Here is a 57,025-nt window from a genome sequence, read left to right on the forward strand (position 1 = left end):
GGCTCCGACTACCTCGACGGCACCGCCAGCCAGGCTCACCTGAAGCCGACCGGGGGCCAGGTGAACCTTGTCGCCCACCGTTCCTCGGCGACGGCTCGGGCTCGATCAATCATTGGCTGCCTGGCCTGCGCCGGTACTTCACCGCCCAGAAGAGGTTGCCCGCGCACCCCACGGCGCAGACGCCGAACGTCACCGGTGGCCACCAGGCGCCGCCCGGCGCCCACCGGGACGCGAACGCCAACCACGTGGAGATGACCAACAGGATCGGCCAACCGATCACAAACCACGGAACCCGTCGACCAGCCACGCATCCTCCCGTTCGATGACGCCCGCGCTGGCCTTCGAAGCCTTCCACGGCCAGATGCGACAACAGCATCGTGGCGAACCGTGACGATGGCGACGTCGGGCGCCGCACAGTTCCACCGACCTTTACCACGCCGGGCGTCAGGCGGCCACCGCCCAGCGCACAGGACGGCCAGCCAAGACCACCAAGATTGGCTAGGCTGCCGCGATGTCGTTTGAGCCCGGACAAGTGGTCACTCGCCGCTATCTGCGCGGCCCGTGGGTCATCTGGGCCCAACCGATGCGCGTGATCAGCGACGACGGGACCGGCCTGCTGCTCTGGCACTCGGTCGGCAGCGATATCGCCCGGCTTGTCGACGCCGACGGCAACATCCCGTACGACCTCGCCGTCGATCGGATGCGTGACCCGAAGGTGACCCTACAAAGCTGGACGGACTACGACATCCTGGTCCTCATGCGCACCGGCGACCCCCTCTACTTCGACAGCGCCACGGCCGAGACGATCCGGTCGGAGGGCCACCGGCTTATCAAGCTCATCGAAGCTGGGGAGTTCCCCTTCGACGGCACCCACACTGACTTCCGCCCGGACCCAGAATGGCCCACGCTCCGGCTCACCAACACCCTCGACTTCCCGTCGGGTCGGCCGGCGTGACGGCTCGGTCTCGGCGGCGCTGGATGCCTGCCGATCAACATCTCGAATGGAGGACCGGGAAACCGTGACTACCACAACCTTCGACGATCACGAGCGGGTGCTGTGGGTCGGGAAGGCGGCGGCCTACCGGGACAGTTTCGCTTCCCTCTGCGCTCATCCGGCCGGCCCGCTACTGGATGCTGCCGCAGTCGGCGAGGGTGTCCGGGTTCTGGACGTGGGCACCGGCACGGGTACCGTCGCGGCTCTGGCCTGCGCGCGGGCTGCCAAGGTCACCGCTGTGGATGCCGAACCGAGCATGCTCGAGATCGCACGCCGCCGGGCCTCGGACGCTGAGACGCGCCAGGCGGTCCTGCCGCGGCTCCCGTTCCCCGATGGCTGCTTCGACGCTGTCGTGGCGAACTTCGTCATCAACCACGTCGGCGACCCCGGCGCGGCCGTCCGTGAGATGCGACGGGTAGTGCGTCCCGGCGGACGTCTCGCCGTGACGATCTGGCCCTACCCGTCCCCGCCCGCCCAACAACTCTGGAACACGATTTTCGACGCGGCCGGCGTTCAGCGCCCCACCGACCTGCCAAAAGTGGCGCCCGACAAGGACTTTCCCCGCAACCGCGACGGCCTCACCGGGCTGCTCGACCAAGCGGGCCTCATCGACGTCCGTTGCGAACTGCTCACCTGGACCCATCGCACGCACCCGGACACTTGGTGGGCTGGTCCCGCCAGCGGGCTCGGCACTCCCGGCACGCTGCTACGACGCCAGAACCCCGCCACGATCGCTCGGATCAAGCACCACTACGACCAGCACACCGCAACCTATCGAGACGCCGACGGACAACTCGGACTCCCCACCGCAGCCCTACTCGCGGCGGCATCCGTTCGCTGACGAGAGCCCAGCGGCTTCGACCGCAGCCCGCGAACCGCCATGTCGATGCGGCCTCGCTTGGCGTTAAGTGCGCCACGAGCGCGGAGAGTGAGGTCGATGTAGGGGATCTCATTTGATGCGGTGCTGTGCAGGAGATGAGGCCACGGTGCTGCGCGGCTCGATGGACCCGCCCCTACGACCGGGGGGCCATCAGGATCCCACCGCCGGCGCGACGAGCCCAGCGGTGGTGTCGTCCGGCCCCGGGTCGGCCCCGTCCGGGGCTCCCGCCCGGCTCCGGTCCCGGGCATAGAGCGCCCGGTACAGGCCGCCTCGGGCGCAGAGCTCCGCGTGCGTGCCAGTCTCCGCCACCGTGCCGTCCCGCATGACCACGATCAGGTCCGCGTCGACGACCGACGTCAGCCGGTGCGCGATGATCACCCGGGTGGCCGGCAGGCTGTCGAAGTAGGCGGTCACCACGGCCTCGGACAGGTTGTCCAGCGAACTCGTCGCCTCGTCCAGCACGACGATGGTGGCCCGCTTGAAGGCGGCCCGGGCCAGGGCGATCCGCTGCCGCTGCCCGCCGGAGAAGTTCTGTCCGAGCGTTGCGACCGGGGTGTCGTAGCCGAGCGGTAGGGCGCTGATCTGCTCGTCCAGCCCGACCCGCCGTGCCGCCTCCCGCACCGCGTCGTCGTCCACCGCCCCCCGCCCCCAGGCGATGTTGTCCCGTACCGTGCCGTGGCCGAGTACCACGTTCTGCGGCACGTACGCCACCGCGTCGTAGAACCGCTCCCGGTCGTACGCGCCGAGGTCGACGCCGCCGATGGTGATCCGGCCCGACGTGGGCCGGTGCAGCCCGACGAGCAGCCGGGCGAGGGTGCTCTTGCCGCACCCGGAAGCCCCGACGATCGCCACCTTGGCCCCGGCCGGGATGCTCAGGCTGGCGCCCCTGACCACCGGCCGGGAGAAGGTGGCGTACCCGAACCACGCCCGGTCGACCTCGATGGCGCCCTCCGGGCGGACGGCCACCTCGCTGCGGAACGTGTCGTCGGCCGGCCTCAGCAGCACGTCCGCGATGCGGACCAGTAGCGCCCCGGCCTGCGCCACCCGGGTGAACGAGCCGACCACCGTGTTCACCTGGGCGAGCAGCACGCCGGTCAGCGCCTGCACGGCGACCAGGGTCGCCACGGTGGCCCCGGCGGTGCGGGCGGCCTGGGCGAGAATGACGATCGGGCCGACGAACATGATGCCGGCGGTCAGCGAGCTGAAGCCGCCCTGGATCATCTGGAGCGAGGCGAACCGCCGCTGCACCGCGTCGTTGCGCCGCTGCCACATCTCGACGTAGTCGGCCTCCATGCCGTTCGTCTTGATCGTCTCCAGTCCGGAGACCGCCGAGATCTGGGTGGACTGGAGGTCGGCCCGGGCCCGGGTCTCCTCGAAGGCGAACCGGCGCACCGCCCCGCCGGCGAGCACGGCGCAGCCGACCAGCGCGGCGACGAGCGCGACGGTCAGCAGCATCGCCGCGACCGAGACCAGGCCCAGCCAGCCGAGCAGCACCAGCGACAGCACCCCGCCGACGGCCACCTGGATGAGGTCGGTGCAGATGAGCGCGCGTAACTGCTGCACCGAGTCCAGGGTGAAGATCAGTTCGCCGGGGCCGCGGTTCTCGTGGAAGGCGTAGGGCAGCCGCAGCAGCCGGTCGAAGACCGCGCGGGACATCGACCGGCCGACGGCGACCGACGCGATCACCCCGACCACCGTGCGCAGGAACAGCACCAGCGCGAACGCCAGGCCGATGCCCAGCAGCGGCAGGCCGGCCGAGAACGACCCCCCGGCGCCGTCGAACAGCCGGGCGAGCAGCTTCGGGATGGCCATCGGCACCAGCGCCGCCCCCAGGGACAGGGCCAGCACCAGCGCGAGCAGCGCCACGCGTTCCCGCGCGAACCGGGCGAGCAGGGCGGCGGCGGGCGGCCGGGCCGCCCGGCGGCGGCGGGCCGGCGGGTCGACGGTCACCGCCAGGCCGGAGAAGCCCTCGACGAACTCCGCCGGGGTGACTCGGCGCCGCCCCGCGCCCGGGTCGAGCAGGGTCACCCCGCGGGCGTCGAACCCGACCACCACCACGAAGTGCGAGCGTTGCCAGTGGCAGATGGCCGGCCCGCCGAGCGTGGCGACGCCGGCCGCGCCGGTCCGGTAGACGTGCGGCGTGGCGCCCTGCTCGGCCAGCACGGTGACCAGGTTCGCCACGGTGAGCCCGTCCCGGCCGACGTGGTAGCGCTGGCGCAGCTCGGGCATCGACCCGCCGTGCCCGGCCAGGTCGAGCAGCATGGCGCAGCAGCACAGGCCGCACTCGGTCTGGTTGAGCTGCTCGACCAGCCGGCGGCGCCACCCGGGCCGGCTGGCCACGCCGAGCCGCGGGCGGATCATCGGCCGACCGCCGGCGCCGCCGGGGCGGCGGGTGACCCGGCGGCGGCGCCGAGCGCCAGCGGCGACGCCACGGGCAGCAGGCCGGACAGAGCGATCAGGCCGTACCCGATGCCGGCCAGCCCGACGTAGAGCGAATCGTTGACCACCGACTTGCCGACCCGGGCGGCCAGCATGTCCGGCACGATCCGCAGGCACAGGTCGGCCCGGCGGGCGGCCACGAAATCGGCCACGGCGCCGCTGCCGTCGAACCGCGCCGCCCGGTCCAGGATCGTCAGGTTGCCGATGTCGCCGTGGCACAGCGACAGGTTGAGGCCGAATCCGGTCCGCATGACCACCCGGGCAAGGTGCTCCGGCCGGGACGGCGGGTGCGCGACGGGTCCGGCCCCCGCGTCCAGCCGCTCGCAGACTCCGAGCAGCACGCCGGGGGAGCCATGGCACCAGCCCCGGGCCGTCTCGTCGGTCAGGCTGCTGATCGGCCACCCGCGGCCGGGGTCGGTGTGCAGGCCCTCGTGCACGGCGGTCAGCTCCGCGAGCGGCCCGGCGCCCCGCGAGGTCACCGAGGCGTATCGGGCCAGGGCCGCCAGGGCGCCGCTGGTGCCGTGCGAGAAACCGGTGTAGACCAGCTGCCCGGGGCCGGGCGGGCGCAGGTCCACCCCGGCCACCAGGTGGGCGAACGCCGCGTCGGCCGCGGCGCGGGCCGGCCCGGCCGGCAGGCCCCACTCGGCGAGCGCGGCCGCGACGTGCAGCGACCCGGCGAGCAGCCCGGTCGAGCCCATCAGGAAGTCGGTGTCGGTGAGCCCGGCGAGATCCTCGGCGACGTGGCCCCACAGCCGCCCGCCGAGCCGGACCAGCTCGGATGAGCCGCCCAGCCGGCCCGCCTCGACGAGCGCGAACGCCAACCCCGGGTAGCCGCCCGCCAGGCCACCGGTGATCCGTTCGCGGCGACTGGCCGGGTCCCGTAGCAGCGCCTCCGCCCGGGGCCGCAGGGCCTGCTCGGCGAGGTCCCGGTGACGCGTCTCGTCCAGCAGCACCCCGGCCGCGGCCAGGAACAGCGCCAGGCCGGGCACGCCGGCGTACAGGTCGTCGCCGAGGCCGTCCACCCGCCACGGAAACTCCCGGGCGGTGTTGCTGATCGTCGCGCCGATCCAGGCCACCCGGCCGTCGCGGGCGATCACGGCGTCGTCGTGCAGTTCGGCGGCGATCGCGGCGACGATCTGGCGGGTCGCTGCGTCGACGTCGGGGCGCCGCGCCGACGGGCCCGGCCGGTAGTCGGGGGCGTCGCACTCCGGCCCGGTCTTGTCCACGTAGCTGGCGCGGATGATCCGCAGGTTGCGGTCCCGGGCGTGCGGCGACAGCTCCTGAACGCCCGCGACGACGTTCGCCATCGGTGGGGCGTCGAGGACGTCGGCGACCGGTGCGCCGTCCCAGTGGAACACCTCCGTGGCGTCCGTACGCAGGGTGAAGTACGGCACGTCGCCCTGGAGCAGGTCGCTGATCTCGGCCCGGATCACGGGCGGGGTGACGTGCTCCAGTCGGCCGATGCCGGTCCGGTGGTACAGCAGCTTCTTCAGCGCGGTGGACTGCTGGAACACCGGGTGGCTGCCGGTCTGCAGGAGCTTGTAGTACTTGCTGGTCGCGTCCAGCACGGAGCGGATCGGCACCGCGCCGAACAGCTCGCGGATCCACCCCTCGACCATGGTCCGATGCGCAGTGGCCCAGTCGTACACCTCGGTAAAGCCGCGACACAGCAGGTCCAGTTCGGTGGCGCGCGGGAGCGAGTCGGGGCGCACCGACGGCGCGTCCAGCGAACCGCTGGCGAAGGTGACCCGGGCCTGGTCGGTGCCGAAGTCGGCCAGGATGGGGCTGGTCGTGACCGCCTCCTGTCCTGGCGTGTAGCCGAGGAATCCGATGTCGACGGAGCGCTCCTGCCGCGCCGGGTCGGCCAGCCGCGAGGGGAGCAGTCCGACCGAGAACACCGTCTGCGCCAGCGCCTCCATCTCGGCCGAGGACGACGCGGCCGTGCCCGCCCGCCGGTTGACGCTGAACAGCGACTCCGCGTCGACCACCACCGGCAGGCCGCGGTGGTTCAGCACGTTCTCGTAGTGCATGTCGGAGGCGCGGAGCAGGTGGAGCACGGCGAGCAGGTGGCCGCAGGCCCGGAAGTACGCGTCGCCCGGCTCGGGGTCGGCCCGGTCGGCGTACTCCTGCCAGCCGCGGTCCGCGCCGCACCACACCCGCAGGACCGGTAGCCGGGTGCCGGCGGCGGCGTTGATCCGCGTGACGAAGTGGCCGAACGCCCGCTCGATCGCCATCGGCCGGGGCTTGTAGACGAGGGTGTGGTCGCCGTCGAACGTCAGCCGGCAGACCGACTGGCCCCGGGCGTGGGTGTCGCCAAGGCCGTAGTCCACCCGCGTCAGGCGCGGGGGCACCGGGTCCGCCGGCCCCGGCCCCGGCACCGCACCCGAGGCGATGGCTCGCGTGGTGGCATCGAGCATCGCGCGGACGTGGTCGACCCCGTTGCCAGCGAGCGCGGTGAGCTGGCGGTTCAGTTCGGGGAAGACCTCGAGCACGGTGCGGCGGAACCGCGGCTCGGCACTGATCCGGCAGAAGTACCAGAACCGCTCCTCCGGGCTCCCACCGCGCAGCGCGCCGGCGTCCCGCAGCTGGTGCAGGATCACCACCAGGGTGCGCAGCGCCACCTGCTGCGCCCGCTCGGTCAACCAGTCGAGCAGGTCCCCGGTCAGCGCCGCGGCCCGGTCCCGGGTCAGCGGCGAGCCCTCGAACGCCGCCCGGCCGGCCGGCCGGAACCGCTCGCAGAAGCCCCGCGCGAAGGCGTCGAACGCGGCCGGCCCGTCGGGAACCACGTCGGCGCAGAGCGCGCCGAGCGACCGCAGCCGGCCGGTACGGTCGATCGGCGCCCGCGCCCGCGCGAGCAGGTCGCCGGAGACGCTGGTGACCAGTCGGCGCACGTCGGCCTCGGAGGAGAGCTCGGGGAACAGGTCGCGGATCTCGCTCGGTCGCATGTGGCCGCTCACTCCAGTCGGTCGCTCCGGTCGGGTCGGTCCGCGGCGGCCGGGCGGTGCCGGCCCCCGGCGCGTCGGGACCCGGGCACGGGCGGCCCGGGTCCCGACTGGTGTGGTGCCGCGCCGGTTAGTCGCCGCCGTCGCAGCGCCGCCGCGGGAAGCTGCACTCCCACGAGAGGGTGCAGATCCAGCCGATGGTGCTGGTGGTCGGGACCGTCCACAGGCCGCCAGCGGCCTGTGCGGCGGTGGTGTCGATCTCCTGTGCGGACAGCTCCTCGACGACGCTGCCTGCGGCGTCGAACACGCCGTTGTCGAACATGGTGCGCTCCTTCCCGGACGATGGACGGGTACAGGGCCACACGGTATGGGCGGGCGGCGCTCGCAGGGAATCACACATCGAAGTTTTTGAGGGTAGCGCCGGAGCCGAGGTGGGGTCGGTACCGGAATCGGCAGCGCGGGGCGAACACGTGCGTGTCATGACTGGCGTCGTGGGTCGCCGGCGCCGATGAGGGTGAGTTGACATCTCCAGTCAACCGGCGCTTACTCTTGTGGATTAGTCGGGTTTCCTCCTATCTTCGGCAGCCGAAGGGCACGCTGATGGCGAATGCTGTTTCGCAGCCGGAATTCGGGCGCCGGCTGCGCGGGCTTCGGGTCGCCCGCGGGCTGTCCCAACGCGACCTGGCCGCCGGCGTGGTCAGCCCCAGCTACGTCTCGCTGCTGGAGTCCGGTGCCCGGGTTCCTACGCTCGAGGTCGCGCTCCAGATCGCCCGGGCACTCGGCGTGCCGCTCACCAACCTCGTGGAGCAGGCCGACGTCGCGGCCGGTGAGCCCTCGCGCGCCAGCGCCGACCGGCTGGTCCGTGAACTGCTGGCGCGCAGCGCGGCGGACCACGGCGACCTCGCTGCCGCGGCGGACCGCTTCGACCACGCGTACCGGGAGGCCCGGGACGCGGGCATGGTCCTCGCCGCGCTCCAGTACGGCCTGGCCCTGGACGAGATCTTCACCCTGAAGGCCGACTACGAGAGGCGTTACCGGCTCGGCGTGGAGCTGGCCGGCCTGGCCACGGCGATCGGTGCCCCCGAGCTGATGATCAAAGTGGACACCGAGCGGGCCAGCGCGGCGCGCGACACCGGCCGGCTCGCCGAGGCGCTGGAGTGCGCGTGCCGGGCCCTGGGCGCGATCGAGGGCACCCAGTTCTTCCACAGTGCACAGCATGTGCGACTGTTGTCGGTCACCGTGTCGGTGCTCTGCGAAACCGGGGGCTCCGCCGACGTGCCGCGGCTGATCGAGGAGATGCTCGAGGTCGCCGACCAGATCGACAGCCCGCCGCTGTCCGGTCGCGCGCACTGGACCGCGAGCGTCGCGTACGCCCGGATCGGCGACGAGCGGCGGGCCGTGGCGCACATCCGCCGGGCAAGCCAGATGCTCACCAGCCCGAGCACCCCGCTGCGGGACTGGGCGCGGTTCACCCGCTCCGCCGCTTCCGCGCTGCTCGACGCGGAGGTGGACCTGGCAGAGACCGAGCCGTTCCTGAAGGGGGCGCGCGCCGCCATCCCGGCGGCCGATCTGCCCGGCGAGGTGCCGCTGCTGGCGAGCCTCGAGGCCCGGTACGCGCTGGCGGCCGGGCGGGCGGAGGCGGCGCTGGAACTCGTCGAACGGGTGGACGAGGGCGCACTGAGTGGCTTCGAGTTGGTGCGTCTGCTGGTGACGAAAGGGCGTGCGCTGCACCGGACGGACCGCCCCGACGACGCGGTCGAACAGTTGCGCCGGGCCGCGCGACTCTGCGACGAGCTGGCCGCGTACCAGTTGGCGGCGCGCGTGTGGCGCGAGATCGACCAGGTGCGCACGGGTTGACCCCGGGTCCGGGCCGCCGTCCCCGGCCGGTGCCCGCCGGCCGACGGGGCCGGTCACCGCGCCCGGACCTCAGGGGCATCGCGGGTCCCGCCCGGCCGATCGAAAAACTCGAACCGGCCGCTGCGCACCGGCTGAAAATGTCCGCACCACCCCCGGGCCGACCTGCCCCACGGCGCCGCCACCTGCAACGTCCCGGATCCGTTCGGATCCGTCCGCGGCCCCGTGGCGGCGGGGTGGTAGCCGGTGGATCAAATTTCCGTATCGGGGCGGAGGGGGCGAGGTTGCGAGGGGAGTCGATGGACGGTCAACATGGCCGCATGACTGGCGTAAAGAAAGCCGCCGAATCGGCGCGCCCGGCCTGGTTATGGCGGGCGGCCGCGGCCGCAGCCGCCGCCGTCGCGCTCGCGTCCGTCCTCGGCGAAGCCGCGTCCGGTACCCGGGGCGGCGATCCGGGCCGGCCCGCGGTCGCGGAGTCGCTGTCCGACCCGGTCTTCGAGATGCCGGCGCCGAGCAGCGGCGACCGGCCGTGGGACCGGACGCCCACCGGCCATGAGTGGTCCCGGGGCGACTGGCCGTGGGGGCCTCATCCGAGGTGATGCGGGCAGCGGCCCGGTCGCGCTCGCGCCCGGGCCGGCGTCCGTCACGCCGGCCCGACGCGACTATCCATTGATTGCTGTGGATCAGTCCACTGTTGACCAGTGATCGGACCCAGAGTAATGTCACGCTGACAAGAGTGAGCAGCAACACACGGTTCATGTCCGCTCGGCCGCCAGTGGGTCGATGTGGAGGGCGCGGAAACGGGCGTCTGGCAAAGCGTTTCGCTCAATTGGCCTAGCAACATAGTGTCGGCTTTGCGCGGTCCTGCCGTTTCCACCTTGGAATGCGGATTTCCCGGCACAGTGCCCCACCCGCCGCGGTGGTGAATGGTTTCTCGTCGGTCGCTGGCGTGGGGAGTGGCGCATGGACGAGCGGGAACTCCGCGCCTTCTTATCGATCGCGACGGTCGGCCGGATGGACCTGGCGGCGAAGGCCCTGGGCTACTCCCAGCCGGCGATCAGCTACCAGATCAAGCGCCTTGAGCAGACGCTCGGCTTCAAACTGTTCACCCGCGACGCGACCGGCGCGCGGCTCACCCGCGAGGGCTGGATGATCCTGCCCTCCGTGCGCGCCGCGCTCCTGCTGATCGACGGCATCAAGGACACCGTGCCGCAGCGCCTCGGCGAGACGGAACCGGGTCTGGGCCTCGCCCGGTAGCGGCCCGGCGAACGCCCCGCGGAGCGCCCGCCCGGCCGGGCGCCGAAACCGTCACGGATCCGGCGCGGCCAGCCGGCCACGGAGCTGCTCCGCCGCCCAGTCGAGGTTCTCCAGCTCGGCCTCTCGCCGCGGGTCCCGCGGCAGCCGCCTCATCTCGTCCAGGATCGCGAGCACCGCCCGCGCCGAGGGCAGGATCATCGACCCCTCCGTGGTGAGCCGCAGCCCATCCGGCTCACGCAGGAACAGCCGGACGCCGAGGGTTTGCTCCAAGCACTTGATCTGGTAACTGATCGCCGGCTGGGAATAGCCCAGGGCCTTCGCCACCAAGTCCATCCGGCCTACGTCGGCTATCGAGACGAAGGCGCGCAGTTCCCGCTCGTGCATCTGCTCCCCCGAACGCTTGCACCGCGTGTCTGACGCTCGTTATGAGCGCGCGGCGGCGACCCAGGGTGCTCACCGTGCGAATGCCGGTATCCACCCCGACCCGCCGGCTATGCGGCCACACGGTACCGGCCCGATCGGACCGCCGACAACACTGGATCCAGAATGATCCACTAACCTCAATGCCCGGCGCGGCCCAGGCCGGCCCCGAACGGGCCCAGCCGCAGTGGTGACCGCCGTGCGGACCAGATCAGCCGGGCTGTCTCACTGAGACCTTCTCAGCGCGGCCAGCGACACTGGCTCGATCGGCTCCCACGTGTCGTAGTTGCGCGCGTTGTACTTGACCTGCGCGATGTCGGGTGCGACGAAGGCCCGTGCGGCGTCGATGATGCGGTGCGCGAGTTGGCGGGCCGCGTCCGCTCTCAGCGGCCAGTTCGCGTCGCGGACCCACACCGGCTCCCCGCGCTGTGGTTCTCGCCACCCGGCATGGACCAGCGCCCGGCCCTGATCCTCGGTGATCGGCCCCCGGGTCTTCAGTTCTGCCCGCAGGCTGAGCGGGTTCTGGATGACCTGCACGTAGGCGCCGTTGGCGTAAAGGGTGACGAAGTCCGACAGCCTCAGGTACGCGAGATCCAGGGCCAGCGGTTCGACCAACTCGTCATAACTGACCATCAGTACCGCCCGATCGAGTCGTTGAAGTCCTGATGCTCGTTGCGGCACCAGTCGATGAGGACGCCGATGCCGACGTTCTTGATGGTGGCGGTGGCGAGCCTGCCGCGCCATTGAACACGTGGCACGTCGCCGGGAATGACGGCGCTCATCGGCCCGAGCACGCGGGCGGCGACCGCGCAGAGCGACTCGAAGACGTCCAGGACCGCGAACCGGTCGGCCGGCTCGTCACTGGCCCGGCTGGTCGCGTAGATCATTGCGGATTCCACGGTACGGTCCCGGTAAAGCAGCTCAGCCTCGGCACCGGGTACGCCCCAGCCGGTATCCGCGATCGCACCCGTCCGCGGAATCTCCAGGGTGAGCGTCCAGCCGAGGGAATCCAGCAGGAACGGGACCTCCGGCACGGTCCAGGCGAAGAAACTGTCCCGGACGATGGTGAACAGCCGGGCGGCCTGGTCAATGCTGATCGCCCGCAGCGTCACGTCCGGCTCCGATCGGCGTCCGACGACTCCAGGTACTCGTTGCGGCACCAGTCGATGAAGACGCCGACGCGGGCGTTGTCGATGGTGACGGTGGCGACCGCGCCGCGCCATTGCGCACACGGCACGTCGCCGGGAATGACGGTGGTCGCCGGCCCGAGCATGCCGGTGGCGCCAGCGTAGAGCGATTCGAAGACGTCCAGGACCGCGAACCGGTCGGCGAGCCCGCCGGCGGCTCGGTTGGTCGCACAGATCGTTATGGACTGCACGCTGCCCTCCTGAAGCGGAGCATCGGCGCGGTCCGCGTCCATCTGGACGGCCACGCCGGCCTCGGGGATCACCTCCGTGAGGGCCCAGGCGAGGTGACGCATCAGCCGCGGGACCTCCGCGAGGGTCCAGCCGAAGCTGCGGTCCAAGAGGGCGATCAACAGGCGCCTGGCCTGAGCAGCACCGATCGTCCGCAGCGTCCCGCCGACATCCAGCCGGCGCCCGTCAAATCTGTGGACCGGACGGGGACGGGCGTAGTCGAGCCGGTACTCGATCAATTCCACGGCCGGCTCGGCGGCTGTATGGGTTGTGTAGCCGACGAAGCAGCTGATCCGTCCACTCAGGTCACCGGCCCGCGCATAGTCGGCCGCGGCTCTGCGCGCCTGTAGCCGTTCGGCCGGGGTGAGCGCTTCCCTGGCCCCGGCGAGGGCCTTCGTCACCGCTCCGCCGCCGAACGTCGTGCGATCGACCGTCAGCCCCGCGCGGCGCAACGCCCCCGCGATGGGATCGACCCGATGCCGCCAGATCACCTCCTTGGTTTCGGCGGCGCCGTACTCGTCGAGCACCAGTCTCCGAGCTAAGGCGGCGCCTGTGGTGTTGTAGCCGAACGACACCCGTGCCAAGGGGACGGCCGGTGCCTGCACATAAAACGGCAGCGGCCTGTTGTCCTCCGCGGTATACCCGTTGGCGTTGTGGAGATAGCAGCTCAACCTGTCGCGCCATGTACCGATGCGGTCGCCGACGAAGTGCTGGTTCCCGTCGGAACCGAGATACAGCACGTCCCAGGTGTGCGCCTGGACATCGGGCGCGGCCAGGTCGCTGGCGCGCCAGCGCGGCACGTCGTCTTCCCTACCCTCCGTCATGACGCCGCCGCCCCCTCCGTCGGCCAGTATCCGCCGACTTCCTGCCGATTGAGGATCACGTAGTACGCCATCCGAAAGGGGTCGTTGATCTCCCCGTCCATGGGCGTTGCCCGTCTCGTCGACTTGTCGATCACCAGGCGGCGGTCCATCCGGGAACTCAGACCGAAGGCGTACTCCACCCGGCCGGGGTCTTCCCAGACCTTGATGAAGTCCACCAACATCGCCATTCGTGATCCTCCATGTTGGCCATACACCACGCTCAACGGCAGCCGCCTCGGTCCCGCGACAGCGTTACCTTCACATCGGCACCGGATCAGGTCAAGGCGGGGTGGAGTGAGGACGCAGAACCGTGCCCTTAGCGACCAACCAACCGGTTCATCTCGTCCCTCGCTAACCGTCCGCCGATCGCCGCGTCCCCCTGGCCGGACGTGCAGGCGGTGGGGGCTTGTCGCCACCGGTCGACCCGACGAAAGCGGACGTGGTGTGGGGCCCTGCGGAGATCTTGTCGGCCCGGCGGGGGTAACCGCACGGGCCGCTCACACGATCTGATCCGGAGGTCAGCCGATCCGCGATAGGCGAATCAGTCGTGGTGGATACGGCCGGCCATCGACGTGAGTCTGGCCCCGGTGCCGCCCCAGCGGGCTGCGACGATTTCACCGGCAATGCTCACGGCGGTTTCTTCCGGGGTGCGGGCGCCGAGATCGAGCCCGATCGGGGAGGAGAGCCGCTCCAGTTCCTTGTCGGTGAGGCCGGCCGCGCGCAGCCGGGCGAGCCGGTCGTCGTGGGTGCGCCGGGAGCCCATCGCCCCGACGTACGCCAGGTCCTCCCGCAGCGCCACCTCCAGCACCGGCACGTCGAACTTGGGGTCGTGGGTGAGCACGCACACCACGGTGCGGCCGTCGATGTGGCCGGCGTCGACCTCGGTGCGCAGGTACCGGTGCGGCCAGTCGACGACCACCCGGTCGGCGCCGGGAAACCGCTTCGGTGTCGCGAATACGGGTCGAGCGTCGCACACCGTCACGTCATACCCGAGGAACTTGCCGATCCGGGCCACGGACGCGGCGAAGTCGATCGCCCCGAAGACGATCATCCGGGCCGGCGGCGCGTACGACGCGACGAACAACGTCAACCCTTCACCCCGCCGTTCGCCGTCCGGGCCGTAGTGAAGCGTGCCCGTGCGGCCGGTGGCGAGCAGCCCCCGGGCGTCGTCGGCGGCGGCAGTATCCAGCCGTGTCGATCCCAGCGAGTCGGTGTGCCGGTCGTCCCAGACCAGCAGGCGACCACCGAGCCGGTCATCGGGCCCTTCCACGCAGGTGACCACCGCCACCGGCTCGTTCGCCTCGATCGACCACGCGACCTCGTCCAGCTGGGGGAACGTCTGCCGATCGATCCGCTCGACCAGGATGTCGATGGTGCCGCCGCAGGTGAGCCCGACCGCGAACGCGTCGTCGTCGCCGATCCCGTACCGGTGCACGCGAGGTCGACCGGTTTCGATGACCTCCCCGCACAGGTCATAGACGGCGCCCTCCACGCAGCCGCCCGACACGCTGCCCACGACCGTGCCGTCGGGCCCTACCGCCATCGTCGCGCCGGCCGGCCGGGGTGCGCTTTGCCAGGTCCGTACGACCGTGGCCAGGCCGACCTTCTGGCCGGCCCGCCACCAGGCGACCAGGTCGTTCAGTACGTCACGCATGGCACCCCCATGTTCGTGGTTGCCTTCATGAATCCGCCCCCGGTTCCGCACCGGTCCGGTCCGGCGGCACATCGAGGTCGGTGTCGTCGGCGATGTCCTCGCACGGCACGCCGCGCACCTCGGCCGTGTGCATCGCCAGGTAGGCGCGCGCACCGACGTCGGCGGTCGCGAGCTGTGCCACCCCGGCCCAGTGGTCGCGTCCGAGGAGCACAGGGTGTCCGCGTCTGCCGCCGTACGTGGCCGTGATCAGCGCACCACGGCCGTCGACCGCTCCGGCCAGGCGGCGCACCGCGCCGGGGCCGATGCCGGGCGTGTCGACGAGCAGCACTGCCACCGCATCGGCGTCGGTCTCGGCCAGCGCGGACAGTCCGACCCGCAGCGACGAGCCCATTCCGCTCATCCAGTCGGGGTTGTCGACCGGCGTCGCGTCGACCAGCCACGCCCGCCTGCGCACCCGGTCGGCCTCGGCACCGAGGACCACGACGATCGGCGCGCAGCCCCCCGCGCGCAGCGTCGCCGCCGCGCGCTCCACCAGCAGTTGGCCGTCGTCGTGGCGGACCAGAGCTTTGGGCTGCCCGTACCGTCGGCCGCCGCCGGCGGCGAGAACCAATCCGGCGACGGTACTCAGCGGGCACCCCTGCCGGACCTTGCGGAGCCGACGCCGTTCCGGCTCCGCCGAGGGGCGGTACGTCGGCGGGTGCGGTCGCGGCTGCTGACCGCCCCCGGCACGGGAGATGGACGAGGTGACATTCGATCAATGCTCCCTTTGTCGGCGATGGCGTTGACCGCCGGCGAAGATGGCTCCATGGCGAGCCCGGACTCGCCAGCAGCCAGGCGGCGAACCGGGCCACGAGGGCCTGATGACCCTGGCGTCAGCCAGGTGTGAGCTGGCCAAAAGATAAGCCGATCATCGCAGAACCGCAATCGTACGTCAGGCGGTGGTTCAGGTAGATTCGACCCGCTTTGGCCAAAATCTGGGATCAGGGGTGGGGTAGCGAACCGGAGCAGAAAGATCTCAAAGGACGACCGTCGGACTAGTGCCGACAGTTTGTGCATCGGGCCGGACGGCGGATAGCCCCTTGGAGTCGCGGCCCGGTCCTGGACGTCCGTCCGGCGCGGCGTGGCCGTTCTCCCAGTTGTGCAGCTGAATCCCTTGTGAGGTGCCGTCGCGTCCGTTGCCTTCGGGTGACGATCAACAGAACGTGAGGGGACTAGACGGAGGTCACATGTCCCTGCTTTACTGCTCGAAGTGTCGACAGGTCTCCCAAGTTCAGATCGTCGACTGCCCAGAGAGTCAGGGGATGGTGCCGTGGTGGTGGACTCCAGAGCACAGGTCGAGGGCCTGGAGCGGTCGAGGGCCGGAGGATCGGCGGTGGCCGGGTCCGGTGGCAGGGACCGGGCGGTGAAACTCGCGGTCCGGGACGTGCGTATCGGTTACCGGGAGCGCCGTAACGGGCGGTTCTTCGCCGCCGTCCAGAACCTCTCGTTCGAGATCAAGGACAACGAGTTCATCGCGATCGTCGGCCCGAGTGGCTGCGGCAAGACGACGTTCCTCTCGGCGGTCGCCGGGCTGATCGAGATCGCCTCCGGCTCGCTGGAGCTCAACGGCCACGCGATCCAGGGCCCCGGCCCCGACCGGTCGCTGGTCTTCCAACAGCACTCGCTGTTCCCGTGGCGCACGGTCACCGCGAACGTCGGGTTTGGCCTTGAGGCGCAGGGCCGGCTGGACGAGCACGGCCGGCGCCGGGTGTCCGACCTGATCGAGCTGGTGGGCCTGAACGGCAAGGAGGGCAAGTACCCTCGCGAGCTGTCCGGTGGCATGAGCCAGCGGGTGAACCTCGCCCGCGCGCTCGCCACCGACCCGGACCTGCTGCTCCTCGACGAGCCGTTCGCCGCGCTCGACGCCCAGACCCGCGAGGTGATGCAGGAGGAGCTGACCCGCGTCTGGCAGGCCGACAGCGCCAGCGGCGGCAAAACCGCCCTCTTCATCACCCACGACGTCCCGGAGGCGGTCTACCTGGCCGACCGCGTCCTTGTCTTCTCCGCGAGCCCCGGTCGGCTGGTCGAATCGGTCGACATCGACCTGCCGCGGCCGCGCGACCCCGGTGTGAAGCGGTCCAAGGAATTCGCGGAACTCAACGACCATGTGCTCGGCCTGGTGATGCAGCAGGCGGCGATCAGCAGGGGTGGTGCGCGATGACCCAGACGCAGACGCGACCAGAGACCGGCGAGGCGGTTCTGCCGGCCACCGCGCTCGACCGCCGGCCGAGCTTCGTCGCCCGCAACCGCACCGTCCTGCTGGGGCTGCTCGGCGCCTTCGTGGTCCTGCTGGCCTGGCAGCTGTCGGTGTGGGCGGAACTGGTCGACCCCAAGTTCAGCAGCTCGCCGTTCGGCGCGGTCGAGGGCTTGAAGTACCTCAACGACTCGGGCCTGCTGTGGCAGCCGACGCTGGACACCCTCCAGTCGGTGGGGCTCGGCATGCTCATCTCGATGGCGATCGGCATCCCGCTCGGCCTGGTGATCGGGCGCAGCGTCGTCCTGCACGGTCTCCTCGAACCGCTCATCGGGATCATGTACTCCGTGCCGTTCGTGGTCTTTTTGCCGATCATCATCTTCTGGTTCGGCATCGACGGCACCGCACGGCTCGTGATCGTGGTCTGGAGCGCGCTGTTCCCGCTACTCATCAACGTCATCTCCGGCGCTCGCAACCTTGACGGCAACTACCTACAGGTCTCGCGCGTCTTCTGCGCCGGCCCGCTGCGCACGCTGTGGTCGGTGGCGTTGCCGGGCACCATGCCGTACATCCTGGCGGGCCTGCGCCAGGCCGTCGGCCGGGCGCTGGTCGGCGCCATCGTCGCGGAGCTCTTCATGGGTACCAGCGGGCTCGGCTACGTCGTCCAGACCGAGACGGCGAACTTCCAGCTGGACCACTCCATGGCGGCGATCGCGGTGATCGCGGTGATCGCGGTGGTGCTCACGCGCGGCGTGGCTTGGTTGGAGAACCGGCTCACCTTCTGGTCGGCCAGCGTCGGCTGACGGTCGTCCCTGCCGCTCCGGCCGGCGGCGCGTCCGCCGGCCCCGGGTACCGGTTCCGGCTCGATCGATCTCCAGTCGTCGGCCTGACGTATCACATATAAGAGGGAGGTCCCGGGATGGTGCGGGAGGAGTTACTCTCCGCCAAGGCCTTCGCGGTCAAACACATCCGCGCGATGATCCACGCCGGCGAGTTCGACGAGGACGGCCGCCTCTCCACCGCGACGCTGTCCGACCAGCTCGGCGTCAGCCGCACGCCGGTGCGCGACGCGCTCTGGCAGCTCGCCGGCGAGGGCCTGGTCACCGTCAGCCCGCGGATCGGGGCGTTCCTGCGCCAGGTCACGCCCGCGGAGGCCACCGACATCTACCGGATCAAGGCGGCGATCGAGCCGCTGGTGGCGGGATGGGCGGCCGAGCGCGCCACGACCCGCCAGCGCGAGGCCCACCAGGCGCTGATCGTCGACCTCGAGGCCGCCGCGACCGCGGGCGACGTCGACGCGTACGTCACCCAGCTCGAGCAGTGCCGTGCCCTGCTCGTCGAGATGGCCGGGTCACCCCCGGCCGCCGAGACCCTGTCGGTCGTCGACGGGCGGGTCCGGCTGCTGCGGTTCAAGAACCTCAGCCAGCCGGGCCAGTTGACGGTCTCCGCCGCGCAGCACCGCGCGATCGCGGACGCGGTCGCGGCGGGCGACGCGGCCGCCGCGATGCGCGCGATGGAGGAGCACATGCTGGACGCCCTCCGGCGGGTCCTGCGGCTCGCGACGGAACACGACGACTCCACGTACTGGCTGTCCCGGGTGCGGGTCGATGGCTGAGCACCGGTCCGCTCCTGCCGGGCAGGAGCAGCCCTACGTCGGCCGTGGGGTCGAGCGCAACGACATCGGGTCGCTGCTCGACGGGAGCGGTGCGTTCGTCGCCGACCTGCTACCCGGCGCTGGTCTGCACGCCGCATTCGTCCGCAGCTCGGTGGCGTCGGCGTGGCTGCGAGGCGTCGATGTCTCCGCGGCGGCCACCATGCCCGGCGTCGTCCGCGTCCTCACCGGCGCCGAGCTGGCCCGGCACGTGCAGCCGATGCGCCCGCCGGCCAACAGCACCAGTCAGGACCGGTTCCGCACGTTCTACGACCTCGTCTCGCACCCGCGCTCCGTGCCGTGCCTGGCGGTCGACGAGGTCAGGTACGTCGGCGAGCCGATCGCCGTGGTGGTCGCGACGGACCGCTACCTCGCCGAGGACGCCGCCCACGCCGTCGTCGTGGACTATGCCGCCCGCGAGGCCGTCACCGACCTCTCCCGCGCGCTGACCGCCGAGTCGCCCGTGGTGCACCGCGACCTGGCGGACAACACCGCCGTCCGTCTCTGCCTCGCCAAGGGTGAGCTGCCCCAGGACGGCCACGACCTGGTCGTGATCGAGGAGGAGTTCCGGGTGGCCCGCCAGGCGGGGCTGTCGATGGAGGGACGCGGGGTGCTCGCCGTACCCGACGGTGAGCGGATCACGGTCTGGAGTTCCACCCAGGTTCCCTTCATCGTGCGGCAGTTGCTGTGCGCCGCCACGGGCTGGGACCCGCAGACCGTGCGGGTGCGCACCCCCGAGGTCGGGGGAGGCTTCGGCCCCAAGGCGTCGGTCTACGTCGAGGAGATCGTCGTGCCCTGGTTGGCGCGCGAGCTCGGTGAACCGGTCACCTGGATCGAGGACCGCTACGAGAACCTGACCACGGCGACCCAGGCGCGCGACAACATCCACCGGACCCGGCTCGTCGTCGACCGGGACGGCCGCTTCGTGTCCTGGGAGGACGACTACCTCGTCGACCTCGGCGTGCACAACCTCTGGATGGTCGGCGTCGTGGGCAACACCGCCATGCATCTCCTCGGTGCCTACCGGATCCCGAACGTGCGCGTGACCGGGACCGGCGTCTTCTCCAACAAGACACCGACGTCGCAGTACCGGGGCGCGGGGCGGCCGGAGGCGTCGTTCGTCCTCGAACGCAGCATCGACCTGGCCGCCGAGCAGCTTGGCATCCAGCCGGCGAAGCTGCGGGAGCTCAACATCCTCGGCCCCGACGACCTGCCGCACGCGCAGGGCGTCCCGTACCGCGACGGTGTCGACATCGTCTACGACGGCAAGGACTACGGCCGGGTCCTCGAGACCGCGCTTGACCTGGTCCCGGAGCGGGAGGTGGCGGCGCTGCGCGCCGAGGCCGCCGAGCACGAGCGAGTCGGCTTCGGCGTGGGCGTCTACATGGAGGCCACGGCTCGCGGGCCGGCGGAGCCGGAGTCGGCGCGGGTCTGTCTGCGCCGCGACGGACGGCTGGCGGTCGCGACCGGCACCGGGCCCTCGGGACAGGCGCACAAGACCGTCTTCGCCCAGATCGCCGCCGACACCGCCCGCATGGCGTACGACGACGTGCTGGTCACCACCGGCGACACCGACCTCGTGCCGCAGGGCCTGGGCAGCTTCGCCTCCCGCGGCGCGGTCGTGGCGGGCTCCGCCGTCCGGTACGCCACCGAGCAGGTCGTCGCGGCCACGCTCGACGCACTGCGCCACGCCCTCGGCCACGACGCGGTGGAGCACGTCGCGGGCGGCTTCTCGGCGCCGGGGCCGGACCGGGTGCTCACCTGGGCGGCGGCGGCGGAGCTGCTGGCGACCGGCGGCCTGGCCGCGGACCCGGTGGTCGACCAGGTGCACACCTACGCCCCGCCCACGGTCACCTGGACCATGGGCGTCCACGCGGTCGCGGTCGCGGTCGACACCGAGACCGGCCAGGTGCGCGTCCTGCGGTACGGCGTCGCCCACGAGACCGGCCCCTCGATCAACCCGCGCGTCGTGGACGGTCAGATCCGTGGCGGCGTCGCGCAGGGCATCGGGGGCGCCCTGCTGGAGCAGGTCCAGCACGACAGCGCGGGCCAGCCGCTCTCGGCGACGCTCGCGGACTACCTGGTGCCGGAGACCTCCGACGTCCCGGACATCCGGCTCGCTCACCTGGACGAGCCCAGCCGGCTCAACCCACTGGGCATCAAGGGCGTGGGGGAGAGCGGGATCATCGCCTCGTCCGCGGCCATCGCCGGCGCCGTCGACGACGCCCTGGCCGAGTTCGGAGTGCACGTGACGCGGACGCCGATGACATCGGACTACCTGCTCGAGCTGATCGAGGAGGGTCGCCGGTGAAGCCCGGGCCGGTCACCCTGCGCCGGCCAGCATCCGTCGAGGAGTGCCTGGACGTGCTGCGCTCGGAGCGGGAGGCCGTCGTGAAGGTGATCTCCGGCGGTCAGAGCCTGATGCCGCTGCTCGCCCTGCGCATGGCCAACCCCGACGTGCTGGTGGACATCGGCCGCCTCGACGAACTCATCCACCTCGAGGTCGGTCCCGAGGCGGTCACGATCGGCGCCCGGGTCCGGCACCACCAGCTCACCGAGGAGCCGCTGCGCTCGCTGCTGCCCGTGCTCGCCGAGGCGGCCGGCCACATCGGGCACACCGCGATCCGCAACCGCGGCACGATCGGCGGCAGCCTCGCGCACGCCGACCCGGCCGCGGAGCTGCCGGCGGTCATGGTCCTCCTCGGCGCGGAGATCGAGTGCCGCTCGGCGTCCGCCGGGACCCGGCTGGTGCCGGCGGCCGAGTTCTTCACCGGCCCCTACCTGACGACCCTGGCCGACGACGAGCTGCTCACCGCCGTCCACGTGCGTCGGCCCGGTTCCGGCACCGGCCACGGGTTCGTCGAGTTCTCGCCCCGGCACGGCGACTACGCCCGCGCCGGAGCGCTGGCGACGCTGAGCCCCGGGCCCGGTTCCCGGATCGCGGCCGCCCGGCTGGTGCTGTTCGCGGTCGCGAACCGGCCGGTCGACGTCAGCGAGCACGTCGAGGTCGCCGTCGGCGCGAGACCCGAGGAGTGCGACTGGGCGTCGATCGCCCAGGCGGCCGTCGCCTCGCTCCCGGCACCGATCGACACCGACCGGGCGAACCGGTACCGGCTCGCCCTGGCCGCCGCCCGGCGCGCGCTGCGGCATGCGGCCGACCGGTTCGCCGCGACGAGAGGCCACCATGGACAGTGAGATCTCGCTGCGCGTCAACGGCGCGCCGGAGCGGGTCGCCGTACCCGACCGCATGACGCTGGCCGACGCACTGCGCGACCGGCTCGGGAGGACCGGCACCAAGCTGGGCTGCGAGCAGGGCGTCTGCGGGGCCTGCACGGTGCTGGTCGACGGCGCCACGGCGCGCTCGTGCCTGGTGCTCGCCGGGCAGGCGGCCGGCGCCGACGTGGTCACCGTCGAGGGTCTGGCCGACGCCTCGCCCGCCGGCCGCGCGCTGCAGGCGGCATTCGCCCGCAACGACGCACTACAGTGCGGCTTCTGCACCCCGGGTTTCCTCGTCGCGGCCCTCGAACTGCTCGCCGAGGAGCAGCTCGACGAGGCCCGCGTGCGTGACGGACTGTCCGGCAACCTCTGCCGGTGCACCGGCTACGGCGGGATCGTGCGTGCGGTACTCGAGGTCCACGAGCGGCTCGGTCCGGTTCCGCTGCCCGACATCGCCGGAGCCCGGTCGCCGCTGGCGGTGAGCGAGCAGGCGTCGCCGGTCGCGGGTGTCGTCTCCCGGTCGGCGGCCAACCGCGTACGTACCGGCGCGGGCCAGGAGCAGACCGAGCCGCCTGACACGGGCCGCCCGTCGACCGATGCCGGCCGCCGGCCGACCGACCCCGGTCGTGCCCTCGCCCGGTCGGGTGCCGCCGTCGCCGCCGTCGTCGCTTGCTACGTCGCGTGGCGCTGGTGGCGCAGCCGGCGGCGGTTGCGCGACGTACCGCTTCACCCGCCGCACGTCCTGTGGGTGTGCGTCCCGACCGTTCCCCCCGCCCAGTCCTCGATCGAGAGAAGACGATGACCTTTCCGAACGCGACCCACCAGGCCGACCACCTCACGCACCGGTTCGTGAGCAACGGGGTGCCACTGGCCGACCTGGAGAACATCAAGTCCGAGCTGGGCGACTGGACGGCGTGGTACGCCGCGTGGGAGCGCGCCGGCGACGCCCGGATGCGTGACGCGACCGACGCGGAGCGGGCCGGGGCCAGGCTCACGGCAGCCGAGCTGCGCCTGATCGCCGCCCTGGAGTACCACTTCGGCAAGTTCCTGTTCGTGCACGACCAGGAGGTGATGCGGGCCGGCGCGGCCAAGGCGTCGGGGGCCTACCGCCAGGCCGTTGCCGACCTGCCGTGGCCGGGTCGCATCATCGACGTGCCGTTCGGCGGCTTCCCGCTGCCCGGCGTCCTGCGTGCCCCCGCCGGCGACGGACCGTTCCCGACCGCGCTGCTCGTCCCCGGTCTCGATGCCGCCAAGGAGGAGCTCCACCTGTTCAGCGAGGTCTTCCTGCGGCGCGGCATGGCGACGTTCGTGGTGGACGGGCCCGGACAGGGCGAGGCCGAGTTCGATCTGCCGCTGACCGCGGCCTGGGAGGACGTCGCCGCGGCGGTCCTCGCGATCCTCGTCGAGCAGCCGGAGGTCGACGCGGATCGGATCGGCATCGCCGGGGTCAGCCTCGGCGGCTACTACGCCGCGCGGGCGGCCGCGCGGGTGCCCGGGCTGCGCGCCGGTGTCTCGCTGGGCGGCTGCTACAGCATGGCCGAGTCCTGGCCGAACCTGGCGTTCCTCAGCCGGCAGGCGTTCCAGGTGCGCACCCGCGCAGCGGACCTTGAGGCGGCCCTCGTGAACGCCGGGGCGTTCACGCTCGCGCACGCCCCGGCGCAGACGGGGATCCCGTTCCTGGTCGTCCACGGCGAGCGGGATCGGCTCTTCGACACCGAGCAGGCCAAGCGCCTCGCCGGGCACTTCGGTGACCGTGCCGAGCTGGTGCTGGAGCCGGAGGGCAACCACGTGCTCCACAACCTTGGCTACCGGGTCCGGCCCGCGGCGGCGGACTGGCTCGCCGCCCGACTGGCTCGCTGAGCGCGTTCTCAGCCCGCCATCCCGTTCAGCCGGGCGACCGGGACAACCGACGGCACCACCACGGAGCGCCGAGCGCACCGGGAGATTTCGGAGGAGAGGTACTAGTGCGGAGATACGTGGGAGTCGTGGCGGCACTGGCCACGTCGACCCCAGACGGCGCTGCGACCACGACGGAGAGCGATTGACGATGAGTACCTCGCAGGAGCGACGTTCGCGGGCCGGCATCCGCGACGAGTACCAGCTGTACATCGGTGGCCGGTGGGTGCCGGCCGCGGACGGCGGCGTGACCGGGAGCATCGACCCGAGCACCGAGCAGCCGGTGACCCGGGTGGCAGTAGCGAGGGCCGCCGACGTGGGCCGTGCGGTCGACGCGGCGGCGCAGGCCGCACCGGCGTGGGCCGCCCTCGGCTGGCAGGAGCGCGCCGCCCGGCTGCACGCCCTGGCCGACCGGGTGGCCGAGCAGGCCGGCGAGCTGGGCCGGATGGACGCCGTGGACGGCGGGATTCCGGTGGACGGGATGGCGAAGGACGTCGCGAACGCCGTCAACACGGTGCGCTACTTCGCCGGCCTGGCCAGCGAGCTCAAGGGCCACACGATCGAGGCGCCCGGCGCCGCCCTCAACATGACCCTGCGCGAGCCGTTCGGCGTGGTGGGCCGGATCGTCCCGTTCAACCACCCGATCCAGTTCGCCGGCAGTGGTGTCGCCGGCCCGCTGGCGGCCGGTAACACCGTGGTGCTCAAGCCGGGCGACACGACGCCGGTGTCCGCACTGCGCCTGGCCGAGCTCGCCGAGGGCATCCTGCCGCCCGGCGTGCTCAACGTGGTCACCGGCGGCCGGGAGGCGGGTGAGGCGCTGGTGGCCCACCCGCGGGTGCCGCGGATCGCGTTCACCGGCAGCGTGCGGTCGGGCCAGGCCGTCGCGCGCGGTGCCGCCGAACACCTCAAGCTCGTGACGCTCGAGCTGGGCGGCAAGAACCCGTTGATCGTCTTCCCGGACGCCAACATCGACGCGGCCGCCGCCGCGGCGGTGACGGCGATGAACTTCAACCGCGGGCAGGCCCAGTCGTGCGGCTCGCCGTCCCGGATGCTCGTCCATGACGCGGTCCGCGCCGCGTTCGTCGAGGCGTTCGTCGAGAAGGCCCGGGCCCTCACGATCGGCGATCCGCTCGACCCGGGGGTCGCGATGGGGCCCCTCGCCTTCGCCGCCCACTACGAGCGGGTGCTGTCGTACATCGAGCGCGGGACGGCCGAAGGCGCCCGGCTGGTGACCGGCGGGACCGAGCGGCCAGCCGGTCGTACCGCCGGGTACTTCGTCGCGCCGACGGTCTTCGACGACGTCACTCCCGACATGGCCATCGCCCGCGACGAGATCTTCGGGCCGGTCGTCAGCGTGCTCGGCTGGACCGACGAAGCGGACGCCCTGGCGGTCGCCAACGAGCTGCCCGTCGGGTTGACCGCGAACATCTGGACCAACGACCTCGGCCGCGCGATCGAGTTCGGCAAACGGGTGCAGGCCGGCTATGTCTGGGTGAACGGTGCCGGTCAGCGCCCGCTCGGTGCGCCGTTCGGCGGGTACAAGCTGAGCGGGATGGGCAACGAGAACAGCCTGGACGAGCTGCTCAGCTTCACCCGAACCAAGAACCTCTCGCTCCAGGCGGCTCCGGGGGGTGTGGCATGAGCGCCGTAGCGCCCCTGGCCGGGCGGGTAGCCGTCGTCACCGGTGCGGCCCACGGCCTCGGCCGGGCCTACGCCCACCGGCTCGCCGCGCGGGGCGCGGCGGTCGTCGTGGCGGACCTGGACGGCCCGGGGGCCACCGAGGTCGCCGCCCAGATCGAGGCCGCCGGCGGGAGCGCGCTCGCCGTGCACGTCGACGTGAGCGACGCGGCGATGCTGGCCGCGATGTGCGACGCGGCGTTGGACCGCTTCGGCCGGCTCGACGTGCTGGTCAACAACGCGGCGATCTTCCTCACCGTCGGCATGTCGCGGGTGCCGTTCGACGAGATCACCGTGGCCGAGTGGGACCGGATGATGGAGGTCAACGTGCGGGGCACCTGGCTCGCCTGCCGGGCGGTCGTGCCGCACATGCGCGAGGCCGGGTACGGAAAGATCATCAACGTCAGCTCCGACACGGCGCTGAAGGGGTCGCCCAACCGGATCCACTACGTGGCGAGCAAGTCCGCGATCCTCGGGTTCACCCGCACCCTGGCCGCCGAACTCGGCCCCGACGGGATCCGGGTGAACGCGATCGCGCCGGGCATCGTGCTCAGCGAGCCCGAGCCGTCGCCCGCGCGCCGCGACCAGGCGATTGCCAGCCAGGTGCTCACCGATCCCCTGCTCCCCGACGATCTCGCCGAGACGGTGGTCTTCTTCGCCTCACCGGGCTCGGACCCCATCACCGGGCAGATCGTCGCGGTCAACGGCGGTGGTTACATGTGACGTGCTTCCACCGGTCGTGCCCGGTGTCCCGGGCGCGACCGGTGGGTCCACTTCGGAGGGAGCGGTCACCCGACCCCGCCGTCCCATTCGGCGGGCGCCACGTCGGCCACACCCACGCGTGCCAGTGCGCGCCGGACGGTGTGGTCCACGATCTCCTCGACGGAGCGTGGCAGGGCGTAGAACGCCGGAACGGGCGGCATCACGACCGCGCCGGCCTCGGCGGCCGCGGTCATGGCGCGCAGGTGGCCAAGGTGCAGGGGCGTTTCGCGCACCAGCAGCAGCAGCGGCCGCCCCTCCTTCAGCGTGACGTCCGCGGCGCGGGTGATCAGGTCGCTCGCGTGGCCGTAGGCGATGGCCGACAGCGTCTTGATCGAGCAGGGCAGCACGAGCATCGCGTCCACGTGGAAGGAGCCGGACGCGATGGTGGCACCGACCGCGGCCGGCTTGTGGACGACGTCGGCGAGCTTCTCGACCTCGCGGACGGTGCGGCCGCCGCACTCGTGGGTCACGGTCATCGCCGCGGAGCGGGAGAGCACCAGGTGGGTCTCGACGTCGGTCAGCCCGCCGAGGAGTTCGAGCGCACGCACGCCGTACGGCGCGCCACTGGCACCTGTCATCGCCACCACCACGCGCCTCACTACGGCTCCTCTCGTCGTCCGCCCCGGTGTGTCGACGGGACGTCGTTGGCGACGGCGGTCAGATTTGCAAAGCCGTCGACACTTTCGATCGCTATTTATGGCGACTTGAACGAGTCTGTGCGGAGAATTCGGGGCTGGCAAGCCCCTTGACGACCAAGGGTGTCGACAATTAAGGTGTCGACACTTGTGTGACCTCGCTCACGCGGGCCCGGGCGGCACCGAAGACCGATCACCCGCGGCCAGACAAGTCCCAGCCAAGAAGAGGTGCGGTAAATGCGGAAGATCGTGGGGTTCGCGGCGGCCATGGTGGTGTCGGCGGCGGCGCTCGCGGGTTGTGGCGGCGACGACGGCGGCACGACGGCGGGCGGGCTCACCAAGATCAAGGTGGGCTATCCGTCGGACACGGCGTCCTACGGCGACCTGTACGTGTGCCAGGAGGAGGGCATCTTCAAGAAGCACGGGCTCGAGGTGGAGCTGACCCTCCTGAAGACGAGCTCCCAGCTGCTCGCCGCGCTCACCAGCGGCTCGGTGCAGGTGGCCGGTGGCGACGGTGCGGCGATCGCCGCGGGCGCCGTGAAGGGCACCGACCTGAAGCTGGTCGAGCTGAAGCTCCCCGCCTACTTCACCGAGATGTGGGGCAAGTCCGACATCCAGTCCGTGGCGGACCTGGCCGGCAAGAAGGTCGGCGTGACGGCCCCGGGCTCGGTCACCGACAGCGCCACCCGGGTGATGCTCAAGGACAAGGGCCTCACCGACGGCGTGAAGGTGGTGAACCTGGCCGACCTCTCGGCGCTCCTGGCCGCCGGCCGCAACGGCGCGGTCGACGCCCTGGTGACGGCCCCGCCGCAGGGCGCGGCGACGCAGAAGCACGGCTGGCACAAGATCACCGACATGACGCAGTACCGGACGGCCGCCAGCGTCTACACGGTGTCCGGCCAGTACGCCAAGGAGAACAAGGACGTGGTCGCCAAGTTCGTCGCGGCCGACGTGGAGTGCCTGAACTTCCTCAAGGACTCGGCGAACCGCGATGCCAGCATCGACGCCATCGCGAAGTACACCAAGACCGAGGACCGGGAGCTGGCGGCGTACGGCTACGACTTCTTCACCAAGATCTGGTCGAGCGAGCCGGTCGTCGACGAGGAGCTGTGGCGCTCCGCCCTTGCGGAGGCCGCCAAGGGCGGCAACGTCCCGAACCCGGCCGACTCCATCGACAACAGCTTCGTGCAGAACGCGATCGCGAACGCGGCCGGCGGTGCCTCCGCGGCGCCCTCGGATGCCGCCCGTTGATGGTTGATCCGGCAAAGAGTCGACACTTCGGGCTAGCGGAGGTGCCGCGGGTCGACCTCGGGCGGCTTGGTCATCGGCCGGACGACGGTGCCCCTTCGGCACCCTAGATCGTCGCCGAAGGCCAGGTTTCCGCTCATCAGCAAGGAAAAATGGCTCGGTGACGCCCGGTCCGCGCGCTCCGGCGCGCGGGCCGGGCTGGACATTAGGTCACGCCCCTGCGAGAATGACATGTCGACACTTTCCAGATTCTTGGAGGCCAAGCCTCCGCGATCATGGCGTCGACGCGCTGACCTGACGGAGACGGAGGAAGAAACCATGCCGAGGCGCCTGGACCAGATCCACGACCTGCGCTCGTGGCTGGATGTCGTCCGTGAACTAGGGGAGCTCCGTGACGTCACCGGGGCGCACTGGAACCTCGAGATCGGCGCGGCGTCGGAGGTGAACTACCGGCTGTCCAACCCGGCCGCCCTGCTGTTCGACGACATCGAGGGCTACCCGACCGGGATGCGGGTGCTCACCGGCAGCATGTCCAATGCCCGCCGGCTCGGCCTCACCCTCCGACTCGGCACGGATCTCGACGACCACGCCCTCGTGCAGGCGCTTCGCGGCAAGCCGAGCGAGTGGGTGGCCCAGGCCCCGAAGTACGCCGTCAACGAGGTCTCCTCGGGCCCGGTGACGCAGATCGTCGAGTCCGGCGACGACATCGACCTCGGCGCGTTCCCCGCGCCGTTCTGGCACGAGGAGGACGGCGGCCGGTACATCGGAACCGGCTGCGCGGTGTTCACGACCGACCCGCACACGGGAACCGTGAACGCCGGCGCCTACCGGATGCAGATCCAGGGGCCGCGCGCGGCCACGATCAACATCGAGGCCGGGAAGCACGGCGCGCTGCACGTCCGCGAGTGGTTCGAGAAGGCGGGCCGGGCGCCGATCACGGCGGCCCTCGGGGGCGATCCCCTCCTGGTCATCGCGGCCGGCACGGAGGTGCCGGCGGGCGTCTCGGAACTCGAGTACGTCGGCGCCATCCAGGGCCGACCGGTCGAGGTGGTGCGGGGCGAGGTCACCGGGCTGCCGATGCCGGCGCGGGCCGAGATCGTGGTGGAGGGCTGGCTCTACCCCGACCGCACCTCGCACGAGGGCCCGTTCGGGGAGTGGACCGGCTACTACAGCGGCGGCGGCGGCCGCGACCAGGTGCTCGAGCTCCAGATCGAGCGGGTCTACCGGCGCCCCGACCCGATCCTGCTCGGCACCCCACCGGGCAAGCCCCCGCACGACTACTCGTACATGCGCAGCGTGATGAAGTCGAGCATGATCCTCGACGCGCTGCTCGCCACCGGCCTGCCCCAGGTGCGCAGCGTCTGGGCGCACGAGGAGGGCGGCGGCCGCCAGCTCCTCGCGGTCGCCATCGACCAGAAGTACGCCGGCCACGCCCGTCAGGCGGGGCTGCTCGCCGCCCAGATCCCGGCGGCGGCGTACATGAACAAGTTCGTCATCGTGGTCGACGGGGACGTGGACACCCGCAGCCTCAGCGAGGTGATGTGGGCAGTGTGCACCCGGACCGAGCCGAGCAAGGACATCGAGGTGCTCCAGCAGACGTGGGGCAGCCGGGTGGACCCGCTCTACCCCGGCACCGGCCCGGCGTACAACACCCGCGCGGTGATCGACGCCTGCCGGCCCTACGAGCTGCTCGGCACGTTCCCGCGCGTCGCCGAGGCGACCCAGGATCTGCGTGCGAAGGTCGTCGCAAAGTGGCCGGAGATCCTGGGTGGACGCTGACATGACGGACCCGACGAACATCGACGGCGCGGTGGCCGAGCAGGCCGCCGCGCCCGACATCGCGGCGCTGAGCCGCGCCGAACTGCTGCGGGCGCTGAACCGCCCCGAGACCGGCGCCAGCCTGGTCGACGAGATCATCATCAAGGTCGGGACCGACATCATCGAGGGCCGCCTGAAGCCGGGCGACGACCTGAACTCGGTGGAGCTGTCCAAGCTCTTCAGGACCAGCCGGACACCGGTGCGCGAGGCGCTGCTCACGCTGCAGCGGGAGGGCTTCGTCGAGATCGAGGCGCACCGCCGGCCCCGGGTCGCCGGGCTGTCCCTCAGCGAGGTACAGGACATGTACCGGGTGCGGGCCTACCTCTACGAGATGGTCAGCCACTGCGTCGTCGCGGCGGCCAGCGAGGAGGACCTCGACCGGCTGGAGGAGGTCCAGGCCCGCCTCCAGCAGGCGGCCGATTGCGACGACGTCGACCGCTACTTCTGGACCAACGTGGAGTTCCGCAACACCGAGGCGGGCCTCGCGCAGAACACGACGCTGGTCCGGGTCCTCGACTCGCTCGGGCTGCGGATGCTGCGGTTGCGGCACCTGAGCCTGTCGCTGCCCGGTCGGCTGGCGACGTCGGTCGAGGACCACGACCGGCTGATCCGCGCCTACCGCGACCGCGACGCGAAGCTCGCGGCGGCGTTCTCCGCATCACTGGTCATGCGGGGCCTTCGGACCATCGAACGATCGAGCTGGGTCGGCATCGGCTCCTGAGGCCGGCGCGGCGCCACCGAGGACAACCACAAACAGCACATCGAAGACGGACCCCGGACAGCGCGGGCCACCCGTACCACGACGACGACGCCGCCGTGGTCGAGCGCGCCCTCGACTCGACGGGCGGCCGCGCTTGCACAGCAGGAGGAAGCACGTGACGCAGGATCAGCCCCAGGTGGTCGACTGCCACGTCCACGCGGTGCCCGAGGCGCTGCTGGCGGAGGTCGCCGACCGGCCCGACCCCGACGGCGTGGAGGTGCGGCGGACGCCCGAGGGGTACGCCGTCACCATGCCCGGGGCCCCCGAGCGGCTGGTCCGCCCGCGCATGTCGGGAGCCGCGGTACGGGACAAGACGCTGGCGGCGATGGGAATCGACGGCCACGTGCTCGCCCCGTGGCTGGACGTGCAGCCGACGGCCGCGATGCCCAGTACCCGGGCCCGCAGCTGGGCCCGCCGCCTCAACGAGGCACTGCTGGCCAGCCGGCAGGAGGTGGGCTCGGTCGTGGGGTGCTGGGCCAGCGTCGCGGTCGACGACCCGGCGACGGCCGCCGACGACCTGGCGCGGGCGGTCGAGGTCGGCATGCGCGGCCTGGTGCTGAGCACCGATCCGGTGCACTGCGAGTCCCTCGCCGACCCGCGGCTGGAGCCGGTGTGGTCGGCGGCGGAGGCGCTGCGGGTGCCGGTGATGCTGCACCCGTCCGCGGACGGGCCGTCGCGCGTCCTGCCCGGCAGCGCCCCCTTCGCCAACGTGTACTGCCGGCTCGTCGACACCTCCTTCGCGGTCGCGAAGCTGCTCCTGGCCGGGGTCCTCGACCGGCACCCCGCGCTGCGGCTGGTGACGGTGCACGGCGGCGGCATGGTGCCGTTCCAGAGCGGCCGGCTTGACGGCGGACACCGGGCCGACGCGCTGTCGTCGTACACCATCGAGCGGGAGAAGCCCTCCGACTACCTGGCGGACCTCTACTACGACACGGTCGCGATGAGCCCGGCCGCGATCCGGTTCCTGGTCGACGCCGTCGGTGCGGACCACGTCCTGCTCGGCACCGACTTCCCCTTCGCCCTCGGCGACCCCGACCCCGTCGGCGCCGTCAACTCCGCGCACCTCGAGGCCGACGCCGCCGCGCGCATCCTCGGCCGGAACGTGCTGGACCTCCTGGAAAGGGCCTGACATGACCGACGTGTCCACGCAGTACGTGGCCGGCCCCGCGGGCAGCATCGCCTACGGCCGCCGTGGTGCGGGAGCGCCGGTGGTGCTGCTGCACCCGCTGGCCCTCGCGGGGCAGGTGTGGGACGGCCTCGCCGAACGCCTCGCCGACCGGTACGACGTCATCACCCCGGACGCCCGGGGTCACGGCGCCAGCGAGTGGGACGGCGCACCGTTCTCGATCGACGACATGGCCGACGACGTGGTGGCCCTCCTCGACGGACTGGGTTTCGAGCGCGCCCACGTCGTGGGCATGTCGATGGGCGGCAGCGTGGCCATCAGCCTCGCCGCCCGCCACCCCGGCCGGGTCGACCGGCTGCTGCTCGCCGACACCACCGCGTGGTACGGCGAGCAGGCGGCGGCGACCTGGAACGAGCGCGCCGACCGGGTGCTCGCCACCACCCGCGCCGACCAGATCCCGTTCCAGGTCGACCGGTGGTTCACCGACGCCTTCCGCCGCACCCACCCCGAGCGGGTGCGGGAAGCCGTCGCCGTCTTCCTCGCCACGAACTCCGCCGCGCACGCCCAGGCCTGCCGCGCCATGGGCGCCATGGACAACCGCGAGGTGCTGCCGCGCATCGCCGCGCCCACCCTCGCCGTCGCCGGCGAGGAGGACTACGCGACCCCGCCGAGCATGGGCGAGTACGCCGCCGAGCACGTCGCCGACGGCCGGGCCCTGACCCTCGCCGGGCTGCGGCACCTCTCCCTGATCGAGCGCCCCGAACTCGACGGGCTCGTCGCGGCCCACCTCGAGGGCCGCGAGCTCCCCGAGGCACCGGCGTCCTCGTGCGGCTGCGCCACCGCCACCGAGCCGAAGGAGGCCGCCCGATGAAGCCACGCCCGTTCACCTACCTCGCGCCCACCTCGGTCGACGAGGCGTTGGCGGCGCTCGCCGAGCACAGCTTCGACGCCAAGGTGCTGGCCGGGGGCCAGAGCCTGGCGCCGCTGCTCAACTTCCGGATGGCCTCGCCGGAGTACCTGATCGACATCAACGACGTCGCCGGCCTCGACCGGGTCCGCCGGGTCGACGGTGGGTGGCACATCCCGGCGCTCGTGCGGCAGCGGACCGTCGAGCGTTCGCCCGAGCTGCGCGCCGCCTTCCCGCTGCTCCCCGCGGCGCTTGAGCAGGTGGCCCACCCCCAGATCCGCAACCGGGGCACGGTCTGCGGCAGCCTGGCGCACGCCGACCCGGCCGCCGAACTGCCCACCGTCATGACCGCCCTCGACGCCACCATGCGGGTCGCCTCGGTCCGCGGTGAGCGCGAGGTGCCGGCCGAGGAGTTCTTCCAGTTCCACTTCACGACCTCGCTCGAGGACGACGAACTCCTGGTGGGCGTCACCGTCGACGACCTGCCACCCGCGACGTCCACCGGGTTCGCCGAGTTCGCGCCGCGGCACGGCGACTTCGCCCTCGCCGCGGTGGCGGGCGTGGTGACCCGCGCGTCCGACGGCGCCGTCGGTGCTGTCCGCCTGGTCGCGTCCGGGGTGGCAGCGCGGCCGCAGCGGCTGACCGCCGCCGAGAAGGTGCTCCTCGGCCAGCGGCCCACCCCGGATGTCGTCGGCGCCGCCGAGCGGGCGGCCCGCGGCGAGGTGGACCCGACCGGCGACATCCACGCGTCGGCCGACTACCGCCGTCACCTGGTGGGCGTGCTCGCCCGCCGGGTCCTGACCACGATCGCCGAGGAGGGCGACCATGCCTGAGTCCCCGTCCGGGACCCGCACGGGGCACGAGACCCAGGTTGTGCGGACCACCGTCAACGGCGTCGAGCGGGAGGCCGAGGTCGCGACCCGGCTCACGCTCGCCGACTTCCTGCGCCACGAGCTGCGACTCACCGGCACCCACGTCGGCTGCGAGCACGGCGTCTGCGGTGCGTGCACGGTCCACGTCGACGGTGCCGCCGTCCGCTCCTGCCTGATGCTCGCCGTCCAGGCGAACGGGCGCCGCGTCGACACGGTCGAGGGGCTCGCCGGTCCGGACGGCGAGCTGGCACCGATCCAGGAGGCGTTCAGCAAGCACCACGCGCTGCAGTGCGGCTTCTGCACCAGCGGCTTCCTGATGAGCGTCGCCGAGGCGCTAAAGGAGGGGCCGATCGAGACCGAGCAGGCCGCCCGCGAGGTCCTGGGCGGCAACATCTGCCGGTGCACGGGCTACGCCGGCATGGTCGACGCCGTGCTGGAGGCGTCGCAGACGTCGTACCCGACGGCGAAGGGAGAGCACGCATGACCGCCGAAGCCATCGCCGAAGCCCCCGTGCGGCCCGTGGAGGCCACCCCCGGCAAACAGCCGATGATCGGCGCCCCGGTGCGCCGCCGCGAGGACCGCCGGCTGATCACCGGTCAGGGCCGCTACCTCGACGACCTGGAGCTTCCCGGCGCGTACGAGGCGGCGTTCGTGCGCACCCCCCACGCGTCGGCGCGGATCCGGTCCATCGACACTACGGCGGCCGCGCGGCTGCCGGGTGTGATCGGGATCTGGACCGGTGCGGACCTGCCCGAACTCGTCAAGCCGATCCCGCCGAAGGTGTCCAACCCGCTGCTGAGGGACATGCCGCGCTACCCGCTGCCCCCCGAGCGCGTCCACTTTGTCGGTGAGCCGGTGGCGGTCGTGGTGGCCGAGTCCCGCTACGTCGCCGAGGACGCCGTCGAGCTGATCGAGGTCGACTACGAGGTGCTGCCGGCGGTCTCGTCGACCACGGCGGCGCTCGCGCCGGACGCCCCCCGGGTGCACGACGAGCTCGACGACAACGTGGCGATTCACGTCACCCAGGTGGCCGGTGAGCCCGAGGAGGCGCTGCGCACCGCCCCGCACCGGCTCAGCGAGCGGTTCGTCATCGCCCGTGGCGGCGGCCACTCGATGGAGTGCCGGGGCGTCGCGGCCCGGTATGACGTCGGCACCGGCCAGCTCACGGTGTGGCCGTCGACCCAGTCCCCGCACTACACCCGCAACATGCTGGCCTACTTCTACGGCATGGACGAGGACGACGTGCGGGTCGTCGTGCCCCGCGACAGCGGGGGCGGGTTCGGGCCGAAGGCCCAGTTCCACGGCGAGGACGCCGTCATCCCGTACGTCGCCATGCTGCTCCGGCACCCGGTGAAGTGGATCGAGGACCGCAGCGAGAACTTCGTGGCCACGATGATGGAGCGCAACCAGGTGCACCACGTCGAGGTCGGCTTCGACGACGACGGCAAGCTGATCGTCGTCAAGAACGTCTTCGAGCACGACCAGGGCGCCTACTGCGCGGGACTCCAGGTCCCGATGATCACGCTCAGCACGCTGCCCGGGCAGTACCGCATCCCCAACATCCACACGGAACTCATCGGCTGCTACACGAACATGGTGCCGACCAGCTCCGTGCGCGGCGCGGGCCGGCCCCAGGCCGTGGTCGCGATGGAGCGGATGATGGACCGGATCGCCGAGCACCTCGGGCTCGACCCGGCCGAGGTGCGGCTGCGCAACATGATCCGGGCCGACGAGTTCCCCTACAAGGTCGGCCTCACCTTCCGCGACGGATCGCCGCTGACCTATGACAGCGGCGACTTTCCCTCGCTCACCAAGGCCGTCCTGGCGAGGTTCGACTACGACGGTGAGCGGGAGCGCCAGGCGCTCGCGCGGTCCGCGGGCCGGCTGGTCGGCATCGGCCTGGGCGCGTACGTCGAGGGCTGCGGTCTCGGCCCCTACGAGGGTGCCCGGCTGCGTCTGACCAACGACGGAACCGTGCTGGTGACGCTCGCCGCGACGCCGCTCGGGCAGGGCTACGAGACGATCTACGCCCAGATCGCGTCCGACGCGATGGGGCTGGACATGGAGCACATCGCTGTCGCCACCGGTGACACCAGCCGGATCCCGTTCGGCCAGGGCAGCTTCGCCTCGCGCACGACGGTCACCGCCGGGTCGGCCACCCTGCAGGCGGGACGCGAGCTGCGCGAGAAGATCTTCGAGGTCGCCGCGGTCCTGCTCGGGGCCCCGGCGGAGGAGCTGTGCTTCCAGGGCGATCGCGTCTGCGCGGGCGGGGACCCGGGCCGCTCGGTGAGCCTGCGGGACATCGTCCAGGTTTCGAACATCGGCAAGCACGGGATCACCATGCCCCGGGGAGTGCCGGCCGGCATCGAGGTGACGTCGTACTTCTCGCCGGAGCGGGCGTCGTACGCCAGCGGCATCCACGCCGCCACCGTGGAGGTCGACCCCGACACGGGTCAGATCAAGATCCTGCGCTACGTGATCGGCCACGACTGCGGCAACGTGATCAACCCGCTGCTCGTGGACGGCCAGGTGCTCGGCGGCTTCGCGCACGGCATCGGCAACGCGCTCTACGAGGAGTCGTTCTACGACGACGCCGGCCAGCCGCAGTCCGCCAGTTACCTCGACTACTCGCTGCCCTCGGCCATCGAGGTGCCGAAGGTGGAGCTGGTGCACCAGTTCACGCCGAGCCCGCTCAACCCGCTCGGCGTCAAGGGCGCCGGTGAGGGCGGCACGATCCCGGTGCCGGCCACCATCGCCAACGCGGTCGAGGACGCGCTGCGGCCGTTCGGCGCGCGGATCACCAGCCTGCCGATCACGCCCGCGAAGGTCTTCGCCGCGATGACGGCCACCAATCACCGCTGAAAGGTCTGATGTCACGTGATGGAACTGACCAACACCTTCACCGTCCCGAAGCCCGTCGAGACGGTGTGGGCCGCGCTGCTGGACGTGGAGCGCGTCGCGCCGTGCATGCCGGGCGCCAGTGTCGACAAGGTCGACGGCAACGACATCCACGGCAGCGTGCGGGTCAAGCTCGGGCCGATCACCATGCGCTACAAGGGCATGATGACCTTCAGCGAGAAGGACGAGCGGGCCCACCGCGCGGTGCTGACCGCGAAGGCGCAGGAGACCCGCGGCGGCGGCTCGGTGAGCGCCACCGTCACCGCCCAGCTCACCGGCTCGGGGGAGAGCACCGAGGTGAGCGTGGTCACCGACCTCGACGTGACCGGCAAGCCGGCCCAGTTCGGGCGGGGCGTGATGGCCGACGTCAGCAAGCAACTGGTCGGCCAGTTCGCCCGCAACCTCGCCCGGCAACTGGAGTCGGAGGCCCCCGCTCCGGCCGCCGGCACCGGTACGGCGGTGTCCACCGAGGCCCCGGCCGGCGCGGTTTCCCCGGCCGCCGCCCCGACGGCCGCCACCTCGCCCGCTCCGTCGCCCTCGTGGTCGCCGGACGACCTGGCCGACCAGAGCCTCAACGTCATGTCGCTGCTGCGCGAGCCCGCGCGGCGGCTCCTGCCGCCCGTCGCGGCCGGGCTCGTCCTGGGCCTGCTCCTCGGTCGGCTCACCAAGCGCTCCTCGCGCCGGTGGCCCACCGCCGTGGCGTACCTGCCCACCTGCCCGCACAACCCCCGCTCGTGACCACCGTGCCCGGCATGGCGGCGGGCGCGGAGCTGGCACGGCGCAGCGGCGGGCCGGCCGCCGGGGGGATCGTCCGGCGAGACATCGACGTGAACGGCGTGCGGACCTCCTACCTGGAGAAGACACCGACGGAGTCCGCCCCGACCCTCCTGCTGCTCCACGGGGGCGACTTCTCCGCACCGATCAGCGCCGCGGACTGGGTGCCCCAGCTGGACCGGCTGGGTACCCGCTTCCGGGTGGTCGCTCCCGACCGGCTGGGCCAGGGGTTCACCGACAACCCGTCGGGCCGGTACCGCTACGACATGGCGAGCGTCTGCGCGCACGTCGGGGACTTCGTCGCGGCGCTCGGGCTGGACCGGTACGTCGTGGTCGGCCACTCGCGCGGCGCCATGTCCGCCGTCTCGCTGGCGCTTGCGGCGCCGCACCGGGTGGCGGGGCTGGTCGTCCTGGACTCCAACACGCTGACGCCGGCCCAGGACGGGGCGACCCGGGCGTTCTACGCCCGCGCCCGCGAGCGGCGGCTCGGTGACACCGAGACCGACCTGGTGCGCCGCGAGCCGGCCCTGAACTCCTACGCCGAGGATCACCTCACCGACGACTTCATCGGGAGCCGGCTCGACGTGTGGCGCTCGGCCCGCGCGGCGGCTGCCCGCGAGGCCATGGCTGACGAGCAGACCCGGACGGGGTTCCTGCGAGACGTGGACCGGCTGCGGCAGACCGTCCTGCAGGCGATCGACCGGGGCGAGTTGCGGGCCGACGTCCTGGTCGTGTGGGGCCGGGAGGACCCCTCGGCGCCGCTCGCCCGCGGCCTGGAGCTCTTCCACCTGCTCGCCGACAGCCCGGACCGGGACGTCCGGCTGCACGTGGTCAACCACGCGGGTCATTACGCGTTCCGCGAGCGGGCCGACGAGGTGAGCGCCGTCGTGGCCGGCTTCGCGGCGGCACGCCTGTCCACCGACTCCCGGGCCCGGTAGCCCGTCCCCGAGCCGACGAAACAGGAAGGCACCAGCATGGCCACTCTCACTCTCGCCGCCGTCCAGGCGGCGTCGGTGTGGCTCGACCGCGCCGCTACCGTCGACAAGGCATGCGCCCTGATCGAGGAGGCCGGCCGCGCCGGTGCCGACCTCGTCGGCTTCCCGGAGAACTTCATCCCGGGGCACCCGAACTGGTACTACTACCACCCCGCCACGACCCCGCACAGCATGCGGCTGGCCACCCGGCTGTTCAAGGAGTCGGTGGAGGTCCCCGGTCCGGAGGTGGCGGCGCTGGCCCGGGCGGCCGCGCGGGCGAGCGTCCATGTGGTCATGGGACTCACCGAGCGGGCACCCGGCAGCACCGGCACGCTGTACAACACCCAACTGCTGATCGATTCGCGCGGCCGGGTGGCCGGGAAGCACCAGAAGCTGCTGCCGACCGTCGGCGAGCGGCTGGTACACGGCTGCGGTGGCCGCGAGACCCAGGTGCCGTTCGAGACGGAGCTGGGGCCGGTCAGCGCGCTGGCCTGCGGAGAGAACTCAAACCCGCTCGCCGTCGCCGCGATCGCCGCCGCCCACCCGCTCGTCCACGTGGCCAGCTGGCCCAACCACTTCGTGCCGGGCGGCTCCGGGATGCCGGCCGCCAGCATGCTCGCCAGCCGCAACGTCGCCTACATGACGAAGTCCTTCGTCATCTGCTCGGCCGGCATCAACGACGACGCCATGATCGCCGACTGCGCCGCGACCGAGGCCGACGAGCGGTTCCTGCGCGACTCGTCCGGGACGGGCGGCACCTGCATCATCGATCCGCAGGCCCAGGTGATCGCCGGCCCGATGCCGGGGGACCGGGAGGGGATCCTGTACGCCGAGGTCGACACCGACGCCTGCATCCGGGCCCGGATGCTGCACGACGTGGCGGGCCACTACAACCGCTCCGACGTCTACCGGCTGACGGTCGACAACCGGCCCGCGCCGCTGATCGACCGCCTGACCGGTCCGGAGCGGCCGGTCGATGCGGGGCCGGTCGAGACCCCATCCGCCCAGGAGCCGCGTTCGGGCCGCCCGCGCGTGGACGGCGCCGCCGTACTCGTCAGGACGAGCGAGTGAGCAGCGTCGAGAGCAGCGCCGCCGTCCGGTCCCAGTGCTCGCTGCGGGCCAGGTCGGCGCTGGTCTGGAACAGGATCGGGGACAGCTCGATCCCGATGCTGTCCGCGACCGCGTCCACCACCGCGAACTCGCAGCCGAGTAGCCCGGGAGCCGCGTGATGGCCGACCAACGTCAGCTTGACGTAGTGGGCAGTGGTGCCGCCGACGGCGATCAGCGTCGCGCGGCCGGTGCGCAGGACGTTTTGCGACGTCCGGGTGCTGGCGAGCGCGGCCACCAAACGGCGCCGGTCCGCGGCCACCTCCACCTCGGTGCGCGACAGCAGGGCCACGTGCGGGAAGCCCGCCGGATCCGTGGTCAGGAACGGGAACGCCTGCTCCGTCTGGTCAAGTCCCGGCCGGCCGGTCACCAGCTCGGCGACCGCGTCCGGGATGTTGAGGTACTGGCCGGGAGTGGGCACGGGACCACTGTAAACCTGCTGATCGGCCCGGGTTGCCCGCCCTGGGCCGGGCCGTCGCGCGGAGGATCACGATGACGTTCTCGACGCTCCCGCCCGCCGTCGAACTCGCCAGGCCGCTGGTGGAGATCCGCGGTGACGAGATGGCGCGGGTGATGTGGGACCTGGTGCGGGAGCGGATCATCGCGCCGCACGTCCGGCTGCGGCTCGAGACCTTCGACCTCGCGCTCGGCGAGCGGGACCGCACGCGGGACCGGGTGACCCGGGACGCCGCCGAGGCGCTCGCGGAGTTCGGGGCGGGCACGAAGTGCGCCACCATCACCCCCGACGCGGCCCGGGTCGCGTCGGCCGGCCTGCGGCAGGCCTGGCCTTCCCCCAACGGCACGATCCGGCGACGGCTGCGCGGGGTCATCTTCCGCGAGCCGATCGTCATCCCGACCGTGCCGCGACTGGTCCCCGGGTGGGTGCGGCCGATCGTCGTGGCCCGGCACGCCCACGGCGACCAGTACCAGGCGAGCGACTTCGTGGTGCCGGGCCCCGGACGGCTGACCATCACCTACCGTCCCACCGACGACGGCGACCCCATCGAACGCGAGGTCACCACCTTCGGTCCCGACGGGGGCGTCGCGCTCGCGATGTTCAACTTCGCCGCGTCGATCGCGGAGTTCGCCCGGGCCTGCTTCTCCTACGGACTGGACCGCGGCTTCCCGGTGTATCTGACGACGAAGGACACCGTGCTGCGCGCGTACGACGGGATGTTCCGCGACACCTTCCAGCGCGTGTACGAGGAGGAGTTCGCCGATCGCTTCGCGGCCGCGTCGCTGCACTACGAGCACCGCTTGATCGACGACATGGTGGCGGCGGCGCTGAAGATGCCCGGCGGGTACGTCTGGGCGTGCAAGAACTACGACGGCGACGTGCACAGCGACGTGGTCGCCCAGGGCTTCGGGTCACCGGGCCTGATGACCTCGATGCTGACCAGCCCCGACGGTGGGGTGCTGCTCACCGAGGCGGCACACGGCACGGTCGCCCGCCACTACCGCCGCCGCGAGGCGGGGGAGGAGCCGTCCACGAACCCGGTCGCGACGGTGTTCGCCTGGACGCGCGCGCTCGCGCACCGGGGGCGCCTCGACGCGACGCCGGGCGTCGTCGCGTTCGCGGAGCTGGTGGAGCGGGCGGTGCTCCGCACGGTCGAGTCGGGCCGGATGACCCGCGACCTCGCGATGCTGATGGACGGCGGCCAGGAGCACCTCGGCACGGAGGACTTTGTGGACGCCGTGGCGGCTGAGGTCGCTGCGGACCTGGCCGCCGGTACCGCGCCATTGTCGGGCGCGGGGCGGGCGGGCGGTGCCGATCCCGGGGTGTGACGGCTCCGGCTCAGGTGGGGAACGAGGACAGCCCAGATTCGAGGTGGACCAATGGATCGACTGACCGACGAACGCGTGCCCGAGGGGCTGCCGGCGCCGGAACTGCTGCCGTTCCAGGGGGCGGTCGCCGACTTCCGCAGCGGGCGCGACACGCCTCGCGACTACCTGGAGCGGGCCATCGACCGGCTGGCCGTCTGGGAGGGCCGGCTCCACGCGTTCGCCGCCGTGGGCATCGAGCAGGCGCGCCGGGCGGCGGACGCCTCGACCGAGAGGTGGCGCGCCGGTCGGCCGCGGTCGAGCATCGACGGGATGCCGGTCGGCGTCAAGGACGTCATCGACACCGCCGACCTGCCCACCGAACTCGGGCTCCGGGCCTACGCCGGACGCCGTCCGCTCGTCGACGCGGCCGCGGTTCTGGGCCTGCGGGAGGCAGGCGCCGTCGTACTCGGGAAGACGGCGACGACCGAATTCGCGATGACCCACCCGGCTGCCACGCGCAATCCGCACGACCTGGAGCGCACCCCCGGCGGCTCCAGCTCCGGCTCCGCCGCCGCCGTGGGGGCGGGCATCCTGCCGGCGGCGCTGGGCACCCAGGCGGTCGGGTCGGTGCTGCGGCCGGCGAGCTACTGCGGCGCCTTCGGCTACAAGCCGACCAGCGGCGCGATCAACCGCGGCGGCAGCCACGACACCCAGAGCCACAGCGTGATCGGCGTGATCGGTGCGAGCCTGCCGGACCTGTGGCACACCGCGTGGGAGATCGTCTCCCGGGTCGGCGGCGACCCCGGCAAGCGGGGGCTCGTGGGCGCACCACAGCTCGCACCCCCATCGCGGCCGTCGGTCGTCGTCCACCTCGAAACCGACGGCTGGCCGCTGGCCACCGACGAGGCCCGCCAGCAAACCGAGGACCTCCTGCACCGGCTGGAGCGCGCCGGTGTGCGGGTACGCCGGCGCCAGCACGATGCGGAGGTGGCCCAACTCGAGGAGATCCTTGCCGGAGCGTTGGCGAAGGCGCGCAGCATCATCAACGTCGAGTCCCGCTGGCCCCTGCGTGCCGTGCAGCGGATCGCGCCGGGTTCGCTCAGCGACACCCTCGCGGCGCGGCTGGCCGCCGCCGACCAGGTGTCGGCCGAGGCGTACCAGGAACTGCTCGACTGGCGCCGGTCGGCGCGGCGTACCTTCGCCGCCGTGATGGATCGCGCCGACGCCGTCGTAACCCTCGCCGCCACCGGTGCGGCCCCCATCGGCCTCACCTCGACCGGCAACGCCTCTCCCGCGGTCCCCAGCTCGGTCCTCGGCACGCCGGCGCTGACCCTTCCGGTGCTACGCGACGCGGGCCTCCCACTGGGCCTGCAGGTGATGGGCGCACGGCACCGGGACGCCGCCGTCTTCGGTACCGCTCGGTGGCTGCTGGCCGCCGCCGCGGGGGAGGAGCCGGCAACAGGTTCGGGTCCAGCCCCGTCTGCGGGGGGCGCCAACTGAGGTCCTGACCGGGCACCAGTCCAAGACCTCCACTGACATAAATTTGCTTCCCCTGTCTCCAGTCGATGCAAGTATCCAATCAGCGCGGCAGCCCCCACTTCCGTTCGGCGACAATGTTGAGCTGGATTTCCGATGCACCCGCATAAATGGTCTCAGCACGTGAAGCTAACCATTGCTCGCCCCGACGTGTTGCGTCCGAGTGACCGCGGAAGGCAATCTGCATCCGTGTGTCGAGCAGATGCTGATGGGAAGTGCTCCACCAGTACTTGACCGCAGACGGAAGAGTCCCAAGTTCCTCGCCGCCTTCGCTGGCGTCAAGGACGAGATCGGAAAGAGCCTGGATCGCGAACAGCTGATCCGCCGATTCAGCAAGGGCAAGCCGGTGCTCGATAGATTGGGCTTCGTCCAGTTCTACCTCCGCTAGCTCGGCGAATGCCTGTGCCAGCTCCCGAATGTAATAGCCATAGCGGGCGCTCTGGCCGTACGAGCGTTCGTGGTCGAGCATGGTGTGCGCGACGTTCCACCCTTGTCCCAGTTCCCCGAGCAGATGGGTGCGCGGGACAAGCACATCATCGAAGAATATCGTGTTGAATTCGGTGCGTCCTGTATTCTGTCTGATTGGCTGGATCTGGACGCCCGTGGCGTGCAGGGGAAGAAAGACCATGGATAGTGACCTGTGTCTTAGCGCCGGATCGCCGGTCCGGACGAGAGCGAAGCACATGTCGGCGCGGTGCGCCTGTGTGGTCCACGTCTTGCTTCCGCGCACGACCAGCTGCCCGTCCGATTGAACCGTTGCGGTCGTAGCCACCGCAGCCAGGTCCGAGCCGGCGTCCGGCTCCGAGAATCCCTGACACCAGATGTCTTGTACCGCGAGGATCCGGGGAAGGAAGGTGCTCTTCTGCTCATCGCTGCCGTGGGTTATGAGCGCCGGGCCGAGGAGGTTGACGCCGAACCTCGACGGGGAGAGCGCCGTCGGGAGCCCGATAGCAGCGAGTAGTGCTTCGAGCGCGGCGGTCTGCTGGACTGTACCTCCGGCGCCCCCATACTCCGTCGGCCAGTGATAGCCGAGCAGGCCGGCGGCTGCGAGCGCACGGTCGGCGTCGAGCCGCTCATCGAAGTCGGCGTCGAAGAACGTCCTCGCACCAAACAGATCAGCGAGTCGCGAGGATATCTCGGTCACGAACGGGTCCGCCCTGGTCACCGCTGCGCCTCCTTCACGGCCTCGGCAAGATCGGCCAGCCTGACTACCGCGTCGGTCGCGCTCAGGGGCGACCAGGCCTCCTGGTGGATGCTTTTCGCGTACCAGTGGATCGGCATCTCCCAGGAGACGCCGAGTCCGCCGTGCAGCTGGGTCGCGGTGGACACGGCGTCAACGGCCGCCGACGCCGCCAGCCTCCAAGCGATCCGAGCCGACCGCGCACTGCGCGTCCTGCACGCGGCCCCGATCGCCGCGCGCGCCGCCGTGAGTCGGATATCCGCCGCAGCGATGCGGTGTTTCACGGCCTGGAAGGATCCCAGGACCTTGCCAAACAACTCACGTTCCTGTACGTGTCCGACAGTCCTGCGGAGCAGGGATCCTCCGGCGCCCGCCAAGCCCGACGCCCGCCCCAGCAAAGCGATGGCAGACATCTCCTCCGTGACTACCGCATGGAGCTCGTGCGGACAGCGCGCTACGGTGCGCCCCACCGGGATGTCAGCGATCTGCACTGCCGTTGCCGGCCACTCGTTCGCCGATGACCAGTCGTCGTCATAGTCGCTCGGTACCACGACGGTCACTTCCGCATCCTCGACAAGGAGGCCGACGGCGCCCGATGTCGCGCCGGAGAACATGCTGGGACGGGCATCGCCCAGGAAGGACCTCAGCATGCGATCGCTTCCGGTGTAGGCGACGAATAGCGGCCTGCGGTTGATCTCGGCCGCCATCGCTGTGTGGTCACGGAGCGAAGGGTCAGAGTGGACCAGGGAAGCCACCATACTGTTGGCCACGTAGACCTGAGCTCCCAGCCCCGCCCCAAACTCGTGTGCGATGCCGCTGAACAGCATCGCACTGTCCCAACTCGGCTTGTCGTCCCACGGCGCGAGCAGGCCGCTGTCAACCAGTCCCTGCCAATTGACGAGAGGAGCACCGGGCCTGTCGAATCGGTCGACGGGGAAGTGACGTTCGGTGCACGCGCGCGCCAGCTCCAGCACCTCGAGCTCGTCCTCATCGAAACGGAACCCAGAGTCGATTCCTGAATTGTTCACTGTCCCTGCCAAACGGGATCTCGCTTTTCGAAGAAGGCCGCGAGCGCCTCACGAGCATCTGCTGAGCGTCCGAGTCGGACGGTGTAGGACTGCTCGATCATGTATCCCTCCAGAAGAGGCTCGAACTCGGACTCGTTCAATGCCCTCTTCGCCAGTCGAAGGGCGAGCGGGCTGTTCGATGCGATCCGTTCGGCGATGTCCATCGCCGCTTCGTACGCGCCGCCCGGCTCGGTGAGCTCATCGATCAGGCCGTACTCCTTCGCCTCGGTGCCGTCCATGGGCATACCCGTGAAGTACATCCGACGCAGGCGTCCTGGGGGGAGGTAGCGCGAGAGATGACGCGCCCCACCGCAGCGACCCACTGTGATTTCCGGAAGACCGATCCGGGCGGCGGTCGAGCCGACCCGGATATCGCATACGGAGGCGAGGACAGCTCCCGCGCCGAGCGCGGCGCCCTCGATCACCGCTATCGACGGCTGCGCGATCGCCCGGACTCGTTCGTACACATCCCTCGCAAGCTCCTGCCTGCGCACGTCGGCCTCGCCGGTGGGCTCTCCCAGTATCGAGGCCACCTCGTTGACATCCGCCCCTGCACAGAAGACGTGAGGGAGCGCCGACGCGAAAAGTACGACCTGGATTGTGTCGTCTCGATCGGTACGCTCGACGACCTCGATCAACTCCCGGTAGGCATCCGACGATACTGCGTTCACCGGTCGCCTGTTCATCGTAATCGTGCGGATCCCGCCGGTGTCGGCGATCTCGAACATTCCCGTCACGGTCGTTCACCCTTCCTTGCGACCGACTGCTCGGACCGTCCATCGTTCAACCGGACCAGCGCATCGACAGCCACTAGTCCACGGTCTCCGACGATCACCGGGTTGAGTTCCAGATCGCAAAGGCGCTCCCGGTGCTGCCACACGTACTCTGAGAGGTTCTCGATCCAGCCGGCCAACTCGTCGCGGGCGTCGTATGACGATCCGCGAACTCCCGCTAGAACGTCTTCCAGCCCGCTACGTCGGATCAGCACACGCGCTTCACGACGGTTCAGGGGAGCCAGTCCGATGGCCACCTGCCCGATGTACTCGGTGAGGGTGCCTCCCCAGCCGACCATTGTGTACGGCCCGAAATGAGCGTCAACGGCGGCTCCGAGCAAGAGGTGGGGCCCATCGGCGATCTGCTCCTGGACGAGAGCTCCCTCGATTCGGCTGCCGGGCGCCCGTGAGCGCACATCGGCGAGCATGCCCAGGAAGGCAGACGCGGCGTCCGCAGGAGCCACGCCGACACGCACGCCGCCGACATCCGACTTGTGCGCGATGTCAGGCGAGAGGACCTTCAGAACCACCGGGCCGTCGATCTGACTGGTCCGGCGGACGGCCTCCTCCACGGTGTGCACGACGAACTGCCGCGGGAATCGGATCCCGAGCGGCGCGAGAATCCGTTGCGACTGCTCCTCACTGACAAGGCCTTGTCCGTCCGGCCCGTGCGCTGGTGTTCTCTCCGGATTTTCCTGGCGCCGGCACAGAAGGGGGCGCCATGCATCCTCCTGGCTCGCCTTCGGTGCCGCCGCCGCGGCAATGGCGTCGACTGCGTCAGCCGGGTCCGCGAAGACCTGGATGCCGGCCGCTCGGATCCGCTCCTCGTCTTCCGAGTGCAGCAGAGCGACGAGGAACAACGGCGCCGCGTTTGACCGGCCGTGTTCGACGAGGGTGTCGACGAGCGCACCTCGCAGGTGTGGCGAGAGCGGCAGGTGGCCCAGAAACACGACGAGACTGGTTACGCCGTCAGCAGCTCCGATCAACCGGAGAAAGGATCTGAAGGTCTCCGGCGCATTCGCGAGGTTGCCGGTGACATCGACCGGATTGGCTGTGCCCGCGAAGGGCACGATCTCTCGAAGGCAGTCCTGCAGTTCGGCCTCGATCGCGACCAGCTCCAAACCCCTCTGGGCACATCGATCCGCAATGAGTACGCCTGCGGCTCCCGACATCGTGAGTACCGCGATACCGCGGTTCGACGACGCGCCATGTCGCTCAAGTGCAACGCTGACCGACAGCAATGAGCTCAGAGAGTCGACCTCGACGGCGCCGCAGTCCCTTATCAACTCCTTGAGCAGACGGTAGTCACCGGCGAGAGCGGCGGTGTGCGACAACCGGGCGGCTTCGGACGCACTTGTCGTTCCCCCGACGAGGACCACGACCTGCTTTGAGGCCGCCCGGGCGGCCGCGCACGCCGCAGCGAAGGCGTTGACGTCGGCGATCTGTTCGACGTAGACGGCGATTACCCGGGTCTCCACGTCCCCGGCGAGGTAGCCGATGTAGTCCGAGATCGACGTGACCGCCTCGTTGCCTGTCGTGACCCAGTAGCTCAGGCCGATGCCCATCCGACGGGTCAGGGTCAGCAGATATGCTCCGACTGCCCCGCTTTGGCTGACGATGCCGACGCTTCCCGCTGTGACGTTGGCGTCCGCGGCCAGATGGCTTCCGAACGATGCGATCGCACCGGATCGTACGGCGACCAGGCCCGCACAGTTTGGCCCAAGTACCGGAATGCCGAATTCCCGGGCAATGGATACCAGTTCTTCCTGCAGTGCCTGTCCGTTCTTTCCTATCTCAGCGAATCCCGCACTGAAGACGACCGCCGACCGGGCCCCGTTCTCGGCCGCGCGACGCAGTTGTAGCGGCACGAGATCCGCGCGCAGCGCGACGATGACCAGGTCCACCTCCGTTGGCACCTGATCGATAGACGGGTAGGCGGCGAGGCCCTGCACAGTCTCCCGGTGCGGGTTCACCGGATACACCTCGCCGGCGAAACCGACCTCTCTGAGGAACGCGATAGGCATGCCGCCGACCCGCGACGGATCGTCCGAGGCTCCGATGACCGCGATCGAATGCGGCCGCAGCAGCGCATCGAGCCCGGACGAGGAAACTGAGGCATCCCCTACTGTGCCCATGTCACCTTCACTCCCATTCGAAAAATCCTCGGCCCGACTTGCGCCCCAACCGACCCTCTACCACCAGCTGCTTCAGAATCTTCGGCGGCTGGAACCTACTGCCCAGCGTCGATGCGAGGTACTCCGCGATACCCAAGCGCACGTCCAGACCAACCAGATCGCTGGTCGCGAGTGGGCCGGTGCTATGGCGATATCCGAGCGTCATCGCGCGGTCGATGTCTGCCGGCGACGCGATGCCCTCCTCGACCATTAGCATGGCTTCCAGCGCGAGTGCCACACCGAGTCTGCTCGAGGCGAAGCCTGGCGAATCGCGTACCACGATCGTCTGCTTTCCTATGCGGGCGACGGTCGATTGGAGATAACCGACGACCCAGGGCGCTGTACGCGAGCCGACGACGATCTCGACGAGCTCGCTGACGGGAACCGGATTGAAGAAGTGCAAGCCGGCGAACCGCTCCGGGCAGGTGAGCGACTCGGTCAATGCGTCGACGGATATCGAGCTTGTGTTTGTCGTGAGGATCGCATCCCGAGGGCACACTCGCTCCGCCTCGGCGAGAAGTCGGCGTTTCAACCCGAACTCCTCGGGCGCGGCCTCGACCACAAGCCCGCACTCCGCCACCCCCATCACGGATGTGACAGTTACCAACCGTCCCGTCCTGCCGAGGTGGCTTTGCTCGATAGTGGTCGATCGCTCCAGATAGCGCGACACTCGCGCCTCGGCGGCGGTCGCGGCGACCGCGTCTACTTCGACGAGTACGACGTCCGTTCCCGCGATCAGGAATGCGTGGGCAATCCCCGATCCCATCCGCCCCCCGCCGATGATCCCGACCTGTCGATTATCGCTGTTCATCGGTATCTCGCTCGTCGAGGAACTTCCTCATTCGGGCGCCGCGTTGCTCGGCGCCGAAGAGGAACGCCTGGGCGAGCGCCTCCGCGTCGCCTCCGGGGCCCTGGTAGGTGCCCAGCACCGCCTTGGTCGCCGCAAGCGCATATCGATCAGACTCGTTTAGTTGGGCGACGAGTTCCTGCCCGGCCGTTAGCAGCTCGGCGGGCTCCACGAGTCTGGTGACCAGACCGATCCGCCATGCCTCCTGCGCGTCCACCACGCGCCCGGTGAACAGCATCTCCTTGGCGTAACCCTCGCCCACGATCTCAGGTAGGCGCTGGCATGCGCCGGCTCCCGCGATAATGCCCAACCGTGCCTCGGGGTTGGCGAAGGTGCACCGTGTCGTCCCGATTCTGAAGTCGCACGCGTAGGCGAGTTCTGCGCCACCGCCGAAGGCATAGCCGTCGACCAGTGCGATCGTCGGCGACTTCAACTGCAGGATGCGCCGGAACACCGTGGCGTTGGCCGCTCGAAACGCGTCGACGGCGTCGCGTCGAGCCAGTTCGGGGATGTCGGCGCCGGCGGCGAAGTTGCCGGCCTCGCCGAGGATAAGGACCGGTCGCGGGTCGCGTTCGATGGCCGCACACGCGCCATGCAGCCCGTCGGTCATCTCGAGGTTGATCGCATTGAGTTGTCGCGGCCGGTTGAGGGTGATCAACCAGTGATCGGCGTTCCGCTGGACCCGCACCATCGACTCAGCCGAATTTCGTTGGTCTAACGTGGTCACAACATCACCTCCACGAGTTTGCGCACCGACGCGATGTCGTCGATCGACCGCGGATTGAAGTGATAGCCGGGTTCTAGCGCGACGTCGGCCGCGATAGGGCCGACATCGTCCACTGTCACGCCGGCCTGGCCAAGCGAGATTGAACCCAACCGCAGGCGCACGGCATCCGCCAGCAGGTCGGCCAGAGGCGTGATCCCACGCCCTTCCGTCGGCGGGGCGAATGCCGTAGCGAGCGCAAGATGCGCATCGGCGCACGCTGATTGGTTGAACCGGGCGACGTGCGGGGCGACGATCGCGTGCGCCAGACCATGCCGCACGCCGTACCTGGCACCGAGGACGTGCGGAATCGCATGCGCCAGACCGAGGGATGCACCGGATTGGCCGGTGGCGACGAGTACCGACGTTGCTCCCAGTCGAACGAGCTGCTCATCGCTCCAGGATTCCGGCGTCGCTCGGAGTGCCTCGCCGAAAACCATCATGCCGCCGACAGCGGCTGATGGCGTGAGCGGTCCCTGCCGCGTGGAGGAAGCAGCCTCGATCGCGTGGTTCAGCGCGTTGAAAATGCTTTCCACCAGCAGGCGGGGCGGCGACGCACGGTACATCGATGCGTCGAGCACGACGGCGTCTGGGACGAGTCGGTCGCTCGAAACGATCCTCTTTTCTCCGTCCGCACGGAAGCCGGCGTTGCCGTTGGCCTCGGATCCGGAGAACGTCGACGGCATTGTGACGAAGACGGGTCGGCGGATGGTCAGTCGCGGGAACTCCCAATGACTCGGCGGAGTGAATCGCGAGGCAGCGGCGTACACGTCGCCATCAGTGGACGCCGCCGCCATCGTCGTCTTCATGAGGTCGTGGACGGCACCTCCGCCGAGCGATACCACCGCATCCGGTCGGATTCTCGCGAGCTCCCGTACAAGCGCGGCTATCGCATCGAGGTCGTCAATCGAGGAGGCGCGAGCGTGCACAATCACCCGCCCCGAGATGCCCGCGGCCAGCCGCTCGGCGATCGCGAGTACCTCCGGCCGCGAGGACGAGACCACTAGCGTGGTGCCGACCGAATGCTCGGTGAACAGACGACCGAGCGAGCGCTCAGGCGATGAGGTGAGAAGATAGCGAGGCTGTCTCACGCGCGCGTCTCCTTTCTGCCCAGGCGTGGTGAATTGATCACCCGGGTGATGGCATCGTCGACGGTCACCGCGCGTGCGATCATGCCCTCGATGATCGTGAATGCAGCATCGTCGAGGACCGGCCAGAAGGATGCCGTCGCCTCACGGGGTACGTAGACGCGGTAACCGTGCGCGTGTGCGTCGAACACCGTGTGCAGGAGACATCCATTGGAGGCGAGGCCGCAGATGACGAGCGTGGTCACCGAGAGTCGTCGCAGATATGTGTCCAGCCGTGTGCCGTGGAAGGCCGAGTAGGCATGCTTCAGCAGCACTGTCGAGCGGGACGGCACGGGTATGCCCTCGAAGAGTTGCGCGCCCCACGTACCCTCGATGAGCCGATCGGGCAACGCTGACAGTGCTGGGGGCTCGACGCCTCCGGTCGCCATGGACAGGGCTCGCCCGGCGGCGTCCTGCGGATACTCAAGCCGGGTGAGGACCACAGGAACTCCACTGTCCTCCGCGGCCCCGATCAGTCGTACGACGTTTGGAAGCATCCTACGTACGGCATCGAGTGGGTACCCCGCCCGAGCGTAAGCGCCTTCGGTGTCGCAGAAGTCGTTCTGGAGGTCGACGACCACCAACGCGCTGTGCGCACCCTCGATCCCCCATTGCTCCGTCATGATCCTGCCGCGCCCCTGTCGATGGCCGCCAAGCGATAGACCGCGGGACACGAGTCGACGTGACCGGTGAAGCGGTCGAATCCTCGCACCGCCCTGAACCGCTCCGTGGTCAGCGCATCGTGCGACTCGAACGCGTACTGCGCCAGGTACGGCCTGCCCGCGCAGGGGAAAACCGGGTGTGACGGAAGGCGGTGATAGCGCGCACCGCCGGTGAACCCGGGCAGCGCGACGATGGCGGGTAGATGCTCGCGCGTGTACCACTCGTCGAACTCGGCCGCCACCTCAACAGGCACGGAGGTCTGGACGCTGAGTAGATAGGAGCTTCCGGCGGGGAACATGTCACACTCCTTCCGACGCGATCAGCATGTGGCGCGGCACGACCAGCCGTTCGACGAGCACGACGGCACCGAATAGGACCATGCCCATGACAGTGAGATAGAAGATGTTGGCGAACGCGGCCGCTGTCTGAATCTGGCCGGACTGCACCATCAACAGGTAACCGAGCCCCGAACTGCTGCCGGCAAACTCACCAATGACCGCGCCGATCACCGCGAGCGTGGAGGCGACCTTTATCCCGCTGAAGATCATCGGTAGCGCACCGGGGATCTGCAGCTTCCAGAATGTCTGTCTACTGGAGGCACCCAGGATGCGAAACAAATTGAGTCCGTCTCTCGTAGTCCGATTCAGCCCCACCACGGTGTCCAGGACCACAGGGAAGAAGGCAATGAGGGTTGTCAGCGCTATCTTCGATGAGGCACCGAACCCGAACCAGATGATAACCAGCGGCGCGATCGCCACCTTCGGGGTCACTTGGCTGGCGACCAGGATCGGATAAATCGTGGTGCTGAAAACACGCGAGAGCGCAATGGCTGTGCCTAGCGCGAGCCCGAGCACACAAGCCAGGAGGAAGCCCACCACGGACTCCACGAACGTGACCCATGACGCCTCCAGATACAGGGGCGCGTTCGCGATGGCCTCCTTGAGAATCCGGGTGGGCGTGGGAAGGACGATCTCTCGTATATCGGCGATCCGTACGACCGCTTCCCACAGCAGCAGCACACCGAGAACCGCGGCAACGGGTGGAAGGTAGGTGTACCGACGTGGCGCCCGTTGGCCCGGCGCACCCCTTCGCGTCTGAGGCAGCGCGCTGGACGGCGCCAAGGTTTCGATCTTGGTCATGGGTTGGCGCCTTCCCACTCGGATGCGAACAGCTCCCTGTGCAATGCCGAGACATAGGCGAGGAACTCCTCCGTCTCGAACACCTGAGGAACACGGGGACGCGGCAGTTGAATGGTTGTGATGCTGGAGACACGGCCCGGCGCCGGGGACATGAGCACGACGCGGTCGGCGAGGAAGACCGCCTCCCGGATGTCGTGCGTTACGAACAGCACCGTGATCCGGTTCTTCATCCAGACGTCTTGGAGGAGGATCTGGTGCCGCTCCCGACTCAGTGCGTCGAGCGCCCCAAATGGCTCATCCATGAGCATCATCGTTGCGTCCAGCAACAGCGCACGGCACAGAGCGGCACGCTGCCGCATGCCCCCCGAAAGCTGATAGGGATAGTGGCTGCCGTACCTCTCCAACCCCACCTGGGTGAGCAGCGCCTCCGCCCGTTGCCTGGTCTCGCCAGTCACTCGTCCCTTAATCTCGGCGGGCAGAAGGACATTGTCAATGACCTTCCGCCACTCCAGCAGGTTATCGCGCTGAAAACAGAATCCGACGTCCGGCCGGGGGCCGACCACAAGATCGTCTCCGACGTGGATGCTGCCGGCTGTCGCGGGCTCCAGTCCCGACACCAGCTTGAGAAGTGTGCTCTTTCCGCAGCCCGACGGGCCGAGCAGGGCCACGAACTCGTTGGGCTCGACGTCGAGTCCAACTCCCTCCAGTGCGAACGTCTCACCAGCGCGCGTGTGGTACGACTTCGCCACGTTTGCCAGATGGATCGAAGCCCCCTCGCCGACCCCGGCGTGCTCAGCCATCGAGCTTCCCCGTCGCAGCCCGCTCGGCGGAAAGCGCCGGGCCGTTGACGTACTTGCCCCACCCCTTGCTCTGGACGACTTCGCCGTCGCGATACACGGTCCGTCCGCGCACGATCGTCTCGTCGACGCGATAGTCGACGGCGCGATCATGGAAGACCGTCCACGCCGCCTTGGACTTCATTGCCGTCTCGTCAATACGCGTGTCCGTCTCGGAGATCAATGCGATATCAGCGTCTGCACCCGGTAGGAGGGAACCCTTCCTCGGCCATACTCCGTAGCGCCGGGCAACCCCCTCGGTCAGGCGGGTTACCGCGAGCTCGATCCCGCCGGTTAGCCTGCGCGACTCGGTCAGCAGCAGGGGGACCATGTGCTCCACTCCTGCGATGCCCCCCACCTCGGGCTTTTCCGCGCCATTCCAGCCTCGGGACACATCGACTTTCGAGTACGACGCATGATCGGAGGCGAAGGTGACGATTTCGGATTCGCCGGCGGCTTCCCACAAGGACTTGCGGTCCGTCTCGGTCCGGATCGCGGGAGACAGCAGGCCGAGTCTGCCCAGTCGACGCACCTCCTCGTCGACGAGCATGAGGTTGGGCAACGACGCCTCTCCGGTGATGTCGATTCCTTCCGCCTGTGCGCTGCGGATGAGGGCGATCGCGCGCTCGGATGTGACGTGGACGATGTGCGCCGCCGCTCCCGTGTAGCGAAGGACGTGGATGATCCGTGAGAGCGGATCCAACTCGGAGAGTTCGTCCTTCGAGGCGAGGTGGACGTTCACGACCTCCTGCTCTGGGAGATCGGCATGGAAGTCGAAGTCCGCTGCGAGCTCGTCGACGATCTCGTGGTTTTCTGCATGGATCGACCAGATGATTCCGGCGCCTTTCACCTTACGCGCGATGCGGATGAGGTCGAGCTCGTCGGCGGCGAGGCAACCGTCGAAGTTCGTCTCCCGCCCGGGGAATGCGGGCCGCGTGAAGGTTTTGAAGGCGATTGCACCCGCGGCGGCGATCTCCTCGGCCGACTCGTAGTTCGATCCGCCGATACCGGCGATGAGCGAGAAGTCGCAGATCGCCTCAGACGAGAGGATGTTCCGTCTGCGGACAAGCCGTTCCACAGTGCTGGTGCCGACATCGGCCAGCGGCATCTCGAAGACCGTGGTGACCCCACCGCTGACCGCTGCCGATGTGCCGGAGACAAAGTCCTCCTTTTCGGGATGGGCGGGGGCGCGGAAATGCACATGGGCGTCGATCGCGCCGGGCAGCACATACCGTCCCCGCGCGTCGACGGTCTTTTGGGCTTCGAGCGGGTCGCGAGACAGAACGGCTATGCGTCCATCCGATATTCCGATGTGCAAGGGCAGGAAGCGGCCGGAGATGAATACACGTCCTCCGTTGATCGCCTTGTCAAGCACAGCATCCGTCCTTTCAAGCAGTCGTGGCGGCGACGCCGCAGATAATTGGGTTGCGAGCGGCAGGCGTCTATGGCGGCGACTATGGACTTCCTGGCGCTCACTGGTCCCGCGGACTCGGGTGTGCCGTCGCAGGGCGGCCGGAGGTCAACTGAGGAATTCGTTGGTCGCGAGGTCCGCGACGTTCGGTGCATTGGTCAGGTTCGCGTACTTGGAGAGGACAGCGATCATTTCCTCCCACGCCTCGGGCGAGACATGTCCGACGGCGACCCCGTCCTCGTAAACCATGAGGTCCTTCATCGCCGGCGTCCCCGCCTTCAGGATGAGGTCGACAGAGGGCGGCGACGTGACCTTCTCCTGCATCACCTCGGCGGCAGTGCGCAGAGTGCTCTCGGGATCTTTGACGAAGTCCGTGAGGGCACGTTGCACCGCACCCACAAAGCGTTTCGTGACCTCGGGGTTCTTGTTCACGTAGTCCGAGCGTGCGACCAGCGAGTACCCGATCATCGGAAGATAGTCAGACAAGACGAGCCGACCCAGCTCGCCAACGCTTTCAGTGAGCGTCACATTCGGAACCTCGCCATAACCGAGACTTGTGATGTCGAGCCGGCCGTTCGCGAACAAACTGATCCGACCCCCGATGTCGGTTGTCACGATCTTCACAGTCGATGCGTCGAAGCCTGCTGCCGCGCCTAATGCGGGCAATAGTGGAACCATGAAGTTCTCTGCGGTGGTCCCAAGGGTCTTGCCCTCGAAATCCTTCGGCTTCTGGATGTTACCGTCGGCTCGATAGATCCAGGCGTTCAGGTCCTTGGGGAGTGTGACGGCGACGCTGATCAGGCGAAGTGCAGGATCCTTCGCGGTCGCCTGTACGAGTGCGACCGCGGACATCGTGCCGAAGTCGGCGCGACCGGCGGATACCATCTGCGCAACCCCGCTGGAACCCTTCCCGAACTCTAACTCGACGTCCAGGCACGCGTCCGCGAAGTACCCGCGCTCCTTCGCCACCCAGAAGTAGTGGTCCTGAGGAGGAGTACCGTCCCAGTTGCTCTGAAACTTGACCTTGTCGATCCGATCGCAACCTGTCGTTTGTGGATCGTCAGATGCGGAGCATCCGGCAAGCCCCGCGACGAGGACTGCGACCACTGCGACCACCGGGCCGCGGCGTAGTCGCGTTCTGTGTGTGCCCATCTGCAGAACCTCCTGGTTGGGCGTTGGAACCATGTGCCATGAGTGCTGGTCAACCGCGCCCCCGTCGTGTCGGCCAGGCTAGGCAACCGGCACGGCACTGTCAACGGATCTGATAAAATATCAAGACGCCCTCGTGGGTCGCGCCGGCCGCCGGCAGGGGAGCCGATCGGCTCCCCGCTAGGTTGTGCGAGTTACCGGAGAGTGATGGTTCGGAGCGGCAGCTTCACAGCGAGTAGATAGGTGGTGATGATCATGTAGTGGTATCCGCAGGCGCGGCCTTTGGCGGACTGGATGAGCGAGTCCGTTCCTTCGACGAAGCCGGTGGCGAGGTGTCTGCGGTCCTGGGCGAGGATGCCGTTTCGGTGAGGTTTGACCACGGCGACGAAGCCCTTGAGGGGTTGCGGCGGCTACACATCGTCCGGCGCTCCAACCGGTCAGGTACACCTCGGCTTGGTCGGCGGGCTGGCAGCAGGTGCCCTGGAGGTCCTCGCGTGCGGCTGCGAAGTGATCAGTAGCGCCTCGGACAACAGGATGAACCCGACCCGGGCTGCTCCCAGCTCACCGCCACCTGTCGCGCGTTAGGCCGGGACGGCGCACTCGAGGGCTGCCTGGCGTGCAGATAGGCGTGGCACTGACATGAGGCCACATCCTGGCCTGCATATCGTGCACCGGGTCGCCCCGCCACCAGTCCCAACGCCGTGCTGAACCGGTTCAGCTCGACCTTTCCCGCCCTCCGAGGCTGATCACTGAGAGTGAGTTCACTGTAGAATCAGGCGGCCCGTCGAGGGAGCCATCCAAGCGCCAAACCGACTCAAATCAGGGGGAATTAGCCGATCACGTAAATTTCGAAGAATCCCGGATGGTTGAATCTGCACAACGAGTTGAGGAACTCCATGAATGTCCCTGATCGTGCCCTCCCTGGCACGAACCGCGCGCGCTCCAACCTAAAGGACGAGGTCGCCCAGTACGTTCGCGACCTAATCCTCTCAGGTGCACTCGTTCCTGGTAGGCGTCTCGACCAGGACGACATCGCCGCCCGCCTCGGCACCAGCCGGCTTCCTGTCCGTGAAGCGCTGATCACCCTCGAGGCCGAAGGGCTCGTCGACAACCTGCCTCGCCGCGGCTCGTTCGTCGCCCCATTGGAGACGCAGGACATCGAAGACCACTACGAGATGTACGGGCTGCTCAGCGGCATCGCCGCAGAGCGTGCAGCTGACTCGGCCTCGCCCGATCTTGTCGCGCAACTGCAGGACGTCTGCGTGCAGATGTGGTCCACGGACGACCCGGCCGAACACGACCGGCTCAATTACGTGTTTCATCT

General features: G+C 70.2%; 53 protein-coding genes and 1 pseudogene (1 of these 54 cut by a window edge). 28 read left to right on the top strand and 26 right to left on the bottom strand.

What is annotated here, in order from left to right; translation table 11 throughout:
• Positions 1 to 511 precede the first annotated feature (511 nt).
• Together KJS59_RS19215 and KJS59_RS19220 are read left to right on the top strand one after the other, a co-directional pair.
• Positions 512 to 955: a hypothetical protein gene (locus KJS59_RS19215; protein ID WP_213454321.1), complete on the top strand. Its 444-nt coding sequence runs from the start codon at positions 512 to 514 to the stop codon at positions 953 to 955.
• A gap of 46 nt (positions 956 to 1,001) precedes the next feature.
• The gene (locus KJS59_RS19220; protein WP_249714438.1) at positions 1,002 to 1,835 is read left to right on the top strand and encodes a methyltransferase domain-containing protein; all 834 of its coding nucleotides are present in this window, start codon (positions 1,002 to 1,004) and stop codon (positions 1,833 to 1,835) included.
• Between the two features lie 189 nt (positions 1,836 to 2,024).
• On the opposite strand, the gene KJS59_RS19225 is transcribed toward KJS59_RS19220, so the two are convergent.
• From KJS59_RS19225 to KJS59_RS19235, 3 genes are all read right to left on the bottom strand, one after another.
• Positions 2,025 to 4,235 (bottom strand): peptidase domain-containing ABC transporter, encoded by a 2,211-nt coding sequence (locus KJS59_RS19225; RefSeq protein ID WP_213454322.1) that lies wholly within the window; start codon positions 4,233 to 4,235, stop codon positions 2,025 to 2,027.
• Positions 4,232 to 7,258, bottom strand: coding sequence for a type 2 lanthipeptide synthetase LanM (gene lanM, locus KJS59_RS19230; RefSeq protein ID WP_213454323.1), 3,027 nt, complete (start codon positions 7,256 to 7,258; stop codon positions 4,232 to 4,234). The genes KJS59_RS19225 and lanM overlap by 4 nt, the downstream gene beginning before the upstream one ends.
• A 127-nt stretch (positions 7,259 to 7,385) precedes the next feature.
• The gene (locus KJS59_RS19235; RefSeq protein ID WP_213454324.1) at positions 7,386 to 7,577 is read right to left on the bottom strand and encodes a hypothetical protein; all 192 of its coding nucleotides are present in this window, start codon (positions 7,575 to 7,577) and stop codon (positions 7,386 to 7,388) included.
• A gap of 278 nt (positions 7,578 to 7,855) precedes the next feature.
• Here KJS59_RS19235 and KJS59_RS19240 point away from each other — a divergent pair, with 278 nt between their 5' ends.
• The 3 genes from KJS59_RS19240 to KJS59_RS19250 all read left to right on the top strand — a co-directional run bounded on the left by KJS59_RS19240 (position 7,856) and on the right by KJS59_RS19250 (position 10,366).
• Entirely contained in the window at positions 7,856 to 9,112 is a 1,257-nt protein-coding gene (locus KJS59_RS19240; protein WP_213454325.1) for a helix-turn-helix domain-containing protein, read from the top strand.
• Between the two features lie 317 nt (positions 9,113 to 9,429).
• Positions 9,430 to 9,708 (top strand): hypothetical protein, encoded by a 279-nt coding sequence (locus KJS59_RS19245; protein ID WP_213454326.1) that lies wholly within the window; start codon positions 9,430 to 9,432, stop codon positions 9,706 to 9,708.
• 364 nt (positions 9,709 to 10,072) lie between these two features.
• Positions 10,073 to 10,366, top strand: a complete 294-nt coding sequence (locus KJS59_RS19250) for a helix-turn-helix domain-containing protein (RefSeq protein WP_213454327.1) — start codon at positions 10,073 to 10,075, stop codon at positions 10,364 to 10,366.
• Between the two features lie 51 nt (positions 10,367 to 10,417).
• Here KJS59_RS19250 and KJS59_RS31830 read toward each other — a convergent pair whose 3' ends face one another.
• From KJS59_RS31830 to KJS59_RS19285, 7 genes are all read right to left on the bottom strand, one after another.
• A complete protein-coding gene (locus KJS59_RS31830) occupies positions 10,418 to 10,750 on the bottom strand; it encodes a LysR family transcriptional regulator (RefSeq protein WP_213454328.1) in 333 nt (110 codons plus the stop codon).
• 261 nt (positions 10,751 to 11,011) lie between these two features.
• A complete protein-coding gene (locus KJS59_RS19260) occupies positions 11,012 to 11,401 on the bottom strand; it encodes a TY-Chap domain-containing protein (RefSeq protein WP_213454329.1) in 390 nt (129 codons plus the stop codon).
• Positions 11,402 to 11,418: 17 nt separating this feature from the next.
• Positions 11,419 to 11,898, bottom strand: a complete 480-nt coding sequence (locus KJS59_RS19265; protein WP_213454330.1) for a DUF6301 family protein — start codon at positions 11,896 to 11,898, stop codon at positions 11,419 to 11,421.
• The gene (locus tag KJS59_RS19270) at positions 11,895 to 13,001 is read right to left on the bottom strand and encodes a DUF6301 family protein (protein ID WP_213454331.1); all 1,107 of its coding nucleotides are present in this window, start codon (positions 12,999 to 13,001) and stop codon (positions 11,895 to 11,897) included. Before KJS59_RS19270 ends, KJS59_RS19265 begins: the two co-directional genes overlap by 4 nt.
• Positions 13,002 to 13,021: 20 nt before the next feature.
• A complete protein-coding gene (locus tag KJS59_RS19275; RefSeq protein WP_213454332.1) occupies positions 13,022 to 13,252 on the bottom strand; it encodes a hypothetical protein in 231 nt (76 codons plus the stop codon).
• 353 nt (positions 13,253 to 13,605) lie between these two features.
• Positions 13,606 to 14,718, bottom strand: coding sequence for an XdhC family protein (locus KJS59_RS19280; protein ID WP_213454333.1), 1,113 nt, complete (start codon positions 14,716 to 14,718; stop codon positions 13,606 to 13,608).
• Positions 14,719 to 14,743: 25 nt separating this feature from the next.
• Complete coding sequence (locus KJS59_RS19285; RefSeq protein ID WP_249714440.1) at positions 14,744 to 15,328, bottom strand: nucleotidyltransferase family protein; 585 nt, start codon at positions 15,326 to 15,328, stop codon at positions 14,744 to 14,746.
• Positions 15,329 to 16,033: 705 nt separating this feature from the next.
• Here KJS59_RS19285 and KJS59_RS19290 point away from each other — a divergent pair.
• The 9 genes from KJS59_RS19290 to KJS59_RS19330 all read left to right on the top strand — a co-directional run bounded on the left by KJS59_RS19290 (position 16,034) and on the right by KJS59_RS19330 (position 26,114).
• Positions 16,034 to 16,918 (top strand): ABC transporter ATP-binding protein, encoded by an 885-nt coding sequence (locus KJS59_RS19290; protein ID WP_213454334.1) that lies wholly within the window; start codon positions 16,034 to 16,036, stop codon positions 16,916 to 16,918.
• A complete protein-coding gene (locus KJS59_RS19295) occupies positions 16,915 to 17,754 on the top strand; it encodes an ABC transporter permease (protein WP_213454335.1) in 840 nt (279 codons plus the stop codon). The genes KJS59_RS19290 and KJS59_RS19295 overlap by 4 nt, the downstream gene beginning before the upstream one ends.
• Before the next feature lie 119 nt (positions 17,755 to 17,873).
• The gene (locus tag KJS59_RS19300; protein WP_213454336.1) at positions 17,874 to 18,566 is read left to right on the top strand and encodes a GntR family transcriptional regulator; all 693 of its coding nucleotides are present in this window, start codon (positions 17,874 to 17,876) and stop codon (positions 18,564 to 18,566) included.
• Positions 18,559 to 20,913 (top strand): xanthine dehydrogenase family protein molybdopterin-binding subunit, encoded by a 2,355-nt coding sequence (locus tag KJS59_RS19305; RefSeq protein WP_213454337.1) that lies wholly within the window; start codon positions 18,559 to 18,561, stop codon positions 20,911 to 20,913. The genes KJS59_RS19300 and KJS59_RS19305 overlap by 8 nt, the downstream gene beginning before the upstream one ends.
• The gene (locus KJS59_RS19310) at positions 20,910 to 21,797 is read left to right on the top strand and encodes an FAD binding domain-containing protein (protein ID WP_213454338.1); all 888 of its coding nucleotides are present in this window, start codon (positions 20,910 to 20,912) and stop codon (positions 21,795 to 21,797) included. Before KJS59_RS19305 ends, KJS59_RS19310 begins: the two co-directional genes overlap by 4 nt.
• A complete protein-coding gene (locus tag KJS59_RS31300) occupies positions 21,787 to 22,620 on the top strand; it encodes a (2Fe-2S)-binding protein (RefSeq protein WP_249714442.1) in 834 nt (277 codons plus the stop codon). Before KJS59_RS19310 ends, KJS59_RS31300 begins: the two co-directional genes overlap by 11 nt.
• On the top strand, positions 22,617 to 23,678 hold the full coding sequence (locus tag KJS59_RS19320) for an alpha/beta hydrolase family protein (RefSeq protein WP_213454339.1): 1,062 nt from the start codon (positions 22,617 to 22,619) through the stop codon (positions 23,676 to 23,678). Before KJS59_RS31300 ends, KJS59_RS19320 begins: the two co-directional genes overlap by 4 nt.
• A gap of 187 nt (positions 23,679 to 23,865) precedes the next feature.
• On the top strand, positions 23,866 to 25,356 hold the full coding sequence (locus tag KJS59_RS19325) for an aldehyde dehydrogenase family protein (protein WP_213454340.1): 1,491 nt from the start codon (positions 23,866 to 23,868) through the stop codon (positions 25,354 to 25,356).
• Positions 25,353 to 26,114, top strand: coding sequence for an SDR family NAD(P)-dependent oxidoreductase (locus tag KJS59_RS19330; protein ID WP_213454341.1), 762 nt, complete (start codon positions 25,353 to 25,355; stop codon positions 26,112 to 26,114). Before KJS59_RS19325 ends, KJS59_RS19330 begins: the two co-directional genes overlap by 4 nt.
• Positions 26,115 to 26,179: 65 nt before the next feature.
• On the opposite strand, the gene KJS59_RS19335 is transcribed toward KJS59_RS19330, so the two are convergent.
• Complete coding sequence (locus KJS59_RS19335) at positions 26,180 to 26,752, bottom strand: UbiX family flavin prenyltransferase (protein ID WP_213454342.1); 573 nt, start codon at positions 26,750 to 26,752, stop codon at positions 26,180 to 26,182.
• 273 nt (positions 26,753 to 27,025) lie between these two features.
• Between KJS59_RS19335 and KJS59_RS19340 the strand changes: the two genes are divergently transcribed.
• From KJS59_RS19340 to KJS59_RS19390, 11 genes are all read left to right on the top strand, one after another.
• Positions 27,026 to 28,039 (top strand): ABC transporter substrate-binding protein, encoded by a 1,014-nt coding sequence (locus KJS59_RS19340; RefSeq protein ID WP_213454343.1) that lies wholly within the window; start codon positions 27,026 to 27,028, stop codon positions 28,037 to 28,039.
• Between the two features lie 315 nt (positions 28,040 to 28,354).
• Positions 28,355 to 29,815, top strand: coding sequence for a UbiD family decarboxylase (locus tag KJS59_RS19345; protein WP_249714445.1), 1,461 nt, complete (start codon positions 28,355 to 28,357; stop codon positions 29,813 to 29,815).
• 1 nt (position 29,816) lies between these two features.
• Positions 29,817 to 30,575 carry a GntR family transcriptional regulator gene (locus KJS59_RS19350; RefSeq protein ID WP_213454344.1) on the top strand — a complete coding sequence of 253 codons (759 nt, stop codon included), beginning with the start codon at positions 29,817 to 29,819 and terminating at the stop codon, positions 30,573 to 30,575.
• Positions 30,576 to 30,729: 154 nt separating this feature from the next.
• Positions 30,730 to 31,743: an amidohydrolase family protein gene (locus tag KJS59_RS19355; protein ID WP_213454345.1), complete on the top strand. Its 1,014-nt coding sequence runs from the start codon at positions 30,730 to 30,732 to the stop codon at positions 31,741 to 31,743.
• Position 31,744: 1 nt separating this feature from the next.
• Entirely contained in the window at positions 31,745 to 32,611 is an 867-nt protein-coding gene (locus tag KJS59_RS19360; protein WP_213454346.1) for an alpha/beta fold hydrolase, read from the top strand.
• Positions 32,608 to 33,480, top strand: coding sequence for an FAD binding domain-containing protein (locus KJS59_RS19365; protein ID WP_213454347.1), 873 nt, complete (start codon positions 32,608 to 32,610; stop codon positions 33,478 to 33,480). Before KJS59_RS19360 ends, KJS59_RS19365 begins: the two co-directional genes overlap by 4 nt.
• On the top strand, positions 33,473 to 34,003 hold the full coding sequence (locus KJS59_RS19370) for a (2Fe-2S)-binding protein (protein WP_213454348.1): 531 nt from the start codon (positions 33,473 to 33,475) through the stop codon (positions 34,001 to 34,003). The genes KJS59_RS19365 and KJS59_RS19370 overlap by 8 nt, the downstream gene beginning before the upstream one ends.
• Positions 34,000 to 36,381 (top strand): xanthine dehydrogenase family protein molybdopterin-binding subunit, encoded by a 2,382-nt coding sequence (locus KJS59_RS19375; protein ID WP_213454349.1) that lies wholly within the window; start codon positions 34,000 to 34,002, stop codon positions 36,379 to 36,381. Before KJS59_RS19370 ends, KJS59_RS19375 begins: the two co-directional genes overlap by 4 nt.
• An 18-nt stretch (positions 36,382 to 36,399) precedes the next feature.
• A complete protein-coding gene (locus tag KJS59_RS19380; protein WP_213454350.1) occupies positions 36,400 to 37,155 on the top strand; it encodes an SRPBCC family protein in 756 nt (251 codons plus the stop codon).
• Complete coding sequence (locus KJS59_RS19385) at positions 37,152 to 38,129, top strand: alpha/beta fold hydrolase (protein WP_213454351.1); 978 nt, start codon at positions 37,152 to 37,154, stop codon at positions 38,127 to 38,129. The genes KJS59_RS19380 and KJS59_RS19385 overlap by 4 nt, the downstream gene beginning before the upstream one ends.
• 36 nt (positions 38,130 to 38,165) lie before the next feature.
• Complete coding sequence (locus KJS59_RS19390; RefSeq protein ID WP_213454352.1) at positions 38,166 to 39,236, top strand: carbon-nitrogen hydrolase family protein; 1,071 nt, start codon at positions 38,166 to 38,168, stop codon at positions 39,234 to 39,236.
• Here KJS59_RS19390 and KJS59_RS19395 read toward each other — a convergent pair.
• Entirely contained in the window at positions 39,220 to 39,693 is a 474-nt protein-coding gene (locus KJS59_RS19395) for a hypothetical protein (protein WP_213454353.1), read from the bottom strand. The two genes, KJS59_RS19390 and KJS59_RS19395, sit on opposite strands and share 17 nt — an antisense overlap.
• A 71-nt stretch (positions 39,694 to 39,764) precedes the next feature.
• On the opposite strand from KJS59_RS19395, the gene KJS59_RS19400 reads away from it, so the two are divergent.
• On the top strand, positions 39,765 to 41,057 hold the full coding sequence (locus tag KJS59_RS19400; RefSeq protein WP_213454354.1) for an NADP-dependent isocitrate dehydrogenase: 1,293 nt from the start codon (positions 39,765 to 39,767) through the stop codon (positions 41,055 to 41,057).
• Between the two features lie 51 nt (positions 41,058 to 41,108).
• Positions 41,109 to 42,536 carry an amidase gene (locus tag KJS59_RS19405; RefSeq protein ID WP_213454355.1) on the top strand — a complete coding sequence of 476 codons (1,428 nt, stop codon included), beginning with the start codon at positions 41,109 to 41,111 and terminating at the stop codon, positions 42,534 to 42,536.
• A gap of 79 nt (positions 42,537 to 42,615) precedes the next feature.
• Here the strand turns inward: KJS59_RS19405 and KJS59_RS19410 are convergent, their stop codons facing one another.
• From KJS59_RS19410 to KJS59_RS32300, 14 genes and pseudogenes are all read right to left on the bottom strand, one after another.
• Positions 42,616 to 43,737, bottom strand: coding sequence for an acyl-CoA dehydrogenase family protein (locus KJS59_RS19410; protein WP_213454356.1), 1,122 nt, complete (start codon positions 43,735 to 43,737; stop codon positions 42,616 to 42,618).
• Positions 43,734 to 44,726: an acyl-CoA dehydrogenase family protein gene (locus tag KJS59_RS19415; RefSeq protein WP_213454357.1), complete on the bottom strand. Its 993-nt coding sequence runs from the start codon at positions 44,724 to 44,726 to the stop codon at positions 43,734 to 43,736. The genes KJS59_RS19410 and KJS59_RS19415 overlap by 4 nt, the downstream gene beginning before the upstream one ends.
• 50 nt (positions 44,727 to 44,776) lie before the next feature.
• On the bottom strand, positions 44,777 to 45,547 hold the full coding sequence (locus KJS59_RS19420; RefSeq protein WP_213454358.1) for an enoyl-CoA hydratase-related protein: 771 nt from the start codon (positions 45,545 to 45,547) through the stop codon (positions 44,777 to 44,779).
• A 5-nt stretch (positions 45,548 to 45,552) separates the two neighbouring features.
• On the bottom strand, positions 45,553 to 47,727 hold the full coding sequence (locus KJS59_RS19425; protein WP_213454359.1) for an acetate--CoA ligase family protein: 2,175 nt from the start codon (positions 47,725 to 47,727) through the stop codon (positions 45,553 to 45,555).
• 7 nt (positions 47,728 to 47,734) lie between these two features.
• Positions 47,735 to 48,577, bottom strand: coding sequence for a 3-hydroxyacyl-CoA dehydrogenase family protein (locus KJS59_RS19430; RefSeq protein WP_213454360.1), 843 nt, complete (start codon positions 48,575 to 48,577; stop codon positions 47,735 to 47,737).
• Positions 48,564 to 49,340 carry an enoyl-CoA hydratase/isomerase family protein gene (locus KJS59_RS19435; protein WP_213454361.1) on the bottom strand — a complete coding sequence of 259 codons (777 nt, stop codon included), beginning with the start codon at positions 49,338 to 49,340 and terminating at the stop codon, positions 48,564 to 48,566. The genes KJS59_RS19430 and KJS59_RS19435 overlap by 14 nt, the downstream gene beginning before the upstream one ends.
• Positions 49,337 to 50,467 (bottom strand): iron-containing alcohol dehydrogenase, encoded by a 1,131-nt coding sequence (locus tag KJS59_RS19440; RefSeq protein WP_213454362.1) that lies wholly within the window; start codon positions 50,465 to 50,467, stop codon positions 49,337 to 49,339. Before KJS59_RS19440 ends, KJS59_RS19435 begins: the two co-directional genes overlap by 4 nt.
• Complete coding sequence (locus tag KJS59_RS19445; protein ID WP_249714448.1) at positions 50,464 to 51,126, bottom strand: isochorismatase family cysteine hydrolase; 663 nt, start codon at positions 51,124 to 51,126, stop codon at positions 50,464 to 50,466. Before KJS59_RS19445 ends, KJS59_RS19440 begins: the two co-directional genes overlap by 4 nt.
• A complete protein-coding gene (locus tag KJS59_RS19450) occupies positions 51,123 to 51,464 on the bottom strand; it encodes a DUF4286 family protein (protein ID WP_213454364.1) in 342 nt (113 codons plus the stop codon). The genes KJS59_RS19445 and KJS59_RS19450 overlap by 4 nt, the downstream gene beginning before the upstream one ends.
• Before the next feature lies 1 nt (position 51,465).
• Positions 51,466 to 52,305, bottom strand: coding sequence for an ABC transporter permease (locus tag KJS59_RS19455; RefSeq protein ID WP_213454365.1), 840 nt, complete (start codon positions 52,303 to 52,305; stop codon positions 51,466 to 51,468).
• The gene (locus tag KJS59_RS19460; protein ID WP_213454366.1) at positions 52,302 to 53,105 is read right to left on the bottom strand and encodes an ABC transporter ATP-binding protein; all 804 of its coding nucleotides are present in this window, start codon (positions 53,103 to 53,105) and stop codon (positions 52,302 to 52,304) included. The genes KJS59_RS19455 and KJS59_RS19460 overlap by 4 nt, the downstream gene beginning before the upstream one ends.
• Complete coding sequence (locus tag KJS59_RS19465) at positions 53,098 to 54,516, bottom strand: dihydroorotase (protein WP_213454367.1); 1,419 nt, start codon at positions 54,514 to 54,516, stop codon at positions 53,098 to 53,100. The genes KJS59_RS19460 and KJS59_RS19465 overlap by 8 nt, the downstream gene beginning before the upstream one ends.
• Positions 54,517 to 54,660: 144 nt before the next feature.
• Complete coding sequence (locus tag KJS59_RS19470) at positions 54,661 to 55,668, bottom strand: ABC transporter substrate-binding protein (RefSeq protein WP_213454368.1); 1,008 nt, start codon at positions 55,666 to 55,668, stop codon at positions 54,661 to 54,663.
• A gap of 227 nt (positions 55,669 to 55,895) precedes the next feature.
• Positions 55,896 to 56,093, bottom strand: a pseudogene (locus KJS59_RS32300) (hypothetical protein); the annotation flags it as partial.
• Between the two features lie 474 nt (positions 56,094 to 56,567).
• On the opposite strand from KJS59_RS32300, the gene KJS59_RS19480 reads away from it, so the two are divergent.
• Positions 56,568 to 57,025: the 5' portion of a GntR family transcriptional regulator gene (locus KJS59_RS19480; RefSeq protein WP_213454370.1), read on the top strand. 280 nt of this gene lie beyond the right edge of the window; only the first 458 of its 738 coding nucleotides appear in the window; it begins with the start codon at positions 56,568 to 56,570; its stop codon lies off the right edge, out of view.

The sequence above is a fragment of the Rhizomonospora bruguierae genome, from assembly GCF_018397995.1.
Taxonomy (GTDB): domain Bacteria; phylum Actinomycetota; class Actinomycetes; order Mycobacteriales; family Micromonosporaceae; genus Rhizomonospora; species Rhizomonospora bruguierae.

What these genes read in the sequence shown, in the direction of transcription:
- KJS59_RS19215 (WP_213454321.1), top strand. Translation starts at nt 512, where the DNA reads ATGTCGTTTGAGCCCGGACAAGTGGTCACTCGCCGCTATCTGCGCGGC.
- KJS59_RS19220 (WP_249714438.1), top strand. Translation starts at nt 1,002, where the DNA reads ATGGAGGACCGGGAAACCGTGACTACCACAACCTTCGACGATCACGAG.
- KJS59_RS19225 (WP_213454322.1), bottom strand. Translation starts at nt 4,235, where the DNA reads ATGATCCGCCCGCGGCTCGGCGTGGCCAGCCGGCCCGGGTGGCGCCGC.
- lanM (WP_213454323.1), bottom strand. Translation starts at nt 7,258, where the DNA reads ATGCGACCGAGCGAGATCCGCGACCTGTTCCCCGAGCTCTCCTCCGAG.
- KJS59_RS19235 (WP_213454324.1), bottom strand. Translation starts at nt 7,577, where the DNA reads ATGTTCGACAACGGCGTGTTCGACGCCGCAGGCAGCGTCGTCGAGGAG.
- KJS59_RS19240 (WP_213454325.1), top strand. Translation starts at nt 7,856, where the DNA reads ATGGCGAATGCTGTTTCGCAGCCGGAATTCGGGCGCCGGCTGCGCGGG.
- KJS59_RS19245 (WP_213454326.1), top strand. Translation starts at nt 9,430, where the DNA reads ATGACTGGCGTAAAGAAAGCCGCCGAATCGGCGCGCCCGGCCTGGTTA.
- KJS59_RS19250 (WP_213454327.1), top strand. Translation starts at nt 10,073, where the DNA reads ATGGACGAGCGGGAACTCCGCGCCTTCTTATCGATCGCGACGGTCGGC.
- KJS59_RS31830 (WP_213454328.1), bottom strand. Translation starts at nt 10,750, where the DNA reads ATGCACGAGCGGGAACTGCGCGCCTTCGTCTCGATAGCCGACGTAGGC.
- KJS59_RS19275 (WP_213454332.1), bottom strand. Translation starts at nt 13,252, where the DNA reads ATGGCGATGTTGGTGGACTTCATCAAGGTCTGGGAAGACCCCGGCCGG.
- KJS59_RS19280 (WP_213454333.1), bottom strand. Translation starts at nt 14,718, where the DNA reads ATGCGTGACGTACTGAACGACCTGGTCGCCTGGTGGCGGGCCGGCCAG.
- KJS59_RS19295 (WP_213454335.1), top strand. Translation starts at nt 16,915, where the DNA reads ATGACCCAGACGCAGACGCGACCAGAGACCGGCGAGGCGGTTCTGCCG.
- KJS59_RS19305 (WP_213454337.1), top strand. Translation starts at nt 18,559, where the DNA reads ATGGCTGAGCACCGGTCCGCTCCTGCCGGGCAGGAGCAGCCCTACGTC.
- KJS59_RS31300 (WP_249714442.1), top strand. Translation starts at nt 21,787, where the DNA reads ATGGACAGTGAGATCTCGCTGCGCGTCAACGGCGCGCCGGAGCGGGTC.
- KJS59_RS19320 (WP_213454339.1), top strand. Translation starts at nt 22,617, where the DNA reads ATGACCTTTCCGAACGCGACCCACCAGGCCGACCACCTCACGCACCGG.
- KJS59_RS19325 (WP_213454340.1), top strand. Translation starts at nt 23,866, where the DNA reads ATGAGTACCTCGCAGGAGCGACGTTCGCGGGCCGGCATCCGCGACGAG.
- KJS59_RS19330 (WP_213454341.1), top strand. Translation starts at nt 25,353, where the DNA reads ATGAGCGCCGTAGCGCCCCTGGCCGGGCGGGTAGCCGTCGTCACCGGT.
- KJS59_RS19340 (WP_213454343.1), top strand. Translation starts at nt 27,026, where the DNA reads ATGCGGAAGATCGTGGGGTTCGCGGCGGCCATGGTGGTGTCGGCGGCG.
- KJS59_RS19345 (WP_249714445.1), top strand. Translation starts at nt 28,355, where the DNA reads ATGCCGAGGCGCCTGGACCAGATCCACGACCTGCGCTCGTGGCTGGAT.
- KJS59_RS19350 (WP_213454344.1), top strand. Translation starts at nt 29,817, where the DNA reads ATGACGGACCCGACGAACATCGACGGCGCGGTGGCCGAGCAGGCCGCC.
- KJS59_RS19360 (WP_213454346.1), top strand. Translation starts at nt 31,745, where the DNA reads ATGACCGACGTGTCCACGCAGTACGTGGCCGGCCCCGCGGGCAGCATC.
- KJS59_RS19365 (WP_213454347.1), top strand. Translation starts at nt 32,608, where the DNA reads ATGAAGCCACGCCCGTTCACCTACCTCGCGCCCACCTCGGTCGACGAG.
- KJS59_RS19370 (WP_213454348.1), top strand. Translation starts at nt 33,473, where the DNA reads ATGCCTGAGTCCCCGTCCGGGACCCGCACGGGGCACGAGACCCAGGTT.
- KJS59_RS19375 (WP_213454349.1), top strand. Translation starts at nt 34,000, where the DNA reads ATGACCGCCGAAGCCATCGCCGAAGCCCCCGTGCGGCCCGTGGAGGCC.
- KJS59_RS19380 (WP_213454350.1), top strand. Translation starts at nt 36,400, where the DNA reads ATGGAACTGACCAACACCTTCACCGTCCCGAAGCCCGTCGAGACGGTG.
- KJS59_RS19390 (WP_213454352.1), top strand. Translation starts at nt 38,166, where the DNA reads ATGGCCACTCTCACTCTCGCCGCCGTCCAGGCGGCGTCGGTGTGGCTC.
- KJS59_RS19400 (WP_213454354.1), top strand. Translation starts at nt 39,765, where the DNA reads ATGACGTTCTCGACGCTCCCGCCCGCCGTCGAACTCGCCAGGCCGCTG.
- KJS59_RS19405 (WP_213454355.1), top strand. Translation starts at nt 41,109, where the DNA reads ATGGATCGACTGACCGACGAACGCGTGCCCGAGGGGCTGCCGGCGCCG.
- KJS59_RS19420 (WP_213454358.1), bottom strand. Translation starts at nt 45,547, where the DNA reads ATGTTCGAGATCGCCGACACCGGCGGGATCCGCACGATTACGATGAAC.
- KJS59_RS19425 (WP_213454359.1), bottom strand. Translation starts at nt 47,727, where the DNA reads ATGGGCACAGTAGGGGATGCCTCAGTTTCCTCGTCCGGGCTCGATGCG.
- KJS59_RS19430 (WP_213454360.1), bottom strand. Translation starts at nt 48,577, where the DNA reads ATGAACAGCGATAATCGACAGGTCGGGATCATCGGCGGGGGGCGGATG.
- KJS59_RS19445 (WP_249714448.1), bottom strand. Translation starts at nt 51,126, where the DNA reads ATGACGGAGCAATGGGGGATCGAGGGTGCGCACAGCGCGTTGGTGGTC.
- KJS59_RS19450 (WP_213454364.1), bottom strand. Translation starts at nt 51,464, where the DNA reads ATGTTCCCCGCCGGAAGCTCCTATCTACTCAGCGTCCAGACCTCCGTG.
- KJS59_RS19455 (WP_213454365.1), bottom strand. Translation starts at nt 52,305, where the DNA reads ATGACCAAGATCGAAACCTTGGCGCCGTCCAGCGCGCTGCCTCAGACG.
- KJS59_RS19460 (WP_213454366.1), bottom strand. Translation starts at nt 53,105, where the DNA reads ATGGCTGAGCACGCCGGGGTCGGCGAGGGGGCTTCGATCCATCTGGCA.